Raw genomic sequence first — 44032 nt, 5'->3', positions numbered from 1 at the left:
CGCGCGGGGGGGGCTCCCGCCCCCCCCCCTGTTTTTTTTCTATGTCCCCCCGGGGGCCCCCCCCCCCCCCGGGGGGGGGGGGGGGGGGGGCGCCCCCCCCCCCCCCCCCGCCCCTCTCGGCGTGAACACGACCGATGCGGCAATCTTCACGGGGATGTGACGGCCGCATGAAACGGTTTGCCGAACACCCGTAGGGTGCAGACAACACATCAGGAACCCGCGAGACATCGGCGCGCAAGCACCCGGAAACCGCGCCGCCACCGCACCTCACGCACCGACGACGCACAGGGGGGAGCCGAGGCGATGGACGAAAGCAAAGAAACCCTTCGAGTGGGCGCGGCCGTCAGGCGGCGGCGCCGGGCGCTGGAGCTCACCCTCGCCGTCGTCGCCGAGCGCAGCGGTCTGTCGGTGCCGTTCCTCAGCCAGGTCGAGAACGAACGCGCCCGGCCCAGTACGCGCTCCCTGGAACGCGTGGCCGACGCCCTCGGCACGACCCGCGTGGAGCTGCTGGCCGCCGCCGACCCGGCGCGCAGCGTCGATGTGGTGCGCGCCGACGACTCCGAGTTCACCCATGAGCCTCGCGTGCGCCCCCTGGTGCGCGGTCACCACCAGTTGCACGCCATGGAGTTCTCCGGCGACCAGGACGCCGGCCGGGAGTTCCAGCACCGCAACGACGAGTTGATGTACGTGGCCGAAGGCGTCGTCGAGGTCGAGGCGGAGGGTCGCGCGTACCGCCTGGGCAAGGGCGACACCCTGTATCTGACCGGCGGGGTGCGCCACCGCTGGCGGGCCACCGAGGAGGACACCCGCGTGCTGGTCGTCGCGGTCGCGGACCACATCGAGGCGGTCGACGAACTCAGCCGGTGAGTGCCGACCGAGGCGCTGCGAGCAGCCGTCCGCCGACCAGGCCCCGGGTCGTGCGCGCGGCGGCCACGGTCCAGGCGGCGAGCAGCAGGGCGTAGAGGGCGACCGTGAGTCCGTCGTAGACCACGAGCCCCGTGTGCCGTGCGAGCCCCTCGGCGCCCGTCACACACGTGCCCACCGGGAAGGTGAACGCCCACCAGGTCATCGTGAAGTCCATGCCCCGGCGGCGGGCCCGCACCACCATCGCACCGGCCAGCGCCAGCCAGAACAGTGCGAAACCCATCACCGGCACGCCGTAGAGCACCGCCAGAACGGCGAAGCCCTGGTCGTACGGGGCGGGCACGACCCCCGGGGCGGTGACGGCGAACTTGTCGACGGCCGTCGTGGACTGACCCAGCGGACCCAGCACCAGGAACAGGGTCGGGGTGAGGGCGAGGGGCGGGGGGCCGCCCATGACGAGGCGAGCGAAGATCATCGGCAGCATCACCAGCGTGGCCAGCAGGCTGAGGCCGAACATCGCGAAACAGGCGAGCAGCAGGGTCGCGCGAGGCGCGCCGGCCGGCAGATGCGGTACGAGCATGGGGCCCAGGGCCGCGGACACCATCGGGGCGACCAGGGGGAGCAGCCACACGGGGGTGACCCGGGAGGCGTCCGGCCGGTGACGCACGATCATCAGGTAGGGGACGGCCACGGCCACCGTCAGGGCGATCAGAGTGCCGGCGGTGAAGAGGACGGCGCCCAGGGCGATCGCCGCCGGGGCGCCCATCCAGTCCCGGCCGACGACGAGCGCGCCCCCGCCGACGGCGAGCAGCGCCATCGGGAGACATCCGTAGAACGGCGCCGTCGCCGGGTCCATGAGGTGGGCCTTCGCCTGGTCCCGGTGGTGGGTCCAGTGCGCGGCCCGTGCGACGAGCAGGCTGAGGAGCAGGACCAGGGCGAGCGCCCAGAACGCCGTGCAGACGGTACGCAGGCCCGGGACACCGAGCGGGAGGCCGGCTCCCGCCGTGGCGACGATCGCGGTGCCCATGACGGGGGCGTACCAGTTGGGGCCGAGGTGGCGGACGGTGATCGCCCGGGAGCGGCGAGGGTGGGCGGTCCTGTGAGTGGGGCCGGTGTCATCGGTATGACCGGTGTGCCTTCCGGGGGTGGGAAGGCGGGGGACGGCGGTGACCATGACTCCACCGTGCTCCCCGGGCGGGGAGGCCACCAGGGAGCGCCGTTCTATGGAGGCATAAGGTGGGCTTATGGGCCAGGACGACGGGACAGGTGACCAGGGGGTTCGGGGGGCCGGAGCGGGCCGGGGCGGAGGGCTGTCGCACCGGGTGCCCGAGCTGGGTGCGCTGGAGTTGCTGCTCGCCGTGGCGCGGCTGGGCAGCCTGGGGCGGGCCGCCAGGGAGCTGGGCATCACCCAGCCCGCCGCGAGCAGCCGCGTGCGGTCCATGGAGCGGCAGCTGGGGGTCGCTCTGGTGGACCGGTCGCCCAGGGGGTCACGGCTCACCGACGCGGGGGCGCTGGTCACGGACTGGGCCCGGCGGGTGGTGGAAGCGGCGGAGGTGTTCGACGCGGGGGCGCAGGCGCTGCGGGACCGGCGCGACTCACGGCTGCGGGTCGCGGCCAGCATGACGATCGCCGAGTACCTGCTGCCGGGCTGGCTGATCGCGCTGCGCGGGCAACGGCCGGACACGGCGGTGTCGTTGCTCGCGGGGAACTCGACGGTGGTGGCCGAGAGGGTGCTTTCCGCAGAGGCGGACCTCGGGTTCGTGGAGGGAGTGTCCGTGGCGGCCGGCCTCGACTCGGTGGTGATCGCACACGACCGGTTGATCGTGGTCACCGGGCCCGGACACCCGTGGGCGCGACGTCGGCGCGCGCTCGGAGCAGCGGAGTTGGGGGCGACGCCGCTGATTCTGCGCGAGGAGGGATCGGGGACGCGGCAGGTGCTGGAGGCGGCGCTCGGCGGTCTGGCCCGCCCACTGATCGAGTTGTCCTCCACGACCGCGGTCAAGGCGTCCGCGGCGTCCGGGGCGGGGCCGGCGGTGCTGAGCGAACTGGCACTCGGAGAGGAACTCTCGGCTCGGCGGCTGGTGGCGATTCCGGTGGAGGGGGTACGGCTGAGCAGGGACCTGCGGGCGGTCTGGCCCGTTGGACACCGGCCTGCGGGGCCGGCACGGGATCTGCTGGCGTTGACGCGGTCCTAGGCGTGTCCGGGCGTCGTTCCCCAGGGGCGGCGCCGGCAGGTGTCTGGCGTGAACGCCACCGTCTGGGCCTCACCCGAGGACAGCCTCGTCCTCGGGAGGACAACACGTTCCGTTCCCTTCGGCAGGCGAACGGGCTCACGCCGGGAAGCCCCTCTTTACGCCTTTACGCCTTGACGCCGGGGCGCGCGGGGTTGCCAGCGGCGTGAAAGTCTAGGTCAAGGGCTCAGATAGGTGTTGTGTGCGCGCGGGGGGCGCGCGCCCAGGTACCTCTAATGGTCTATCGTCACCGGCGCCCCACAAAGGGCATGATCACTCCAGGTAGTCGCGTTGAGCGCGCCTGGTCGCGGTGTTCGCGGGCGGACAGGCGGTCCACGCACATGCGGGGGCCGCCGCGTCGGCCGGGTGTGCGCGGGCGAGAAAGAAGGCTCGCCCCGCGCCCTGCGCACGAGGTGGACACGCCCCGCACCGTCCGACGACGAACGGAGTCCTGTCATGCCGTTGAAGGCCGAGTACGTTGCCCAGGAGCTGGAGAGGGCGAGCACAGCCGGTGCCCCGGAGGCGGACACGCTGGTGTCCGACCTGATCGACAACCGGAAGGTCGACGGGGTCAAGGCCCTGTTCCGCACCGTCGCCTCCCTCAAGCATGTGCGGGATCGCTCCCGTCTGCCCCCTGAACCGGCCGAGTTCTCGGCAGCCGGCCACGGCCTGGTCGGCGAGGCGGACGGGGGCCTTCTGGGTGACGCCGTCGCCTCCAGCGCGTTCCGGGAGAGGGAGCACGCCGCGGTGACCCAGGGACAGGACGACCGGCCCCGGATGCACCAGGAACTGGGCGACAACCGCTGAAGACGGACACCGCACGGCACCGGGCAGCCGGAGTACGGCTGGGCCCGACCGAAGCGGAGCCGTTGCGCACCGTGTGCCTGGCATCCGTGCCACTCGTATCTGCATGGTCACCCGGAAAACTCCCCGTCCCCGCGTCGGCGCACAGGGCCGGAGTCCACTGGACGTGATCACGGGCTCCCGCGCTCACAGGAGGTTCCTTTGCCCCGTCGTCAGCAACTCGCCCCGCGAAGTGACGGCCACGCGCCCACTCACGACTCCGCGGCCGAGACCCTTCCGGTGACCGCAGGGCAGCGTGAGGTGTGGCTGGCCGAGCAGCGCTCCCCGGACACCCGCTCGGCTCTGCGACTCGGGGAGTACCTGGAGATCCGGGGGCCGGTCGACCCGGCCACCTTCGAGAAGGCGCTGCGCCAGGTCGTGGCGGAGACCGACGCTCTGCGGGTGCGCCTGGTGGCCGGCAGGGACGGCCCTGTCCAGGTGCTGGAGCGGGCACTGGGGTGGACGCTCCCGTTCGTCGACGTCGGCGACGAGGCCGACCCGGAGGCGACCGCCCTGGCGTGGGTCACCGCCGACATGGCCCGGCCCATGGACCTGGCCTGCGGCCCCCTGTTCAGCTTCGCGCTGCTACGGCTGGGGCCGGACCGGTTCTGGTGGTACCACACCTACCACCACGGTGCCGTGGACGCCTTCGGCTACTCCCTCGTGGCCCGACGGGTCGCCGACGTCTACACCTCCCTCGTACAGGGGCGGGAGTCGGGTCCGAATCCCTTCGGGTCGTTGTCGGAGCTGGTGCGGGCCGACGAGGAGTACCGGGAATCCGCGGCACGCGTCGCCGACCGGGCCTACTGGAAGCGGCAGTTGTCCGGATGGGCGCGGGACGGGGCATCGCCGCCGAGGCAGAACACGGACGGCCAGGGCGCCCGGCCCGTCCCCCGAACCGAGTTGCTCCCGCTCCTGCGACCACAGGAGCTGAAGGCGGCGGCCTCGCGCACCCAGGTCTCACGCTTCAGGTTCGTGTTCGCCGCCGTCGCGCTCCACACCCGCCGGTTGACGGGGGCGCGGGACGTGGTGGTCGGACTGACCGTGGCCGGCCGTGTGGACCGGACCTCTCGCACGACGCCCGGGATGCTGGCCAACGCCGTCCCCGTACGGCTGGCCATCCGGCCCGACATGCCGCTGAGGGAACTGCTGGCCCAGGTCGACGACCGTATGCGTGAAGCGGTGGAACACCAGCGGTACCGCGGGGAGGACCTGCACCGCGATCTGGGCCTGTCACAGGGGTCCGGCGCGGCCTACTCGCCGGTCGTCAATCTCATCGGATTCGACTACGACATCACCTTCGCCGGTCACCGGTGCACCGCGCACAACCTCTCCTTCCCGCTGGGCGCCGACCTGCAGATCATGGTCTGGGACCGCCGGGACGGAACCGGCCCGCACATGCGGCTGCACGCGCCGCCCGGAACCCACAGCGACGCCGACCTCGCGGATTCCCAGCAGCGTCTGCTGCACTTCCTGGCGCGCATGGCGGACCTGGATCCCGACCTGCCGGTCGGCGTGCTCGACGTGCTCTCGGCCGATGAGCGACGGCGCCTGTTCGCGTGGGGCGACGCCACCGCGGCAGGCGTTCCCGCCGTACCCCTGCCGACGCTGTTCGAGAGGCAGGCGCGCCGCACACCGGATGCCGACGCGGTGGTGAGCGGCGACACGACCTGGACGTACGCGGAGCTCAACGCCCGTGCCAACAGACTCGCGCACGCACTCACCGCCAGGCGCGTCGGGGCCGAGGACATCGTCGCGCTCGTCCTGCCGCGGTCCGGCGACCTGGTCGTGGCGGCCCTCGCCGTGGTGAAGACGGGCGCCGCCTACCTGCCGGTGGACCCGGAGTACCCGGCGGCGCGCAAGGAGTACATGCTCACCGACGCCCGGCCCGCCCTGGTGATCGACGATCCGAGGGTGGTGGCCGAGCTGTCCGCGGGGCAGCCGGACACCGACCCGGCCGTCGCCGTGGACCCGCGTCACCCGGCGTACGTGATCTACACCTCGGGTTCGACCGGACGGCCCAAGGGAGTTGTGGTGACCCACTCGGGCATCGCCTCCATGGTGCGGTTGCAGGCGGAACGCTCGGGCATCACTTCCGACAGCAGAGTGCTGCAGTTCGCCTCTCCCAGCTTCGACGCCTCGGTGCTGGAGCTGTGTGCCGCTCTGCTCACCGGAGCCGCGCTGGTGGTCGCGCCGACGGCCGACCCGGTAGCGGCCCTGACCGACCCCGACATCCGGGTGACCCACGGGCTCGTGCCGCCGTCGGTCCTCGCGGCACTGTCCGAGAAGGACGTACGGATCTCGACGCTGCAGGCGGGCGGAGAGGTGTGCCCACCGTGGTTGGTGGCGCGCTGGGCACCGGGACGACGCATGCTCAACGCCTACGGGCCGACGGAAGCCACCGTGATGGCCACCCTGAGCGACCCGCTTACACCTTCGGACTCGGTACCTCCGATCGGACGGCCCACCCACGGCACCCGCCTCCACGTGCTGAACGGCACACTGCAACCGGTGCCCGCGGGCAGGCCGGGGGAGCTGTACATCGCGGGTACATCCCTGGCACGCGGCTATCTCGGCAGGCCGGCACTGACGGCCGAGCGCTTCGTCGCCGACCCGTACGGCCCTCCCGGATCACGGATGTACCGGACGGGCGACGTGGTGCGCTGGCGGGACGGGGGCCAACTGGAATACGTCGGCCGTGCCGACCACCAGGTCAAGGTCCGCGGTTTTCGCATCGAGCCGGGAGAGGTGGAGGCGGCACTGACCGCGTGCCCCGGCGTGGCACAGGCCGTGGTGCTCGCCCGTCCGGACCGCCAACGGGGCGCCGTCCGGCTCGTCGCCTACGTCGTAGCCGGCGGAGAGGGGACCCGCGCGCGGTCGCTGCGTGAGAACCTGCGCGAACGACTGCCCCACTACATGGTGCCCTCGGCGTTCGTCATGCTCGCGGAACTGCCGCTGACCCCGAACGGCAAGCTGGACCGCGACGCCCTGCCCGAACCGCGGGAAACAGCCGGCACCTCTCTCGTACGGCCGCCGCGCACCCCGCAGGAACACGTGCTGAGCGAGCTGTTCGCGGAGGTGCTGGGGCTGACCGCGGTCGGTGCGGACACGCACTTCTTCGAAGCCGGCGGACACTCACTGCTGGCGATCCGCCTGGCGTCCCGCATCCGCGCCGTGCTCGGCGTGGACCTGGACCTGAGCGTGCTGTTCGAGGCTCCCACCGTCGCCCGTCTCGCGGCGAGGCTGGCCAGCGGGAGCCGGGACCGGCCGGCACTGACCGTCCAGGAACGGCGGGGCCCTGCACCGCTGTCGTTCGCACAGCAGCGGCTGTGGTTCCTGCACCGCGCGCAGGGCCCCGGCGCCACATACAACGTTCCCGTGGCGCAGCGGCTGACCGGCGAGCTGGACCGAGAAGCGCTGGAGCGCGCGCTGGGCGATGTGGTCGGCCGGCACGAGAGTCTGCGCACCCTCTTTCCGGAGGTCGACGGCGAGCCCTGTCAGCAGATCATCGACGGCCCCGCCGCACGGCCCCCGCTCGTGGTCACCGCGGTGGACGGCGAGGAGTCGCTGCACGCGCGGCTGGCGGAGGCCGCCCGGTACATGTTCGACCTGGCGACCGAACCGCCGTTGCGCACGGAGCTGTTCGTGCTGGGTCCCCGCGAGCACGTCCTGCTGATCGTGGTGCACCACATCGCCGCCGACGGCTGGTCCATGGCCCCGCTCAACCGGGACCTGGCCACCGCCTACGCCGCCCGGGTCCGGGGCGGGGAACCCGACTGGGAGACCCCGCCGGCGCGGTACACCGACTACACCGTGTGGCAACGCGAGCTCCTGGGCGCACCCGACGACCCCGACGCCCTCGCCAACCGCCAGCTCGCCCACTGGAGGACGGCCCTGTCGGGACTGCCCGAGGAGCTCGCCCTTCCCTACGACCGCCGCCGCCCCGCCGCAGCCTCCTACGCGGGCGCCCGCGTTCCCCTGCGCATCGACGCGCGGTTGCACACGGCGCTGGCCGAACTGGCCTCGCGCACGGGCACGAGCCTGTTCATGGTGCTGCACGCGGCTCTGGCGGCACTCCTGACCAAGCTGGGGGCGGGCACGGACGTCCCCGTCGGCAGCGTGATCGCGGGACGCACCGACGAAGCCCTCGACAAACTCGTGGGTTTCTTCGTCAACACCCTGGTACTGCGCACCGACACGTCCGGCGACCCCTCTTTCGCCCGCCTGCTGGAGCGCGTCCGTGGCACCGCGCTGGCCGCCTACGCCCACCAGGAGGTCCCCTTCGAGCAGGTCGTCGAGGAGCTGAACCCGGCGCGGTCCCCGGCGCGCCACCCGCTGTTCCAGGTCGCGCTCTCCCTCGACGTCGACGAGGCCGCGGTCTTCGCACTCACCGGCCTGCGGACGTCCCGAATTCCGGTGTCGACCGCGACGGCCAAGTTCGACCTGGACATCGGCGTCTGCGAACAGCGCTCCGGCGACGGCCGGTGCCTGGGGCTGTCCGGGACCGTCGACTACGCCGTCGACCTCTTCGACCACGGTACGGTCCGCGATCTGGCGGCACGCTGGGTGCGCCTGCTCGAAGCGGTCGCCGGGGACCCGGACCTCCCGATCAGCCGCATCGACCTGTTCTCCGACGACGAGCGTCTTCTCCTCCTCGGGGGCGCCGCTGCCGCCGCGTCGGCAAAGCCGCCCGGGGGTACGATCCCCGACCTGTTCGACGCGCAGGTGCGCGCCTGCCCCGACGCGGTCGCCGTGGTGGCGGACGGAACCTCGCTGACCTACGCGGAGTTGAACGCCCGATCCCGTCGGCTCGCGCAGGCACTGACCACTCGCGGCATCGGAGTGGAAGACGTCGTCGCCCTCGCCCTGCCGCGCTCCGCCGACCTCGTCGTGGCCGTTCTCGCCGTCCTGAAGGCCGGGGCGGCCTACCTGCCGCTGGACCCGGACCATCCGGCCCCGCGCATCGCGGCGATGCTGGAGGACGCACGTCCGGTACTGCTGCTCGCGACCACGACCGCCGGCCTCTCCGGAACCCTCGACACGGGGTTGCCGCGCCTGCTGCTGGACGCGCCGGACACGGAGAAGGCGCTGCGGAAGTTCCCGGAAACCGATCCGGTGACAGGGCTGACGCCCGACCACTGCGCCTACGTGCTCTACACCTCGGGTTCGACCGGCGCCCCGAAGGGTGTCGTCGCCCGCCACGGGAGCGTGGTCAACGTGGCCGGGCAGTACCGGACGCAGGTGTTCGGCCCGGCGGCCGACCGCCTCGGCGGCCGGCGCCTGAGGGTGGCGCTGACCGCCTCCGTGTCCTTCGACGCCTCGTGGGGCCAGCTCGCGGCCCTGCTGTACGGCCATGAACTGCACGTGAGCGACACGGCCACCTGGACGGACGCGGAGCGGTTCGTCACGTGGCTGGCCGATCACCGCATCGACAGTCTCGACGTCACACCCTCCTACCTGCGCGTCCTGTGTGACCACGGCCTGCTCACACGCGAGCGGTGGCGGCCGAGTGTGGCCGTGGTCGGCGGCGAGCCCCTGCCGGACCGGTTGTGGCAGGAACTGCGTGCGGCGGACGGGCTGGTGGCCCACAACATGTACGGGCCGACCGAGTGCACGCTGGACTCGGTACAGGCGCGACTGGAGGCCGCCACCACGCCGGTCCTCGGACGGCCCATCGCCGGTGCCCGCGCCTACGTGCTGGACGCCACGATGCGGCCGGTGCCGCCCGGGGTGACCGGTGAGCTGTACGTGGCCGGTGCCGGTCTGGCGCGCGGCTATCTGCGCCGTCCCGGCATGACCGCTCAGCGGTTCGTGGCCGATCCGTACGGCCCGCCGGGCGAGCGCATGTACCGCACCGGCGACCTGGCGCGATGGCGCGGCGACGGACAACTCGTCTTCGCAGGGCGCTCGGACGACCAGATCAAGGTGCGCGGTCACCGCATCGAGCCCGGTGAGATCGAGACGGTTCTCGCCACCCATGCCAGGATCGCCCACACCGCGGTCGTCGCCCGCGAGGACAGCCCCGGCGACACCCGACTGGTCGCCTATGTGGTGCCCGCTGCCGGCAGCGCGGCCGACACCGCTGACCTGCGGGCCTTCCTCCGTACCCGAGTTCCCTCCTACATGGTGCCCTCGGCGTTCGTGGCGGTGGACGCGCTGCCGTTGACACCGAACGGGAAGCTCGACCGGGAGGCCCTGCCCGCGCCGGGACCGGTCGCGGCCACCGAGAGCATCCGGCCCCCGCGCACCGCGCAGGAACGGACGCTGTGCGACCTGTTCGCCGAGGTGCTGCAGGTACCCGCAGTCGGCGTCGACCACGACTTCTTCGCCCTCGGCGGTCACTCCCTCCTCGCCGTGCGTCTGGCCGGCCGGATCGCCCGGACACTGCAGGTGCCCTTCGGCCTGTCGACGCTGCTGGAGGAACCGACCCCGGCTGGTCTGGCGCGGCACCTGCGGGCACAGACGCCCGCTGACGCACCCGCGTGGGTACCGGACACCGAAGCGCGGCTGAGCCCATCCCTGAGATTCACCTCCGCCCCGCAAGAACCGGATGGTCCGCGCGAGATCCTGCTCACCGGAGCCACGGGATTCGTCGGCACCTATCTGCTGGCCGAACTCCTGCGCCGGACCACCGCACGGGTGCACTGCCTCGTCCGCGCGCGCACCGATGCCCAGGCGGCTGAGCGGCTGGCCGCGGCCATGCGCGTCCGCGGTCTGGAGGCAGTGCTCGCCGATCCCCGGCTGAGCGTTGTCCGGGGCGATCTCGCGGCCGGAGCTCTGGGGCTCGGTCCGGCAAGCTGGACACGGCTGAGCGAGACGGTCGACACGATCGTCCACTGCGGCGCCCGCGTCCACCACGTGTCGCCGTACGCCCAGCTGAAGCCGGCCAACGTGGAGGGCACTCGCGCCCTGCTGCATCTGGCGGGAGAGGGACGGCCCAAAACGTTCCACCAGCTGTCCACCCTCGGTGTGTTCCGCTCCGGCAAGGGCTCCAGGCTGGTGACGGAGAACTCACCGATCGACGGTGAACGGCACCCGTTCGGCAGAGGTTACGCAGCGAGCAAGTGGGTGGCCGACCGGCTGGTGGAGCAAGCCTTCGAACGGGGAGCGGAAGGCGGCATCCATCGGCTGGGCCGGATCTGGGCCCATACGTCGACCGGCGCGGTCAACCGGAACGACATGTTCTCCCGGCTGCTCACCAGTTGCGCGACGCTCGGCTGCCATCCGTCCGATCCGGCACTTCTGGAGGGCCTGCTTCCCGTCGACACCCTCGCTGCCGCTGTCGTCGCGCTGCTGCGCCACGACGGCACGGCCGGCCGTGTGCACCACCTTCACCACCCGCACAGGCTCGGGCCCGGCGCCTTCCTGGCCGTCCGGGACCGGATGTACGGAACGCACTCCGAGGAGCTCCCGCTGCACGTCTGGCTCCGGCGCCTGCGCCGAGCGAGCGATCGGGGGCAGGACCTGCCAATCCTGCCCTACCAGGAGTACTTGGAGCAGTACGCCGAGGCGGCACGGTCCACGCGGCACACGCAGGCGGACACGCGGTTCGACAACAGCACGACCATCCGTCGGCTGCGGCGACTCGGGGTCGCGCTCCCCGAGATCGACGCTGACGCGATCGCCGCCTACTGGAGCCTCATCGAAGGGTGAAACGTGTTGTACGGCCCTGTAAGTGATCAGAAAAACGGTGAGTATTCGAAATGACGTCGTCCGCAAGCCCGTCCGCCATCGTCCCGAGGGCGAACCACCCGCGACTCGGGGCACGGCTGTCACGCCGCTCGATCGTCCCGGGCCGCCAGCGCTGGGACGTGGATCTTGTCCGCGGCAGACCGGCCCTGGCCAGGATGGCCGAGACCGCACTGCACCAAACCCCCGGCATCGAGGAGGTACGCGTCAATCCGGTCACCGGCCGGGTACTGCTGCGGCACGACCGCACCCTCAGCCCGCGGGAGGTCACCCAGCTGCTGTACCGGACCATCGAGCGGGTCCTGACACACCTGCGCACGTCCGCGGCGAACCTGGTCGCCCACGGCTCGACCACACGGCCTGAGGGCCCAGGACTCACAGAGCACCGGTCAAGCTCTCCGCAGGGCATCGCCAAGCCGCGCCGGCACAAGGACAGGAGCAGCACCGGGCGGTGGCTGCCCAAGGCGTTCGCGGTGGGCGGCGCGGTGGCGGCGGCGGTGGCCGGAGGACCGTTTCTCCTGCGACTTCTCAGCCGCCCCCTGCTCACTCTGGGACTCGCGACCGCAGCGACGGCCGGTGTCGTCCGGAAGGCGTGGCGCAGAGCGGACCGGGTACGGCAGCAGTCGGGCGAGGAAGCCCCGCGCGGCCACGCGCTGAGACGCGTCGTCGGGAGTCACAAACGGAAGTTCGGTGTGGCGGCGCTGTTGTCCGGGATCTCGCAACTGGCGGAGATGGCGTTGTTCGCTCTGACTCCCTCGATCGTGCTGCTGGTCGCCAAGGGCGGGAGCGCGACCCTGGCCGGTCTCGGCGTGATCGGTGTCACCGCGCAGCTGGCGACGTTGGCCGGCGCCGCCGCACTGGCCTGCCTGGCCATGGCGGGCAGCGGATACGCCGCCGGTGTCGCCTGGCGCGGTCTGGCGCAGGATGTCGAGGACGACTGGCGCACCCGTACGTATGCCCACGTCCAGCAGGTGGCGCCGGCCGATCTGGAGAGCGAGCGCGTCAGCCGGGTCAACTCGGTCCTGTCCGAGGACATCGGCCAGCTCGGCGCCTTCGTCGGGTCGAGCATGCACGATGTCGTGCAGCTGGGTGCCAGCCTCGCGCTGCTCATTCCGATGTTCCTGCTGCTCGCCCCGCAGATCGCCTGGGTCGCCTTCGCGCCGATCCCCGTCGTCGCCTGGCTGTCCTTCCGCTTCCACGAACGCGCGGTCGCCGGAACCGCCCTCGCCGGTGAACACCGGGACCGGCTGAACGGCCGGGTGACCGAGAACCTCCATGCCCATCCCACCATCAAGTCCGCCGCCACCGAGGAACACGAGATCGCACGGGTGGGCGAACTCAACCGGAAACACAGTGACATCAGTCGCTCCACCGGCCGCAGCGCGGCACTGCCGCCCCAGATTCTGCGCCTGGCCGGAGGCTCGGCCCTGGTCGGCACCGTGTTGCTGGGCGGACGAGCCGTGTTGCGGGGCGAACTGCCGACCGCGTCCTTCGGACCGTTGATCGAACTGCCGGGCATCGCCATGCTGCGGCTGTCCCGGCTGGGCAACATCACCGATCAGTACCAGCGCACTCTGAGCGCTCTGGACCGGGTGGAGAACCTGCACCGTCTTCCTGTCGAACCGGTAGCGGAGGGCGACCCGGTCCCCATCCACCAGGTGAAGGGGGAGGTCGAACTGCGGAGAGTGACGTTCGCGTACCCCGGCCGGTCACCGGTGCTGCGTGACACCTCCCTGACCTTCGCTTCGGGGCGGACCACCGCCATCGTCGGAACCACCGGCGCCGGCAAGACCACCATCGCCAAACTGCTCATGCGTTTCCGCCACCCCGACCAGGGACGCGTGCTTCTCGACGGGATCGACGTGAGCAGCCTCGCCCTGCCCGACCTGCGCCGTGCGATCGGATACGTGACCCAGGAACCCTTCCTGTTCGACGCGACGATCGGCGAGAACATCCGGTACGGCAGCTTCGGCGCCTCGGATGAGCAACTCGTCGCCGCTGCCCGCACCGCCGGTGCGGACACGTTCATCGACAGCCTGCCCGACGGCTATGCCACCCAGGTCGGTGAACGCGGCACCGCATTGTCCGGCGGTCAGAAACAGCGCATCGCGCTGGCCCGCACCATCCTGCGTGACCCGCCGGTCATCATCCTCGACGAAGCCACCTCCGCCATCGACAACGAAACAGAGGCCACCATCCAGCGAGCACTCCACATCTTCAAAACGGGCCGGACAATGGTGGTCATCGCCCACCGGCTCTCCACCGTCCAGAGCGCCGACCGCATCTACGTCATGGGTCCCGGCGGATTCGTCGCCGAAACCGGAAGACACGAGGAGTTGGTGGCGCGCGGCGGCATCTACAGCAGTCTTTGGAAGCTGCAGGTCGGCGCACCGGAACTCGTTTAGCTGTGGCCGGGGTCCCATTCCTTCGGAAACGAGAAGCCCAGAACTCGGCAGAGACGACCCAGTCCACCGGCCGGCCGCGGCCGATGAGAACCGGAGAGTTGGCATGACGCACCCGACCAATCCCTTCGACGAGGAAGCCCGTTTCATCGTTCTCGTCAACAGCGAGGGCCAGCACTCCCTTTGGCCCGTCTTCGCCGACGTACCGAACGGCTGGACCGTGGCCTGTGCGGAGAACACCCGGCAGGTGTGCCTGGAGTACGTGGAGAGAGTGTGGACCGATATGCGGCCGCGCAGCCTTGTCGAGGTCATGGACGGCGGCCGCTGAGTCGGTGTCCGCCCTCTCCGCGTGACCTGCGGACCTGTGCGCAGGCCGACTCCGCGTCTGCCTCGGCGTCATGAACGACGAGTCATGTGGGGATTCCGCTCCGGGGTGCCCACGCATCCCTCAAGTCTTCTAGGACACGCCACGTGTATACCTCAGAGTGCTGCGCCGTTCTCTCCCGCCATCCCGGCCTGCGGGAATTCGCTTCCTGCGTCACCGACTTCCTCGACAGGCACCTGCCCGAGCCCGTCACGGAAGAAGCGTCCCGGCCACCCTGGCTCAAACTGCGCAGGTACGCCGCACAAGCCGGGTTGACGGGCTTCGACACCCCGCTTGCCCCGGCCGAGCCGCCTGACGGTCCGGCCCCGACACCGGTACCGGACGCGGCTGTTGCCGTTCCCGCAGGCCTCGTGCGAGTCGGCCAGGGGCTGGCGATGTATCTCGCCGGGCGTCGCGACTGCGACGCCCGGGAGATCTTCAGCTCGGGACACGCCGCCATGCCCTTGCGATACGGCTCGCCCTCCGTCGTCAGGGAGGTCCGCGACCAGATCGTGCACCGCGGCGAGCTCGCAGGCGTGGCGTCCAGTGAACCGCACTCCGGATCGGACCTGCGCGGTCTGCGGACCGTAGCGGTCGATCACGGCGACCACCTGGTGCTCTCCGGCACGAAGGGTTTGGTCAGCCGGGTCGAGGAGGCCATCGGATTCGTCGTCTTCTGCAAGGTGGTCGGACCGGAGCAGACCGGCGGCACGCTGGTCGCCGACGGCGCCGCGCTGCGGGAAGTGCCCCTGTCGGCGCTGTGGCTGTCGATGGACTCGGTCGGCGTTCTGACCGAGACCGCCGCCCCCATGGGGCTGCGGGGGTGGAGCCTCGGACACCTGCATTTCGACGGCGTGCGGGTCGACAAGGATCGGATGCTCGGGGCTCCCGGTGACGGCCGCCGGATCTTCGACGCGCACTTCTCCGGCTGGCGCCTGATGATGGCGCTCGTCTGCCTGGGTGCGGCGAGCGCAGCGATCGAGGAGGCGGTGGCCCGTGCCCGCCGGCGCAGTATCGGCCAGGTGTCGCTGGTCAGCATCCCCTCCGTGGCGTCCCGGCTGGGCATGGCGGCAGCCGAGGTCCAGGCGGCCACCGCCTGGTGCTTCTCGCTTCTGGAACGGATGGAGCAGGACGGCGACGAGGTCGACGCGGCGGCTTGTTCCGCCGCCAAGGCACTGGCCACGGACACGTCCTACCGTGCCGTCGACATCGCGCTCCAACTGCACGGCAGCGATGGATTCACCCGGCACACCCCCATGGAGAAGCGCCTTCGGGACATCCGGGGGCTCCGAATCGCCGACGGCCCCAATGACGCTCTCTACAGCGTCATGGCCCACTCGATGCTTACCGGCGGCTCCCTGTCGAGCGCGGCTCTGGTGGCGCAGCGGCGGGGATGAGCGGCGGCACGGGGCGGGGCGCCCTCAGTGCGGTTCAACCGAGTTTGCCCCTGAGCATCGAAAGATAGAACGGAAGTTTCTGCGCGGCCTTTTCCGGCACCACGTACATCTCCACGCTGCCCTGGAGGTGGTCGTTGACGGTGAGGACGCACCGTCCTTTGGTCTGGCGCATCTCGGCGGAATACAAAACCTCCCCGGCCCCGCTTTCATCCGCAGAATGCGATTCACCCGTTGTGGTGTGTTCCATGTGAACTCCTGGGTTCATATCATCCGACGATGGCGCCGGCGGCTGGGGACAGGTGCACAGTAGGCCATCCGGCAGCAGTAAAGATCATCTGACCTGCGCCTGAACTCGAAAGAGTGAACTGGTGTGATTGACCTGGTAAGGCCAAAAAGCAAGGAGCTAGAGTTGAATGCAGAGGAACTGTCGGTATTTCGCGCAGAAACGAGAAGGAGTGTCTTTACTATGCTTCCTGTGATCCCCGTCTTCTTGATCGGAGCAGCTGCGGCGCCCCTCATGAAGAAGGTCATCCGAGGGACCGTCAAATCGTCGGTCAAGCTGGTGCTGGATGCCAAGCGAGTGGCCCACGAGATCAACGAAGACCTCAGTGACATCGCCGCCGAGGCGACGGCCGAGGTCTTCGCGGCCGACCTTCGGGAAGGGGCGGAGGTGCCCCCTCAGGTCACGAAGAAGACGCGTACGACCACGGCGCCCGCGTAGCGAAGCCGACCCCGACACCGGGCTGTGCGACGCAAGTGGTGCGGTGATCATGACGACGCCTCCACCAGCCCCGTCATGACACACAGGTCCGCTCCCATCTCGGGATGCCACTGGACTCCCAGGGTCCATCCGGGTCCAGGGAGTTCGAGCGCCTCCACCGTCCCGTCCCCCGCGTACGCGCTCGGCACGAGCCCCGCCCCCAGCCGCCCCACCGCCTGGTGGTGGTAGGTGGGCACGGACGTCTCCGCCCCGACCAGCCCCGCGCAGAGCGACCCGGGCACCGGCTTCACCACATGCCGCCCGAACACCCCCACCGCCTCGACATGCCCGTCGATGTGCTGCACGAGCGTCCCGCCGAGCGCGACGTTCAGCAGCTGCATCCCCCGGCAGATGCCGAGCAACGGCGTACCGGATGCCAGCGCCGCCTCGATCAGCGCGAGTTCCCAGCTGTCACGGGCGCGCGCCTCGGGTCCGCAGCGCGGGTCGCGCTCGGCCCCGTACCGCGACGGGTCCACGTCGGGACCGCCCGCGATCACCAGCCCGTCGAGCCGTGCCACTGCCCCGGCGGCGTACGCCGGGTCGTCCGGCGGCAGCATCGCGGCCACCCCGCCCGCCGCCTGGACCAGCCGCGGATAGCCGGCCGGCAACAGCGCGGCCTCCAGCTCCCACACCCCCCACCGCGCCGTCTCCAGGTACGTACTGACCCCGATCAGCGGCCGGTCGCCCATCCCCGTGCTCCCCACATCCACCACTCTCTCCGCCTTCCCGTGCTCTTCAAAGACCACGACCTCATACCTTTGCGGCGGAGGCAGCCGTGGGCGGGACAGCCCTCAGGCCAAGAAGCCGCGCAACAGCGCCGCCGTGCCCGCGCAGTGCTCGCGCATCGCCCCGCGCGCCCCGTCCGCGTCCCCCGCCAGCACCGCCTCCACCAGCGCCGCGTGCTGGCGCTGGGAATGCTCCAGGTTCCGTACCAGAAGGGGGATGCAGTCGAGGAGGTCGTTCACGGTCGAACGGACGGCCGCGTACTGGGCGGTGAGGGTCGGTGAACCGCACAGTTCGGCGAGGGTCAGGTGGAGGAGGGTGTCGCGCCGCCGGTACTCCGCCAGCGGGGCGTCCTGCGTGCGGGCCAGCGCCTCACGCAGCAGCCGGGCCCGCGCGGCGGAGAGGCCGTGGGCCGCGCAGAGTTCCGCCGCGCCGACCTCAAGCACCTCACGGAAGCGCAGTACGTCCTCGATGTCGACCCCCTCGACGCGCCGGCGCAGCGCGGCCCCGCCCGTCGCTCCGGTCGCCTCGGGGCGGGCCCGCACGAAGGTGCCCCCGTACCGGCCGCGCCGGGACTCGACGAGTCCCTGGTCCTGCAGCACCTTCAGGACCTCGCGGAGCGTCACCCGGCTGATCCCGAGACGCTGCGCCAACTCGCGCTCGGCGGGCAGCCGTTCGCCACCCGGGACCAGACCGAGCCGTACGACCTGGAGGATCTGCTCCAGGGCCTCCTCGAAGCCGTTGCCCGCGCGCACCGGCCGCAGCACCGGCGCCAGCCGGTCGCCGTGGCCGCGTGGATCAGACTGCGACATCCGGCCGCGCCCCCTTCCCAAGCAATGGTTCTCGGCAATACCTTATGGCCACTGGCGGCTGTTGACGGCTGTGTATGGCTGTGGACGGTTCCTGGCTGACCGAAGGAGGCCTTTTCCGTGGCAGACCGCACACCGCCGCTCACCGTCGAGGAGCTGCACGCCCTCGTCGCGAGCGGCGAGATCGACACGGTCGTCCTGGCTTTCCCGGACATGCAGGGCCGGCTCCAGGGCAAGCGGTTCGCCGCCCGCTTCTTCCTCGACGAGGTCCTGCGGCACGGCACGGAGGGCTGCAACTACCTCCTCGCGGTCGACGCCGACATGAACACGGTCGACGGCTACGAGATGTCGTCCTGGGAGCGTGGCTACGGCGACTTCGCCATGCGTCCGGATGTGCGTACGTTGCGCCGTGTCCCGTGGAACGACGGTACGGCGATGCTCATCGCCGACCTCGCCTGGAACGACGGCTCGCCCGTCGTGGCCGCGCCCCGCCAGATCCTGCGGCGCCAGCTGGAGCGGCTCGCCGAGCACGGCTTCACCGCCCAGGTCGGCACCGAGCTGGAGTTCATCGTCTTCAAGGACACCTACGAGCACGCCTGGGACGCCAACTACCGGGGCCTGACGCCCGCGAACCAGTACAACGTCGACTACTCGGTGCTCGGGACCGGACGCGTCGAACCCCTGCTGCGCAGGATCCGCAACGAGATGGCGGCGGCCGGGCTGACCGTCGAGTCCGCCAAGGGCGAGTGCAACCCCGGGCAGCACGAGATCGCGTTCAAGTACGACGAGGCCCTGGTCACCTGCGACCAGCACGCCGTCTACAAGACCGGGGCCAAGGAGATCGCCTCCCAGGAGGGCGTCTCGCTCACCTTCATGGCCAAGTACAACGAGCGCGAGGGCAACTCCTGTCACATCCACCTCTCGCTGGCCGACGCCGACGGCACCAACAAGATGGCCGGTGACGGTGACGGCGGCATGTCGCAGGTCATGCGGTACTTCCTCGCCGGGCAGCTCGCGGCGCTCCGGGACTTCTCCCTGCTGTACGCGCCCAACATCAACTCGTACAAGAGGTTCCAGCCGGGCTCGTTCGCGCCGACCGCCGTCGCCTGGGGCTACGACAACCGCACCTGTGCGCTGCGCGTGGTCGGCCACGGCCGCTCGATGCGCTTCGAGAACCGGCTCCCGGGCGGCGACGTCAATCCGCATCTCGCCGTCGCGGGACTCGTCGCGGCCGGGCTGTACGGCATCGAACAGAAGCTGGAACTGCCCGAGGCGTGCACGGGGAACGCGTACACCGCCGACTACGCGCACGTACCCACCACCCTGCGCGAGGCCGCCGAGGTCTGGGAGAACAGCCCCATCGCCCGGTCCGCCTTCGGCGACGAGGTGGTCGCCCACTACCGCAACATGGCGCGCGTCGAGCTGGACGCCTTCGACGCCGTGGTGACCGACTGGGAGCTCCGCCGCTCCTTCGAACGCATGTGAGAGGTCCTTCGTTGTCGCACACCTCGTCCCGGCCCGGCGAGCATGAGCTTCTCGTGCTCGACCCGGCCACCGAAGACGTCGTCGCCACCGTCGCGGGTGCCGGTCCGGCGGACGTCGACGCGGCCGTCGTACGGGCCGGTGCGGCGCAGGTCCGATGGGCCGCCCTCGCGCCGGGCGAGCGGGCCCGGCTGCTGCGCCGGTTCGCCGTCGTCGTCGACGAACATCTCGAAGAACTGGCCCGGCTGGAGGTCCGGGAAGCCGGGCACACCCTCGGCAACGCCCGCTGGGAGGCGGGCAACGTCCGCGATCTGCTCGACTACGCGGCCGGGGGAGTGGAACGGCTGACCGGACGCCAGATCCCGGTGCCGGGCGGCCTCGACGTCACGATCCTCGAACCGCTGGGCGTGGTCGGCGTCATCGCACCCTGGAACTTCCCCATGCCGATCGCGGCCTGGGGCACTGCCCCCGCGCTCGCCGCCGGGAACGCCGTCCTCCTGAAGCCGGCCGAGACGACCCCGCTGACGGCACTGAGGCTGGCCGAACTAGCCCTGGAGGCAGGCCTTCCCGAGCATCTCTTCCAGGTACTGCCCGGCGCCGGAGCCGTCACGGGCAACGCGCTGGTCGAACACCCCGGCGTCGCGAAAATCGTCTTCACGGGATCGACGGCCGTGGGCAAACAGGTGTTGACCAAGGGGGCGGCCCGACTCAAGCGCGTCACCCTCGAACTCGGCGGGAAGAGCCCCAACATCGTCTTCGCCGACGCCGACATCGAGGCCGCCGCGGCAGCCACCCCGATGTCCTTCCTCGACAACGCCGGCCAGGACTGCTGCGCCCGCACCCGCATCCTCGTCCAGCGTTCGGCGTACGACCGCTTCCTCGAACTCCTCGCCCCCGCGATCGAGTCCGTCGTCGTCGGCGACCCGGCCGACGAGAGGACCGCCATGGGCCCGCTGATCTCCGGGGCCCAGCTGGACCGCGTCCGCTCGTACGTCACCGACGACCTGGAGGGCATCAGGGGCACCGCCCCCAAGGGCCCCGGCTTCTGGTTCCCGCCCACCGTCCTGACCGGAGTCGAGCCCCACGCGCGCGTGGCCGTCGAGGAGGTCTTCGGGCCGGTCGCCGTGGTCCTCCCCTTCGAGGACGAGGCCGACGCCGTCCGGCTCGCCAACGCCACCGACTACGGCCTCGCCGGTTCCATCTGGACCCGGGACGTGGGCCGCGCCCTGCGGGTGTCGAGCGCGGTCCGCGCCGGGAACCTCTCCGTCAACTCGCACGCCGGCGTCCGCTACTGGACCCCCTTCGGCGGCTTCAAACAGTCAGGCATCGGCCGCGAACTCGGCCCGGACGCCCTGAGCGCCTTCACCGAGACCAAGAACGTCTTCATCAGCACGGAGGGCCCCGCACAGTGACCGAAACGTCATCGACCTCGTCGACGTCACCGACCGCACCGGACGACGCCGTCGTCTGCCGCCGCCTGGTCGGGCGTACCGCCGTCATCACGGGCGCCGGCAGCGGTATCGGCCTCGCCACCGCACGCCGGCTCGCCTCCGAGGGCGCCCATGTCGTCTGCGGCGATGTCGACGAGACCCGCGGCAGGGCCGCCGCGGACGAGATCGGCGGGATCTTCGTCACGGTCGACGTCACCGACCCGGACCAGGTCGAGACGCTCTTCAGGACCGCGTACGACACCTATGGATCCGTCGACATCGCCTTCAACAACGCGGGCATCTCACCACCCGACGACGACTCGATCCTGGAGACCGGCCTGGAGGCCTGGAAGCGCGTCCAGGAGGTCAACCTCACCTCGGTGTACCTGTGCTGCAAGGCCGCGATCCCCTACATGCGGCGCCAGGGCAGGGGATCGATCATCAACACCGCCTCCTTCGTGGCCAGGATGGGCGCCGCGACCTCGCAGATCTCGTACACCGCGTCCAAGGGCGGAGTGCTGGCCATGTCCCGTGAGCTGGGCGTGCAGTTCGCCCGCGAGGGCATCCGGGTCAACGCCCTGTGCCCCGGGCCGGTCAACACCCCCCTCCTCATGAAGCTGTTCGCCAAGGACCCGGAGCGGGCCGCGCGGCGGCTCGTGCACATCCCGCTCGGGCGGTTCGCGGAGGCGGACGAGATCGCCGCCGCGGTCGCCTTCCTCGCCAGCGACGACTCCTCGTTCGTGAACGCCACGGACTTCCTGGTGGACGGCGGGATCTCGGGCGCCTACGTCACACCGTTGTAGGGCCCCCGTCGGGCGGAGGGCCCTGTGGCCGTGCCGGGCGGCGCCTAGAGTGCAGGGATGAGCATGACGACCCCGCCCGGCTGGTACCGGGACCCCTCCGCCCCGCACACGGAGCGCTGGTGGGACGGGACCGCCTGGACCGAGCACCGCCGCACACCCGGGACACAGCAACAGCAGCAGCCGTACGGGCAGCCGTACGCGCAGGCACAGGCGCAGACGGTGCCGATGCCGTCGGCCGACGGCTCCGGACGTGCGAAGGCGGTCGCCCTCACCACCGCGGCAGCCGTCCTCGTCGCCGCCATCGTCACGGGCGCCGTCGTCCTGAGCGAGGACGACGGCGACGGTGACCCCGGGGCGGCGACCGCGCCCACGGCCGCCGCCCCGGCGAGCCCGCCGCCTTCGTCCCCGGAGACCGCCCCGGAGCCGTCCGCCGATCCCGACCGCGTCGTGGACGAGCTGAACGGCATCACCCTGCCGCTCCTCGACGGCTGGGCCGAACCCGAGAACGTGTCCGACACCGATGTCGTGATGACCACACCCGGGACGTACGACTGTCCGGGCGACGACGGCCTCTGCCGCCACGGCACGGTCCTTACGCGCACGGTGACCGCGAACGACGAGAAGTCCACCGCGGCGCTCGCCCGGGACGACATCTCCGACGCGGCCGACCTGGCCTACGACCGCAACAAGGTCGACGAGCGGCCCTTCCACGGCATCACGTCCCACCGGCTGGTGGAGCAGGGCCCGGTCGCGGTCGCGGGGCGCACCGGGTACTTCGTGCGCTGGCGCGTCAGGACCGAGGCGGGGCCCGGCGGATACGTCCAGTCGATGGCGTTCCCGTCAAGCGTCGGCTCGCAGTCGCCGGTCATGGTGCGGTACGTCTTCGACGCGGGCGCCCAGGGGCCGCCGCTCGCCGACATGGACCGGATCACCAAGGGGATCCGGCCGGTCGGCGACGAGGACACCGGCGGGGGCGTGGGCAGCGGCATCGGACCCACGCGGTAGCGCCCGCCCGGTCCAGGGCCTACAGGAAGGTGTGTCCCTCGCCGCGGTACGTCGGCACCGACGCCGTCACCGTGTCGCCCTCCACGAGGTGCAGCACGTCGAAGCGTTCGCACAGCTCCCCGGCCTTCGCGTGCCGGAACCACACCTTGTCGCCGATCAGCAGATCGTCGGCGGGCGAGCCGAGCAGCGGCGTCTGCACCTCGCCCGCGCCCTCCTGGGAGTCGTACTTCAGTCCCTCGGGGAGGTACGGCACGGGCAGCCGGTCGGGGCCGGGGGCGCCCGACGCCGGATAGCCGCCGCCGAGGACCGTCACGACACCGACCCCGGGCCTGCGCACGACGGGCTGGGCGAAGAGCGCGGCCGGACGTCCGCTGAACGACGTGTAGTTGTCGAAGAGACGCGGGACGTACAGCCCCGACCCGGCCGCGATCTCGGTCACCGAGTCCTCGGCCGCGGTGTGCTGGACGCTGCCCGTGCCACCGCCGTTGACGAACTCCAGGTCCGGCGCGACGGCCCGGACCGCCCGCACGACGTCCGCCCGGCGCCGCGCCAGCTCCTTGCGGGCCGTCGCCTGCATCAGCCGGATCGCACGCGATCGCAAAGGGCGCCCCCGCAGAGCGTCACCCACCCCGGCGATGTGGCCCTCGTACGCCATGATCCCGACGAGCCGGAAACCGGGCCGGCGGGCGACCGTACGCGCCATGTCGGCGACCTGGGCGGCGGAGTACAGGGGCGAGCGGAGGGCGCCGACCCGGACCCGGCCGCCGAACATCTTCAGCGCGGTGTCCAACTCCAGGCAGACGCGCACCTCTTCGCGTCCGCCGTCCCGGGCGTCGTCGATCAGTTGCAACTGCGCAGGGTCGTCGATCATGACGGTCACGGCGGCGGCGAGTTCGGGATCATGTGTGAGTGTCGCGTACGCCGCCCGGTCGGCGGACGGATAGGCGAGCAGTACGTCGTCGAAACCGGAGCGGGCCAGCCACAGCGACTCGTCGAGCGTGTAGGACATGAGTCCGGCGAAGCCGTCCCGGGCGAGGACGCGTTCGAGCAGTGCCCGGCAGCGCACCGACTTGCTCGCGACGCGTACGGGCTTGCCCGCCGCCCGCCGTACGAGATCGTCCGCGTTGGCGTCGAAGGCCTCCAGATCCACGATCGCGACGGGTGCGTCCAGGTGAGCGGTGGCCCGGTCGTAGCGGGCTCGGTCTGCGGCGCGGGCTGTCATGTGCGAAGCCTGCCAGACCGGATTACCGCAGGGTAGGGGGACGTTCCGGGCAGATGCCACGGGCCCGCGGACTGGTTCCCACGGGCACAGCGTCAGCCCGTAGAGTGACGCGCACGCAAGCGGGGAACGGATCCGGAGGGGCTCCTTCGGCCGGTCTCGGTCGTCCGGGGTCGAGGGAACGGGGGGTGCATGAGCACGGAAGCGCGCCGCGCCTCCATTCCTCCGCGTCCGGCGACGCCGCCGGGGCCGTCCGCGCCGGGCGACGGACGTGAGCCGTCGGAGTGGCCAGGGAACACGGACCGGCGACCGGATTCCGCTGCACCTTCGGCTACAGCTCCACCTCCACCGCCACCTCCGCTTGCACCTCCGCTTGCACCTTCGGCTCCGGCTCCGGCTTCGGAGCGGCAGGGCGGGGAGTCCGCCGGGGGTGACTGGTTCGGGCCGCGCCGCCCCGGCGCCGCGCCGCCGCGACCGCGTACCTCCGACGCAGCCGGGTCCCGGGACGCCTCCTCGTCCCAGACACCGCGTTTCCCGAACCTCCGCCCCAGCGACGGCCGCCAACGGCACACCTCCGAGACGGCTTCGCCCCGGCAGACATCGGCCCGCTTCCCGGACACACCGTCCGGCGGGACGGGCACCCTGCCCCGGGAGGCTGAGGGAGCGCCGACGAGGGCGGCGGACAGGACCGACGTCCCGTCGCGTCCGACGACGGAGCCGCGCGCTCCTCTGGGGGGCGCCGCCGAGTGGGCGGGCGTCACGCCGCGCCCGGGCGCCGGTCCCGCGCCGGACGCGGGCCGTGCCGCCCCAGCCGCTTCCCCACCGCGCCCGACGACGGAACCGCGTGCCCCCATGGGAGGTGCCGAGTGGGCCGGCGCCCCTGCCCCGCCTGCCTCACCGCACGTGCCTGCGCGCCCCTCGTCACAGTCCCCGTCACAGTCCCCGTCACAGTCCCCGTCGCGGTCCGCCTCGCGTCCGGCGCACGAAGCGGGTACGCCGTCGGGTCCGGGCGCGGCTCCCGGGCGGCCGCCGCGTGCCGACCAGCAGGATTTCCCGCTCCGCCCCGCGAGTGCACCCGGTGACTCCGCCGGAGGCATCCGACGGCCCGAGGTCCCACCGCGTCCCGCGAGCGACCCCCGCCCCACGACGCCGAACGGCCCGGAACGGCCGACCCCGCCCCGCCCGGCGACAGAGCCGCGAGCGACCGGCGGCAACTCCGCACAGCGGCCCGCCCCCGACCGGGCCCCCGACCGGGCCGAGCCGCGAGTGGCTGAGGCCGGAGCGGCGGGTGGTGACTTCGCGCAGTGGCCCGCTCCCGACCGGGCCGAGTCCGGAGCGGCCGGGGGCAACACCGCTCAGCAATCTGTTCCCGGCCGGACCGAGCCCCGTGCGGCCGGTGGCGCCTCAGGGCAGCGCCCCGGCGCGGCCGGGCCGCCGGCGGGTGATGGTGGTTCCGCTCAGTGGTCAGGGACCGGTCTGCCGCTGCGGCCCTTCGCCCCGCCGGCACCGGGTGCCCATCAGTCCTTCGCGCGGCGGACCGGGCCGTCCGCCCATGTTCCGTCCGAGACCACGACCCGGCTGCGGCCCGTTCCCGCCGAGCCGGTCGAGCCGGCCGGCCCGCCCCCGGCGCCACCGTTCCAGGCGTCAGCGTTCCAGGCGCCTCCGAGTACGTCCCCGCCCGGCAGGGGCCGGTCCTTCACCGGTGAGTCCTTTACGGGGGAGTCCTTCCCGGGCCCCGCCCGGCACGTGCCCGCGGCTCCGGAAGTGCCGCCGGTCAGGCCGTTCGTGTCCCTCGCGGACCCGGACACGTACGACGCGGACACCGCGCGGGTGCGTCCGACGGGCCTCCGCCGGCGCAGCAGCATGGCCGCCGCCGCGGCCTGCGTGGTGCTGGGACTCGGCCTCATCGGCGGTGCGCTGACGGGAAGTTGGCTCACCGGGGACACCTCGGGCGGGTCCGGGACGCCGGACGCGTTCACCGCGGCCGGAGACCTGTGGCACAGCGTGCCCGTCGACGAACTCTTCCCGCCCACGGTCACGGGCGACGGCGCGGGTCCCGGCGGCTCCGACCGCACCTGGACGCGTATCGCGGTGGCCCCCGACAGCGGCTGCGGCGACGCCTTCGACCCGCTCCTGCAGAAGGCCCTCGCGCCCGCCGGATGCCTGCGCCTCCTGCGGGCCACCTACACGGACGCGACCCGCAGCCACGTCACCACGGTCGGCCTGCTGTTCACGAAGGCCGACTCCGCCGCCATGGGCGTACTGCACCGCCGGTTCGAGGAGCAGAGGCTCGACAGGCGGCGCGACCTCATGCCCCGTACGTACGCGGCGAAAGGCACCCTCGCCGCGGGCTTCGGCGACGACCAGCGCGCGTCATGGACGCTGTCGGTCCTGACCGACGCCCCGGTCGTCACCTACGCGGTCTCCGGCTTCGCCGACGGCCGTCCCGTCGGTGAGGCGCAGCCCGCCGAGGACGCGATGAAGGCGGACGCCACCACACCGCCCGCCCAGGCCGGCCTCGGCCACGACGCACAGGGCCTCGCCGACCGCGTCGAGCGAAGCCTCCGCAGAACCGTCGACTCGGCCGCGGAGAAGCCGTCATGAGCCGTAGGGCGCCGCGCGCGAGGGGACTGCTGGTCGCCACGCTGGCCGCCGGCCTGGCCCTCCTGCCCTCCACCGCCGCCCACGCCGACGGCATCCGCGCGAAGCAGTGGGCGCTGGAGGCGATGCACACGACCGAGGCGTGGCAGACGACGAAGGGCGCCGGCATCACCGTCGCCGTCCTCGACACGGGCGTGGACGACGAACACCCGGACCTCGCGGGCAATGTCCTCACCGGCAAGGACATGGTCGGTTTCGGCGCGGGCCGCGGAGACCGGCCCTGGGCCCGGCACGGCACGGCGATGGCCGGCATCATCGCGGGCCACGGACACGGCTCGGGCAACGACGACGGAGTCATGGGCATCGCCCCCGAAGCGAAGATCCTTCCCGTCCGCGTGATCCTCGAAGACGGCGACTCGGCCCGCGGCAAGGCCCGCGACACCCGCGGCAACGCCCTCGCCGAGGGCATCCGCTGGGCCGCCGACCACGGCGCCGACGTCATCAACCTCTCCCTCGGCGACGACTCCAAGTCCGCCCACCCGGAGGCCACCGAGGACGCCGCCGTGCAGTACGCGCTGAAGAAGGGCGCCGCCGTCATCGCCTCGGCCGGGAACGGCGGCGAGAAGGGCGACCACATCTCGTACCCGGCGGCGTACCCGGGCGTGATCGCCGCGACCGCCGTCGACCGCTACGGGACCCGCGCCTCGTTCTCCACCCGCCGCTGGTACGCCACGGTCAGCGCGCCCGGCGTCGACGTGGTGATAGCCGACCCCGACCGCAAGTACTACGAGGGCTGGGGCACCAGCGCCGCCTCGGCCTTCGTCTCCGGCGCCGTCGCCCTGGTCAAGGCCGCCCACCCCGGTCTGTCCCCGGCGCAGATCAAGGACCTCCTTGAGGACACGGCCCGCAACGCTCCCTCGGGCGGTCGTGACGACTCCCTGGGATACGGCTTCGTGGACCCGGCGGCCGCCATCAAGGCGGCGGCCGGTCTGAAGCCGGAGAACCTGAGCGCGGCGGCCAACTCCGACACCTACTTCGGCGAGGGCCCGGACACCGCCGAGGGCGACGGGCCCTCGACCGCCTGGGCAGGCCCCCTGGCGGGCAGTGTCGGCGGCGTCCTCCTCGTCGTGGCGGTCATCCTCTGGCGAGGCAGCAGACGGCCCCGCCACCCCGACATCCCGTAGACCTCGAACGGGCCCCGCGAGGGTTTCGCGGTGATATCAGGTGCCTGTCTCGGCGGTCAAGGCGGTCACGGCGGCCTTCGCCGCCGCCTCCACCATCGAAATCCCTCTGGCCTTCGTGGAGTTGCCGTCCGACAGCACCGCGACGAGGTACTGGCGGCCGTCCGCCTCCACCCGCCCGACGCTGTTGATGTCCCACAGCCCGGTCGCGGTCCGCGGCAACCACCCGTTCTTCAGGGCGAACCCGGTCGGTCCCGCGGCCGACACCCCCCAGTCCTGCCCCACGGCGATGTCTCCCATCAGACCCTGCAGAAAGGTCCGGGAGCCCGCGTTCAGCTCCGACTCGCCGCCGTCCGCGAACACCTGACGCAGCAGGGTGAGTTGGTCGGCGGCCGTGGTCTGTGTCAGCCCCCACAGCACCCCGTCCCCGCCCTCGGTGTCGTCGAGGCCGAAACGTTCGTTGGCCTTCGCCAGCCCCTGCGCACGGCCGATCGCCTTCCACAGCGCGGTGGCGGACGCGTTGTCACTGTCGCGGATCATCGCGGAGGCGTACGTCTTCTCCTGCGCGGTGAGCCGGCGCCCCGCGTCCTGGGCCCGCAGCAGCAGCGAGGCCAGGATGTCGGCCTTCACGATGCTCGCGGTGTCGAACGCCTCGTCCCCGTACACCGCGCTCCGCCCGGACTCCGTGTCCAGCACCGCCACCGACAGCCGCGCCCCGGCCTCGACGGCGACGGAGCCCATCGCCTCGGTGAGCAGCGCGTCCCCGGACGCGGCAGTGGGCTCCGCGGACGTGGGTGCCGTCACAGGTTCCACCGTCGCCTCCGTCGTGGCCGCCGTTCGGGATGACGCCGAGGAGGATACGAGTTCACCGGCGTCGTGCGCCCGCGCCGTCACGTACACCGCCCCCGAGGCCGTGGCGCCGAGCAGGACGAGGGAGGCCATCGCCGCGTGCCCGAGCGGCCTGGCGCGGGACGGTCGCTCACCGTGCAGGCGTGCTCTGTGAGGGAACATGCCGCGAGCCTGGGCCGTGCCACTGTGCGCCCGGTTAGAAGCGTGTGAGAAGCGTGTCAGGGATCGCTGAGAAACCCCTGAGTCCCGTGAACAGCCTGTTTCCTAGACGGGCAGGCACGGGCAAAGCGCGCGATCGGCCCGCGTCGGCCCACCGGCGGGACCGGACGACCGCCCCCGATAGGCTCGGTTCCCGTGGCGAACAAGAACATCCCCGACCCCGGCTTCTCCGACGACGACGGCTCCGCCGATCCCCGCCTGAGCGCGGCGCTCGCGGCCTGGGCCGAGGACCGGTCCGCGCACGGCCCCGTCCTTGCGGCCCTCAAGGACGCGCGGCTCCTCGTGCCCGTGGTCGCCGTGCTCGGCGAGGTCGAGGAGGTCGGTCAGGAGGAGCGCGGAGCTCCCAAGAGGGGCGGTGGCGGGAGGCGGGAGGGCGGCCTGCGCCACGAGAAGACCAGTGACATGGCCGTCCCCACCCTGAAGGCCGGCGACCGCACCGCGCTGCCCGCCTTCACCTCCACCGCGTCGCTGGCCCGCTGGGACCCGGCGGCCCGCCCCGTCGCCGTACCCCTGCACCAGGCCCTCCGGGCAGCCGCGCACGAGAAGGCCGACACGGTCGTCCTGGACCTGGCGGGACCCGTCGCGTACGAGCTGACCGGCCCGGCGCTGCTGGCGCTCGCCGAGGGGCGTACGACGACGGACCCGCTGGCCGACCCCGCCGTGGTCGCCGCGGTACGCGCCGCGGTCGCCGCCGAGCCCCTGGTGCTCCGCGCCCACCTCGGTCCCGGGCAGGCCGACGGCACCCTGGCCCTCGTACTGGACCCCGCCGCCGCCCCGGCCGACACCGCCCAGGCCGTCGCCCGGCGCCTCGCGGCCGACGAAACACTGCGGGCCCGCCTGGTGCGCGGCCTCGACCTGGCCCTTCTGCCGGCCGAGGCGACGCCACCGGGCGAGCCCCTGTACGTACGTCAGTAGATCTCCCGCGGATCTCCCGCGATCAGGTGGAACGCCGGGATCTCCTGCGCTTTCCCGACCTGCGCGGTCTCAGCCGTAGACCGGGCCCGTGTACTTCTCGCCCGGCCCCTGGCCCGGCTCGTCCGGGACGAGCGACGCCTCGCGGAACGCCAGCTGCAGCGACTTCAGGCCGTCGCGCAGCGGGGACGCGTGGAAGGAGCTGATCTCGGTCGCGCTCGCGTCGAGCAGGCCGGCCAGGGCGTGGACCAGCTTGCGCGCCTCGTCGAGGTCCTTGTACTTGTCGCCCTCCTCGCTCAGGCCGAGCTTCACGGCGGCGGCGCTCATCAGGTTCACGGCGACCGTGACCAGGACCTCGACCGCGGGGACCTCGGCGATGTCGCGGGTCATGTCGTCGAAACCGGGGGACTCAGGAGGGGTGTCACTCATGCCCCACACGATAGGCCCAGAGTCGCGGGCGCAGGCCCGCCGGGCCCCGCCCGCCGTTGACGCGTACCCCGCCCGCGGGAGCGGTGCCCGCACACCGATTCGCACCACCCGGGGGGAACTGCTAACCTTGTGTAACGACCGGCCGGACACTCCTGTGCCCGGCCCACAAGTGGAGGCTCCGAACTCCCACCCGACCATCCTCCGGGAAGGCGGGTCATCCGGTCAGGCGGCCCCCATCGTTCCGTACGGACGATGGAGTCGCTGGATATGCGCCCCGCGGTTGACCGCGGCGGTGCTCCGGTCATTCTTGGAGCCACCGCCTGTGTCCCGTCCGGGGCATTTTTCATGTCCCACGGCGGTTGGTTCAGTGTAAAGACGTACGCGAGCTGTCTGCCAGACAGCCGTGTGGTGCTATCCGAGGAGGATCCATCAGCGCCGAGCCCCGCATCAACGACCGGATTCGCGTTCCCGAGGTACGACTTGTCGGTCCCAGCGGTGAGCAGGTCGGGATTGTCCCGCTTGCCAAGGCCCTGGAGCTTGCGCAGGAGTACGACCTCGACCTGGTCGAGGTGGCCGCCACCGCGCGTCCGCCGGTCTGCAAGCTCATGGACTACGGGAAGTTCAAGTACGAGTCGGCCATGAAGGCCCGTGAGGCGCGCAAGAACCAGGCGCACACGGTCATCAAGGAGATGAAGCTCCGGCCGAAGATCGACCCGCACGACTATGACACCAAGAAGGGTCACGTCGTCCGGTTCCTCAAGCAGGGCGACAAGGTCAAGATCACGATCATGTTCCGTGGTCGCGAGCAGTCCAGGCCGGAACTCGGCTACCGACTGCTGCAGCGTCTCGCCACGGACGTCGAGGATCTCGGGTTCATCGAGTCGAACCCGAAGCAGGACGGCCGAAACATGATCATGGTTCTCGGCCCGCACAAGAAGAAGACAGAGGCGATGGCCGAAGCCCGCGAGGCCCAGGCGGCCCGCAAGGCGGAGGCGAAGGCCAACCCGGGCAAGTCGCAGAACCACGCGGGTGACGAGATCTCCGACGAGGAGGTCACCGAGACCGAGGTCACCGAGACCGAGGCCGTCGAGGCCCCGGCCGAGGCTCCCGCCGAAGCCTGATCCCGGGGTGCGAGTCCCAGGGGTTTCCGGACGCGAGTCCGGGGACGTCAACCCATACATATGACGTTCCGTTGTGCCCGGTCTGACGACCGGGCACAGGAACGCCACCGACGAGGAGAGAGCGGCGCCATGCCGAAGAACAAGACGCACAGCGGTGCCAGCAAGCGCTTCAAGATCACCGGCTCCGGCAAGGTGCTCCGCGAGCGTGCCGGCAAGCGCCACCTGCTTGAGCACAAGTCGTCGCGCGTGACACGCCGCCTCACCGGCACCGCCGAGATGGCCCCGGGCGACGCCAAGAAGATCAAGAAGCTTCTCGGCAAGTGACGTGCCGGCGCCGCGGCGCCGTATGTCAGGACCGGGACCCCATCGATTTCGGACCGTGTGACGACCACCACGGTCCCGCTGCAAGGAGTTAACAAGTGGCACGCGTCAAGCGGGCAGTCAACGCCCACAAGAAGCGCCGGGCGATCCTAGAGGCCGCCAAGGGCTACCGCGGTCAGCGTTCGCGTCTGTACCGCAAGGCCAAGGAGCAGGTCACCCACTCCCTGGTCTACAACTACAACGACCGCAAGAAGCGCAAGGGCGACTTCCGTCGCCTGTGGATCCAGCGCATCAACGCTGCGGCCCGTCAGAACGGCATGACGTACAACCGCCTCATCCAGGGTCTGAACGCCGCCAACATCGAGGTGGACCGCAAGATCCTCGCGGAGCTGGCCGTCAACGACGCCAACGCCTTCGCCGCGCTCGTCGAGGTCGCGCAGAAGGCCCTGCCGTCGGACGTCAACGCGCCCAAGGCTGCGTGACGCTGGCGCTGGCCCCGGCCGGAACCTCTGTGTGGGCTCGCTTGCCTCAGGGCTGCGGGCCCACCTTTGTTCTGTCCAGGAGGTTTCTGCCCGAGAGGGCCGTCCCTCCCGGCGCGGCGAGCGGTACGCCCCGCCCCCGTCCGTGAACCGAAGGTGAACTCATGTCCAGCGGCCCCGAGCTGATCTCCCCGCGCTCGCAGCGCGTCTCCGCCGCCCGGCGGCTCGCGCGGCGGAGCTTCCGGGGCAAGGAGCGGCTGTTCCTCGCCGAGGGGCCCCAGGCCGTGCGGGAGGCCGCCGCCCACCGCGTCGCAAGCGGGCCCGCGCTCGTCGAACTGTTCGCCACGGTCGACGCCGCCGAGCGGTACGCCGACATCGTGGGGGAGGCCCGGGACGCCGGAGCCCGGCTGCACCTCGCCGACGACGACGTCATCGCGGACATCTCGACGACCGTCACCCCGCAGGGACTCGTCGGGATCTGCCGCTTCCTGGACACCCCCTTCGGGGAGATCGTCGCGTCGCGGCCCGAGCTGGTCGCCGTCCTGGCGCATGTGCGGGACCCCGGGAACGCGGGCACCGTCCTGCGCTGCGCCGACGCGGCCGGCGCCGACGCCGTCGTCCTCACCGACGCCTCCGTCGACCTCTACAACCCCAAGTCCGTACGGGCGTCGGTCGGCTCGCTGTTCCATCTGCCCGTCGCGGTCGGCGTACCCGTGGAGCGGGCCGTGCAAGGACTCAGGGACGCCGGCGTACGCATCCTGGCCGCCGACGGCGCGGGTGAGGACGACCTGGACGACGAACTCGACAAGGGCACCATGGGCGGGCCGACCGCCTGGGTCTTCGGCAACGAGGCGTGGGGGCTCCCGGCGGAAACGCGTGCGCTGGCGGACGCCGTCGTGCGCGTACCGATCCACGGCAGGGCCGAAAGCCTGAACCTCGCGACGGCCGCCGCCGTATGTCTCTACGCGTCGGCTCGCGCGCAGCGTGCCCGCCGTGCTCGTTCCTGAGGGGGTCCGTCCGGTCACTCCCAGCTAGTAGGGTGACGGGCCCGGGGACCCGCCCCCAAGCTCTCGGCTGCGCCTGAGCAGGGAGGTTGCCCCGGATGCCGGACGAGAGGTGGGGTACGGGGATGAGTGTCGGCACGAGCGGTGCGCAGAGCGCGCTGCGGGCACACGAGGCGCGGAACGCTCCCGCGCCCCGGCACGCCGATCCCGCGGGACTCGGCGTCGACCCCGACGACCTCCCCGACGGCCTCGTGATCGCCGACGAAGGCGGCCGGGTGATCTGCTTCAACTCCGCCGCCGCCCGGATCACCGCCACCCCCGCCGCCGAGGCCCTCGGCCACCATCTGGAGCGGGCCCTGCCGCTTGAGGACCTCGAAGGCCGCCGCTGGTGGCAGCTGACCGACCCGTACGGCGGTCTCGCGATCCGGGTCGGACAGCCCGAGCGCAATCTCCTGCTCCCGGGCGGCCGGGAGGTCCTGGTCACGGCGCGGTACGTGCGGGTGCGGCCCACCGGCCCGGTCCGCCGGGTCGTCGTCTCGCTCCGCGACACCGAGGGCCGCCGCCGCACCGAGCGCAGCCACGCCGAGCTGATCGCCACGGTCGCCCACGAACTGCGCTCGCCGCTCACCTCCGTCAAGGGCTTCACGGCCACGCTGCTCGCCAAGTGGGAGCGCTTCACCGACGACCAGAAGAAGCTGATGCTGGAGACGGTCGACGCGGACGCCGACCGCGTCACCCGCCTCATCGCCGAGCTCCTCGACATCTCCCGCATCGACTCCGGGCGCCTGGAGGTACGGCGTCAGCCCGTGGACATAGGTGCCGCGGTCGGCCGCCACATCCAGGCGTACGTGGCCTCGGGACAGTCCGCCGACCGTTTCCTGCTCCGCATCGGCCAGCCGCTGCCCGACCTGTGGGCCGACCCCGACAAGGTCGACCAGGTGCTCAGCAACCTGCTGGAAAATGCGGTGCGGCACGGCGAGGGAACCGTCACCATCGACGTGGAGCCCGCGCCGTCACCCCGCGAAGGGGAGGACGTCTGCACGTCGGTCACGGTGAGCGACGAGGGCCCCGGAATCCCGGAGGAGTCCATGAACCGCGTCTTCACCCGCTTCTGGCGGGGCAGCAAGCGCGGCGGCACCGGCCTCGGGCTGTACATCGTCAAGGGCATCGTCGAAGCCCATGGCGGCACCATCACGGTCGGCCGCGCCCCCGAGGGCGGCGCACAGTTCCGATTTACGCTGCCCGTGGGCACCCCGGCGTATCTGCAGTAACGCCGAAGCGGCCCCCACGGGCGCATTCGCACACCTCACCCCCGTTAGACTCGGCCTTTGGCACCTTTGCGTCCCCTTTTCAGGGACAGGGCGTCCCGCGAGTCGCGACGGGGACCTCCGGCCAACCAATCGGAAGCACGGGAAGAGATGTCGGCACCGAACAAGTCGTACGACCCTGTTGAGGTCGAGGCACTGAAACCGGAAGAGATCGAGCGCATGCGGGACGAGGCGCTCGCCGCCTTCGCCGCCGCCGGTGACCTCGACACGCTCCAGGAGGCCAAGGTCGCCCACACCGGCGGAGCCTCGCCGCTGGCCCTCGCCAACCGCGAGATCGGCGCCCTGCCCCCGCACGCCAAGGCCGCCGCCGGCAAGCTCGTCGGCCAGGCCCGTGGCGCGGTGAACAAGGCACTAGCCGCCCGCCAGGTCGAACTGGAGGCCGAGCGGGACGCCCGTGTGCTGGTGGAGGAGGCCGTGGACGTCACACTGCCCCACGACCGTGTACCGGCCGGCGCCCGGCACCCGCTGACCACCATGATGGAGCGGGTCGCGGACGTCTTCGTGTCCATGGGGTACGAGATCGCCGAGGGCCCCGAGGTCGAGGCGGAGTGGTTCAACTTCGACGCCCTCAACTTCACCCCGGACCACCCGGCCCGGCAGATGCAGGACACCTTCTTCGTCCAGGGCGCGAAGGGCGCGAAGGGCTCCGAGGGCACGGGCGACGAGTCCGGTGTCGTGCTGCGCACGCACACCTCGCCGGTGCAGGCCCGCGCCATGCTGGACCGTGAGCCGCCCGTCTACATCGTGTGCCCCGGCCGCGTGTACCGCACGGACGAGCTGGACGCCACGCACACCCCGGTCTTCCACCAGATCGAGCTGCTCGCCATCGACGAGGGCCTGACCATGGCCGACCTCAAGGGCACCCTCGACCACATGGTCCGCTCGCTCTTCGGCGCCGACATGAAGACCCGGCTGCGGCCGAACTACTTCCCCTTCACCGAGCCGTCCGCCGAGATGGACATGCTCTGCTATGTCTGCAAGGGCGAGTCCGTCGGCAACCCAGACCGCCCCTGCCGCACCTGCTCCAGCGAGGGCTGGATCGAGCTGGGCGGCTGCGGCATGGTCAACCCGCGGGTGCTCACCGCCTGCGGTGTGGACCCCCGGAAGTACAGCGGATTCGCCTTCGGGTTCGGCATCGAGCGGATGCTGATGTTCCGCCACAACGTCGAAGACATGCGAGACATGGTCGAGGGTGACGTCCGGTTCACCCGGCCGTTCGGGATGGAGATCTGATGCGGGTCCCGCTTTCCTGGCTGCGGGAGTACGTCGACCTCCCCGCCACCGAGACCGGCCGCGACGTGCAGGCCGAGCTCGTGTCCGCCGGCCTTGAGGTCGAGCGGGTCGAGCAGCTCGGCGCCGGCCTCAAGGGGCCGCTCGTCGTCGGCAGGGTGCTGACCATCGAGGAGCTGGAGGGCTTCAAGAAGCCCATCCGCTTCTGCACCGTCGACGTCGGCAGTGCCAACGGCACCGGCGAGCCGCAGGAGATCGTCTGCGGCGCCCGCAACTTCGCCGTCGGCGACAAGGTCGTCGTGGTCCTGCCCGGCGCCGTGCTGCCCGGCGACTTCGCGATCGCCGCGCGCAAGACGTACGGCCACACCTCGCACGGCATGATCTGCTCCGGCGACGAGCTGGGCATGGGCGACGACGGCAGCGGCGGCATCATCGTGCTGCCGCCGGAGCACGAGGTCGGCACCGACGCGATCGAGCTGCTCGAACTCGTCGACGAGGTCCTCGACATCGCCGTCACGCCCGACCGCGGCTACGCGCTGTCGATGCGCGGCGTGGCCCGCGAGACCGCCACCGCCTACGGCCTCGACCTGCGCGACCCGGCGCTGCTCGACGTGCCGGGCCCCAACGCCTTCGGGTACCCGGTGCAGGTCGCCGACCCGCTGGGCTGCGACCGCTTCACCGCGCGGACCGTCACCGGTCTGTCGCCCGAGGCCCGCTCCCCGATCTGGCTGACGCGCCGCCTCCAGAAGGCGGGCATGCGCCCGATCTCGCTGGCCGTCGACATCACCAACTACGTGATGCTGGAGCTGGGGCAGCCCCTGCACGCGTACGACCGCTCCCGGATCCAGGGTGCGATCGGCGTGCGCCGGGCCGAGCGGGGCGAGAAGCTCACCACCCTCGACGGCACCAAGCGCACGCTGGACGCCGAGGACCTGGTGATCACCGACGACCGCGGGCCCGTCGGCCTCGCCGGCGTCATGGGCGGTGCCAGCACGGAGATCGACGACACCGAGGGAACCACCACCGAGGTCGTCGTCGAGGCCGCCCACTTCGACCCGATCTCCATCGCCCGCACGGCCCGCCGGCACAAGCTGGCCTCCGAGGCGTCCAAGCGCTTCGAGCGGGGCGTCGACCCGGAGGCCGCGGCGGCGGCTGCCCAGCGCACGGTCGACCTGCTGGTCCTGCTCGCGGGCGGCACCGCCGACGCGGGCGTCACCCAGATCAGCTCGCCGTCCGCGCCGCACACCATCACCATCCCGGCGAACCACCCGGACAGGGTCGCGGGCGTCGACTACGGCCGCGAGACCGTCGTACGCCGCCTCCAGCAGGTCGGCTGCGACGTCTACGGCCAGGACGAGCTGATCGTGACCGTGCCGTCCTGGCGGCCCGACCTCACCGACCCGAACGACCTGGCCGAAGAGGTCATCCGGCTTGAGGGCTACGAGAACCTGCCCTCGACGCTGCCCAGGCCCCCCGCGGGCCTGGGCCTGACCGACCGGCAGCGGCTGCACCGCCGGGTCGGCCGCGCGCTGGCCGGCGCCGGGTACGTGGAGGCGCTGAACTACCCGTTCATCGGCACCGGGGTGCTCGACCAGCTCGGCCTGGAGGCCGACGACTCGCGCCGCACCGTGGTGACGCTGGCCAATCCGCTCTCCGACGAAGAGCCCGCGATGCGTACGACGCTGCTGCCGGGGCTCCTCGGCGCGCTGCGCCGCAACGACGGCCGGGGCTCGCACGACCTGGCGCTCTTCGAGACCGGACTGGTCTTCCGGCCGACCGGGCAGGAGAACAAGGCCGAGCGGCTGCCTGTCGACCGTCGTCCCACCGACGAGGAGATCGCCGGGATCGACTCCGCGCTGCCGCGTCAGCCGCGCCGTGCCGCCGTCGTTCTCGCGGGCGCCCGTGAGCAGGCCGGCTGGTGGGGCAAGGGACGCCCGGCGGACTGGGCGGACGCGGTCGAGGCCGCGCGTACGGTGGCCCGGGAGGCCGGTGTCGAACTGACCGTGCGCGGTGACCGGCACGCGCCCTGGCACCCGGGCCGTTGCGCCGCGCTGTACGTCACGGTGAACGGCGCGGAGACGCTCGTCGGTCACGCCGGTGAGCTGCACCCGCGGGTCGTCAAGGCGCTGCATCTGCCGGAGCGCAGCTGTGCCATGGAGATCGAGCTCGATCTCCTGGAGCAGGCGGGCGCCGGTGCGCTCGCCGCGCCGCGCATCTCCGCGTTCCCGGTCGCCACGCAGGATGTCGCGCTCGTCGTCGCGCGGGACGTGCCGGCCGCCGAGGTCGAGGCCGCGTTGCGCGAGGGCGCGGGTGAACTCCTGGAGTCCGTGCGGCTGTTCGACGTGTACGAGGGGGAGCAGCTCGGTGAGGGGCGGAAGTCGCTCGCTTACGCGTTGCGCTTCCGTGCGGGTGATCGCACGTTGACCGTGGATGAGGCGTCCGCGGCGCGGGACTCGGCGGTCGCCCTCGCGGGCTCGCGTACGGGGGCCGTTCTGCGGAGTTAGCTTCGCCGGTTGTGGCGGGGGACTGCGGGTTGTCGGTCGGGTGGTGCGGATGCATCGTGGCTGAGCGCGCAGTTCCCCGCGCCCCTTCAGGGCGCCCCTTGTGGGGCGCCCTTTGTGCTTTGTGGTTACCTCACTCTTTTGGGTGACAAGTGTGGTGATTCGGGTCGTTCAGGGCACGCGGTTCACAGAGTCGACCCGGCCGAACAGGCCGGTGCCTGCGCTGAACAGGGCCTAGGGGGCCATCGTCATGATCCGTATCAACGCTGGGGTGCCCCGTCGGGCAGGGCCCCGGGGGAGGCACCTGACACTCGGTCGCGCCAGGGGCCGCGCCCGCCGTCAACCGCGGCTGCGTCGCCTGCTCGCACTGGGACTGCCCACCGCCTGGGGCGCGGTGGCGATCACCTACAAGCTGGCCTGTCCGCTCGCCCAGCAGAACGGGCTCGGCGCGCGGATCGCCACCTGCGCCGTGTTCTTCGCCGTCGGCACGGGTCTTGTGCTGCACGTCAGACGACGGCTGCTGTGGGAGTTACGGCAGATACGCCGGGTCGCCGGTGCCGCCCAGGGCGTCCTCCTGCGTCCGCTGCCGCCGAGCGTCGACGGCCTGAACGTCGCGGTCGCCCAGGTCTCCGCGGACCGCGGGGCCAGTGTCGGCGGCGACCTGTACGAGGTGATCGGTACGGAACACGGCGTCCGGGTCGTGATGGGCGACGTCCGCGGGCACGGACTGGCCGCCATCGGGACCGTCGCCGCCGTACTGGGCAGCTTCCGCGAGGCCGTCCACGACGAACCCGAACTCCCCGGCGTGCTGCGGAGACTGGAGCGCGCCATGACCCGCCATCTCAGGGAGCGCGCCAAGGCCGAGCACCCCTCGTCCGGGCCCGACCCCGACAACCCGGTCGCCGAGGAGTTCGTCACCGTACTGCTTCTGGAGATCGGTCACGACGGCGAGACGCGCGCCCTGAACTGCGGGCACCCATGGCCGTATCTGCTGCGCGCGGACGGGGGGCCGGCCGAGGCGAGAGGCCGGGAACGAGGACGCGTGGAGCGTCTCGGTCTCGGTGATCCGCTGCCGCCCCTCGGGGCCTTCCCGCTCCCCGCCGAACTGCCCGTCGTCCGCTGCGGGCCCCTGCTGCCGGGCGAGGCGCTGTTCCTGTACACGGACGGCGCCGAGGACGCCCGCGACAGCGCGGGCCGCTTCTTCCCCCTGCCCGCCGCCCTGACCGAGGCGACCCGCACCCACCCGGCCTCCGCACAGGAGGTACTGGGCACCGTCTTCACCCGACTGCTCGCGCACGCGGGGGGTCTCCCGTCCGACGACGCGGCCCTCCTGGTCGTGGCCAACGGCAGAACACAGGTTCCGGCACCCTACCGAGAGCAAGTGGCAACGCCCCTTGGGGGCGCGGGGTTGTGACGGGTGCGGCTCCGCCGTGCGATGCGCGGCCGGTGGAACGGCGCCGTCCGCCCGCCACGGAGTGTCGGGCAGGCGGCGGGGCGGACGGCGTGGTTCCGGGCCGCCGCACTGTACGAGGGGGAGCCGGCGGCCCGGCCGGCCTCTTGCGAGGCATTTCAGTCAACCGGCTCACAACTCTCCGCGACAGCGCGCACACTGCCCGGATTCGGGCACTCCGTTCACACCCCGTGTGAAGGCAGAGGCGCTAGGTTGAAAAGCACCGTCTGCACCCAGCCCTCGGATGGCCTTCATGCAGCCCAACACTCTGCTCGACGCGATCCTCGACGAGGCCGGCATCTCACACGCGGGGCTCGCCGCCCATGTGAACCAGGCAGGACGGGTGCGTGGTCTCGCGCTCCGCTACGAACACACCGCGGTGGCACGGTGGTTGAAGGGGCAGCGCCCGCGTGGCCAGGTGCCCGACCTGATCTGCGAGGTCCTCGCCGCCCGGCTTCACCGGCCCGTCACGCTCGACGACATCGGCCTCGGGGTGCCCGGCGTACCGGCCACCCCGCACGGCACGACGCTCTCCGGCTTCGTCGAGCGGGCCACCGCGCTGTGGCGCTCCGACGAACAGCAGCGCCCGCACATACTCGGCGCCCCCGCCGTCACCGGCACGCCCGCCGTGATGCCCGTGTGGGAGTGGGAGAACCCGCCGGAGGACGTGGACGTCTCACGCGGCGGACGCCACCGCGTACGCATGTCCGACATCGAGATGCTGCGCGCCGCCCGCGCCCACTACGAGCAGATGTACCGCAAGGCCGGCGGTGTCGCGACCCGTACGCGCATCGTCGGGTTCCTCAACTCCGAGACCGCGCCGCTCCTGCGCGGCAGCTACACCGACGCCACCGGCCGTCAGCTCCACCGCGCCACCGGCGGCCTGGTGGCGATCGCGGGCATCTGCGCGTACGACTCCGACGCGCACGGGCTCGCCCAGCGCTACTTCCACCAGGCGCTCAGACTCGCGAAGGCCAGCGGGGACAGAGGACTTGGCGCCTATGTGATCGCCCTCCTCGTCAACCAGGCGCTGTTCATGCGTGAGCACAGGCAGGCGGTGGCCTTCGCCGAGGCAGCGCTGCGCGCCGCGGGGCGGCACATCACGCCGGCGCTCGCGTCGGACCTCTCCGCGATGCAGGCGAAGGCGTACGCGCACCTCGGAGACGGCAGCAGCGCGCTGTCCTGCATCCGGCGTGCCGAGCGGGCCGCCGACCGTATCCGGCGCGGCTACGAGCCGGACGAGACCGGTTATGTCCAGCCGGGCCTGGTCAATGTGCAGGTGGCGGAGGCGCTGTTGAGCCTCGGCGACCTGACCGCCGCGCGGGAGCACGCGGCGGCCGCGGTCAACAATCCGGCGCACGACCGGGGCAGGGTGCACCGGCTCGCGATGCTCAGCCAGATCGAACTGCGCCAGGGGAACGCCGACAGAGCGGTGGTCACCGCCGTCGAGATGGCGGAACGGGCGCGGGGGATGGAGTCCCAGCGGCTGCGCGACAGACTGCGGGCGGTACGCGAACACCTGGTGGCCAGCGGATGCGCGGGCACCTCCGAGGCCGCCGAACTCATCGACGGAGCCCTGCGCGTGCCGCTCTAGAGAACGCTCCGACCATCGATCGTCCCGACCGCCCTCGGGGTCCCTGAGTCCTCCTGGGCGGGTGCCTTCGCGCCTGCCGCTGCGCCGGGAGCGGCCCGCTGCGAGCCCGCTGCGAGCCTGCTGTGTGGACACTCCTCCTGCGATATTGCCACCTACCCGTCGAAAGGTGGCAGAAAAGTGCAGTGGACGAAACAGAACGAACAAATCGTGTACGCAAATCGCTGGTTCAGCGTCAATCTCGCAGATGTCGCATTGCCCGACGGCCGGCATCTCGATCACTTCTTAATCCGGCTGCGGCCCGTCGCCGTGGCCACTGTCGTGAACGAGGCGAACGAGGTGCTGCTTCTGTGGCGGCACCGCTTCATCACCGACAGCTGGGGATGGGAGCTTCCCGCGGGGGTCGTCGAGGACGGTGAGGACATCGCCGTCGCGGCGGCCCGCGAACTGGAGGAGGAGACCGGCTGGCGGCCGGGACCTCTGCGCCATCTGATGAGCGTCGAGCCCTCGAACGGGCTCACCGACGCCCGGCACCACATCTACTGGGCCGACGAGGGCGCGTACATCGGGCATCCTGTGGACGACTTCGAGTCCGACCGCCGGGAATGGGTTCCCCTGAAGCTCGCTCCCGACATGGTCGCCCGCGGTGAGGTTCCGGCCGCCAATATGGCTGCCGCGCTGCTCCTCCTGCACCATCTGAGGCTCGGGCAGGACGCCTTGCCCTGATCCCCCACCGCGTCCACGGGCTCATCGGCCCAGAGCCTGCCAGACCGCCACGGCCAGCGCGCCCACTGCCGTGACGACCGCGACCGCGCGCAGCGGCCAGCGGGTGTGCTCCAGCGCGATGACCCGGGTACTCAGGTCGTCGAGCTCCTTGGCGGTCTGTTCGGCGCGATGACTGAGCAGAGTCATGCAGCCCTCGACGGTGGCATGGGCCACATCGAGACGACGACGTAACTCTGCGACTTCTCCTCGGACCACGGGATGCTCCGGGTCGGCGGTCACGTGTCCGCTCCTTTCCGTAGTGGTCACATCCCCTACACGTGCACGGAAAGTCAACAGGCCTGGTCGGTGCGTGGGGAGCGTGTGCGAGGGGCATATGCGGGCCCGGAGCGCACACGGTGTGTGAATACGGCGGGCCCGGCCCTCAAAAGAGAGCCGGGCCCGCACAGGCCAACACTTACACAGAGGGTGACCGCAGTGCTTTTTCAGGGGCGCGGGGAACTGCGCGCCCGGCCACGGCGGACCCGCAGCAGACAGACGATCCGCACCCTCCGGAGCCGGACGGGGCGCCTACGGGTACGTGTAGAACCCGGATCCCGACTTCCGCCCAAGACGCCCGGCGTCGACCATCCGCTGAAGCAGCGGCGGAGCCGCGTACAGCGGCTCCTTGTACTCCTCGTACATCGAGTACGCGACCGAAGCCACCGTGTCGAGCCCGATCAGGTCGGACAGCTTGAGCGGTCCCATCGGATGGGCACACCCCAGCTCCATGCCGTTGTCGATGTCCTCGCGGCTCGCCATGCCGGACTCGAACATCCGGATCGCGGAGAGCAGGTACGGGATCAGCAGCGCGTTGACCACGAAGCCCGAGCGGTCCTGGGCGCGGATCGCGTGCTTGCCGAGGATCTTCTCCACCAGGGACTGCGCCCGGCTGATGGTGCCCTCGGAGGTGGTCAGCGCCGGGATCAGCTCGACGAGCTTCTGCACCGGGGCCGGGTTGAAGAAGTGGATGCCGATGACCTGGTCGGGGCGCGAGGTGGCGACGGCGAGCTTCACCAGCGGGATGGAGGAGGTGTTCGAGGCGAGGATCGCGTCCTGGCGCACCACCACCTGGTCCAGCACCTGGAAGATCTCCGTCTTCACCTGCTCGTTCTCGACGACCGCCTCGATCACCAGATCGCGGTCGGAGAACTCGCCGAGGTCGGTCGTGAAGGAGAGCCGGTCCTGCGTGGCGTCCCGCTCCTCCTCGGAGATCTTGCCGCGCTCGGCGGCCTTGGAGAGCGAGTTGTAGAGCCGGGTCCGGCCAATCTCCAACGCCTCACCAGTGGTCTCGGCGACCTTCACATCCAGGCCGGCGCGGGCGCACACCTCGGCGATGCCCGCTCCCATCTGGCCGCAGCCCACCACTCCGACGCGTTCGATGTCGGTCACATCGTCCCTTTCGCTCTCACTGTCCGCTCTCACTGTCATGGGTCCGGCGGGTGTCCGTTGTCCGGTACCCGCCGACGCGAAGCACGTTACTCCGGATCTGTCCACGTACGACGGGCCGGGTCGGGCATGCTGTGCGGGGTAAACGGTCCGTGACCGGGCGGACCCACTGCGTTTGGGATGTGCGGCATGGGGCGTATGTCACGACGGGGATTCGCGACGGCCGCGGCGGCCGGACTGTCGGGACTCGTCACGGCGGGAGTGGCTGTGGCGGCGGAACTGTCCCAGGGAGGGGGCGGTGGCGGAGACAGGGGCGGGCACGGCGACTCCGGTGGCCGCCGGCACCGGCGCCGGGACCCCGCCGGCGCGCTGCGCGGCATGTGGCTGGCGACCGTGGCGAACCGCGACTGGCCCTCGAAGCCCGGCCTCACCGCGGCGCAGCAGCGCGCCGAACTGCTCGCGCACCTCGACACGGCGGTGGAGCGCCGGCTGAACGCCGTGATCTTCCAGGTGCGCCCCACGGCCGACGCCCTGTGGGCCTCGCCCTTCGAGCCCTGGGCGCAGTACCTGACCGGTGTCCAGGGCAAGGACCCCGGCTGGGACCCGCTGGGCACCGCCGTCACGGAGGCCCATGCGCGAGGGCT

35 protein-coding genes and 1 pseudogene (1 of these 36 only partly in view) are annotated in these 44032 nt (G+C 71.6%); 26 read left to right on the top strand and 10 right to left on the bottom strand.

Annotated elements, in window-relative coordinates:
- The first annotated feature begins 303 nt into the window (after positions 1-303).
- A complete protein-coding gene (locus ACIOKD_RS10825; protein WP_402081123.1) occupies positions 304-867 on the top strand; it encodes a helix-turn-helix domain-containing protein in 564 nt (187 codons plus the stop codon).
- Here the strand turns inward: ACIOKD_RS10825 and ACIOKD_RS10820 are convergent.
- Positions 857-2038, bottom strand: a complete 1182-nt coding sequence (locus ACIOKD_RS10820) for a TDT family transporter (protein ID WP_402081121.1) — start codon at positions 2036-2038, stop codon at positions 857-859. The two genes, ACIOKD_RS10825 and ACIOKD_RS10820, sit on opposite strands and share 11 nt — an antisense overlap.
- A gap of 70 nt (positions 2039-2108) precedes the next feature.
- Between ACIOKD_RS10820 and ACIOKD_RS10815 the strand changes: the two genes are divergently transcribed.
- The 6 genes from ACIOKD_RS10815 to ACIOKD_RS10790 all read left to right on the top strand — a co-directional run bounded on the left by ACIOKD_RS10815 (position 2109) and on the right by ACIOKD_RS10790 (position 15790).
- Positions 2109-3059: a LysR family transcriptional regulator gene (locus ACIOKD_RS10815; RefSeq protein WP_402081119.1), complete on the top strand. Its 951-nt coding sequence runs from the start codon at positions 2109-2111 to the stop codon at positions 3057-3059.
- A 492-nt stretch (positions 3060-3551) separates the two neighbouring features.
- Positions 3552-3902, top strand: coding sequence for a hypothetical protein (locus tag ACIOKD_RS10810; protein ID WP_402081116.1), 351 nt, complete (start codon positions 3552-3554; stop codon positions 3900-3902).
- 198 nt (positions 3903-4100) lie between these two features.
- Positions 4101-11591, top strand: coding sequence for an amino acid adenylation domain-containing protein (locus tag ACIOKD_RS10805; RefSeq protein WP_402081114.1), 7491 nt, complete (start codon positions 4101-4103; stop codon positions 11589-11591).
- A 50-nt stretch (positions 11592-11641) separates the two neighbouring features.
- Complete coding sequence (locus ACIOKD_RS10800) at positions 11642-14032, top strand: ATP-binding cassette domain-containing protein (protein WP_402081111.1); 2391 nt, start codon at positions 11642-11644, stop codon at positions 14030-14032.
- A 103-nt stretch (positions 14033-14135) separates the two neighbouring features.
- Positions 14136-14357, top strand: coding sequence for an MbtH family protein (locus tag ACIOKD_RS10795; protein WP_402081108.1), 222 nt, complete (start codon positions 14136-14138; stop codon positions 14355-14357).
- Between the two features lie 143 nt (positions 14358-14500).
- A complete protein-coding gene (locus ACIOKD_RS10790; RefSeq protein WP_402081106.1) occupies positions 14501-15790 on the top strand; it encodes an acyl-CoA dehydrogenase family protein in 1290 nt (429 codons plus the stop codon).
- A gap of 34 nt (positions 15791-15824) precedes the next feature.
- Here the strand turns inward: ACIOKD_RS10790 and ACIOKD_RS10785 are convergent, their stop codons facing one another.
- Positions 15825-16037 carry a hypothetical protein gene (locus ACIOKD_RS10785; protein ID WP_402081103.1) on the bottom strand — a complete coding sequence of 71 codons (213 nt, stop codon included), beginning with the start codon at positions 16035-16037 and terminating at the stop codon, positions 15825-15827.
- 219 nt (positions 16038-16256) lie between these two features.
- On the opposite strand from ACIOKD_RS10785, the gene ACIOKD_RS10780 reads away from it, so the two are divergent.
- Entirely contained in the window at positions 16257-16511 is a 255-nt protein-coding gene (locus tag ACIOKD_RS10780) for a DUF5132 domain-containing protein (RefSeq protein ID WP_402081101.1), read from the top strand.
- Positions 16512-16558: 47 nt separating this feature from the next.
- Here the strand turns inward: ACIOKD_RS10780 and ACIOKD_RS10775 are convergent, their stop codons facing one another.
- Both ACIOKD_RS10775 and ACIOKD_RS10770 read right to left on the bottom strand, forming a co-directional pair.
- Positions 16559-17239 carry a gamma-glutamyl-gamma-aminobutyrate hydrolase family protein gene (locus ACIOKD_RS10775; protein ID WP_402081721.1) on the bottom strand — a complete coding sequence of 227 codons (681 nt, stop codon included), beginning with the start codon at positions 17237-17239 and terminating at the stop codon, positions 16559-16561.
- Positions 17240-17341: 102 nt separating this feature from the next.
- Positions 17342-18085, bottom strand: a complete 744-nt coding sequence (locus ACIOKD_RS10770; protein WP_402081099.1) for a FadR/GntR family transcriptional regulator — start codon at positions 18083-18085, stop codon at positions 17342-17344.
- Positions 18086-18202: 117 nt separating this feature from the next.
- Here ACIOKD_RS10770 and ACIOKD_RS10765 point away from each other — a divergent pair, with 117 nt between their 5' ends.
- The 4 genes from ACIOKD_RS10765 (at position 18203) to ACIOKD_RS10750 (ending at position 22802) form a co-directional block, all read left to right on the top strand.
- Positions 18203-19567 carry a glutamine synthetase family protein gene (locus tag ACIOKD_RS10765; protein ID WP_402081097.1) on the top strand — a complete coding sequence of 455 codons (1365 nt, stop codon included), beginning with the start codon at positions 18203-18205 and terminating at the stop codon, positions 19565-19567.
- Between the two features lie 11 nt (positions 19568-19578).
- The gene (locus ACIOKD_RS10760; protein WP_402081094.1) at positions 19579-20976 is read left to right on the top strand and encodes an aldehyde dehydrogenase family protein; all 1398 of its coding nucleotides are present in this window, start codon (positions 19579-19581) and stop codon (positions 20974-20976) included.
- On the top strand, positions 20973-21797 hold the full coding sequence (locus tag ACIOKD_RS10755) for a 3-oxoacyl-ACP reductase (protein ID WP_402081092.1): 825 nt from the start codon (positions 20973-20975) through the stop codon (positions 21795-21797). The genes ACIOKD_RS10760 and ACIOKD_RS10755 overlap by 4 nt, the downstream gene beginning before the upstream one ends.
- Before the next feature lie 63 nt (positions 21798-21860).
- The gene (locus ACIOKD_RS10750; RefSeq protein WP_402081718.1) at positions 21861-22802 is read left to right on the top strand and encodes a DUF2510 domain-containing protein; all 942 of its coding nucleotides are present in this window, start codon (positions 21861-21863) and stop codon (positions 22800-22802) included.
- 19 nt (positions 22803-22821) lie between these two features.
- Here the strand turns inward: ACIOKD_RS10750 and ACIOKD_RS10745 are convergent, their stop codons facing one another.
- Together ACIOKD_RS10745 and ACIOKD_RS10740 are read right to left on the bottom strand one after the other, a co-directional pair.
- Positions 22822-24024 carry an amino acid deaminase/aldolase gene (locus ACIOKD_RS10745; RefSeq protein ID WP_402081089.1) on the bottom strand — a complete coding sequence of 401 codons (1203 nt, stop codon included), beginning with the start codon at positions 24022-24024 and terminating at the stop codon, positions 22822-22824.
- Positions 24025-25538: 1514 nt separating this feature from the next.
- Positions 25539-25721: a hypothetical protein gene (locus tag ACIOKD_RS10740; protein ID WP_402081087.1), complete on the bottom strand. Its 183-nt coding sequence runs from the start codon at positions 25719-25721 to the stop codon at positions 25539-25541.
- Positions 25722-25767: 46 nt separating this feature from the next.
- Here ACIOKD_RS10740 and ACIOKD_RS10735 point away from each other — a divergent pair, with 46 nt between their 5' ends.
- Both ACIOKD_RS10735 and mycP read left to right on the top strand, forming a co-directional pair.
- Positions 25768-26625: a hypothetical protein gene (locus ACIOKD_RS10735; protein ID WP_402081085.1), complete on the top strand. Its 858-nt coding sequence runs from the start codon at positions 25768-25770 to the stop codon at positions 26623-26625.
- The gene (mycP, locus tag ACIOKD_RS10730; RefSeq protein ID WP_402081082.1) at positions 26622-27806 is read left to right on the top strand and encodes a type VII secretion-associated serine protease mycosin; all 1185 of its coding nucleotides are present in this window, start codon (positions 26622-26624) and stop codon (positions 27804-27806) included. The genes ACIOKD_RS10735 and mycP overlap by 4 nt, the downstream gene beginning before the upstream one ends.
- Positions 27807-27842: 36 nt before the next feature.
- Here mycP and ACIOKD_RS10725 read toward each other — a convergent pair whose 3' ends face one another.
- Positions 27843-28814 carry a hypothetical protein gene (locus ACIOKD_RS10725; protein WP_402081080.1) on the bottom strand — a complete coding sequence of 324 codons (972 nt, stop codon included), beginning with the start codon at positions 28812-28814 and terminating at the stop codon, positions 27843-27845.
- 192 nt (positions 28815-29006) lie between these two features.
- On the opposite strand from ACIOKD_RS10725, the gene ACIOKD_RS10720 reads away from it, so the two are divergent.
- Complete coding sequence (locus tag ACIOKD_RS10720; RefSeq protein ID WP_402081078.1) at positions 29007-29786, top strand: SseB family protein; 780 nt, start codon at positions 29007-29009, stop codon at positions 29784-29786.
- Positions 29787-29855: 69 nt separating this feature from the next.
- On the opposite strand, the gene ACIOKD_RS10715 is transcribed toward ACIOKD_RS10720, so the two are convergent.
- The gene (locus ACIOKD_RS10715; RefSeq protein WP_107019820.1) at positions 29856-30212 is read right to left on the bottom strand and encodes a DUF1844 domain-containing protein; all 357 of its coding nucleotides are present in this window, start codon (positions 30210-30212) and stop codon (positions 29856-29858) included.
- A gap of 403 nt (positions 30213-30615) precedes the next feature.
- Here ACIOKD_RS10715 and infC point away from each other — a divergent pair.
- From infC to ACIOKD_RS10665, 10 genes and pseudogenes are all read left to right on the top strand, one after another.
- Positions 30616-31333: pseudogene (infC, locus tag ACIOKD_RS10710) on the top strand (translation initiation factor IF-3).
- A 129-nt stretch (positions 31334-31462) separates the two neighbouring features.
- Positions 31463-31657 carry a 50S ribosomal protein L35 gene (gene rpmI / locus ACIOKD_RS10705; protein WP_114658338.1) on the top strand — a complete coding sequence of 65 codons (195 nt, stop codon included), beginning with the start codon at positions 31463-31465 and terminating at the stop codon, positions 31655-31657.
- A 95-nt stretch (positions 31658-31752) separates the two neighbouring features.
- Positions 31753-32136 carry a 50S ribosomal protein L20 gene (gene rplT / locus ACIOKD_RS10700; protein WP_329212826.1) on the top strand — a complete coding sequence of 128 codons (384 nt, stop codon included), beginning with the start codon at positions 31753-31755 and terminating at the stop codon, positions 32134-32136.
- A gap of 161 nt (positions 32137-32297) precedes the next feature.
- Entirely contained in the window at positions 32298-33140 is an 843-nt protein-coding gene (locus ACIOKD_RS10695) for a TrmH family RNA methyltransferase (RefSeq protein ID WP_402081072.1), read from the top strand.
- 122 nt (positions 33141-33262) lie between these two features.
- Positions 33263-34408: an ATP-binding protein gene (locus ACIOKD_RS10690; RefSeq protein WP_402081715.1), complete on the top strand. Its 1146-nt coding sequence runs from the start codon at positions 33263-33265 to the stop codon at positions 34406-34408.
- A gap of 147 nt (positions 34409-34555) precedes the next feature.
- The gene (pheS, locus tag ACIOKD_RS10685; RefSeq protein ID WP_402081069.1) at positions 34556-35698 is read left to right on the top strand and encodes a phenylalanine--tRNA ligase subunit alpha; all 1143 of its coding nucleotides are present in this window, start codon (positions 34556-34558) and stop codon (positions 35696-35698) included.
- Positions 35698-38199 (top strand): phenylalanine--tRNA ligase subunit beta, encoded by a 2502-nt coding sequence (pheT, locus tag ACIOKD_RS10680; RefSeq protein ID WP_402081066.1) that lies wholly within the window; start codon positions 35698-35700, stop codon positions 38197-38199. Before pheS ends, pheT begins: the two co-directional genes overlap by 1 nt.
- A gap of 247 nt (positions 38200-38446) precedes the next feature.
- Complete coding sequence (locus ACIOKD_RS10675) at positions 38447-39610, top strand: PP2C family protein-serine/threonine phosphatase (RefSeq protein ID WP_402081064.1); 1164 nt, start codon at positions 38447-38449, stop codon at positions 39608-39610.
- A gap of 289 nt (positions 39611-39899) precedes the next feature.
- On the top strand, positions 39900-41240 hold the full coding sequence (locus ACIOKD_RS10670) for a transcriptional regulator (RefSeq protein ID WP_402081061.1): 1341 nt from the start codon (positions 39900-39902) through the stop codon (positions 41238-41240).
- A gap of 177 nt (positions 41241-41417) precedes the next feature.
- Positions 41418-41963: an NUDIX hydrolase gene (locus ACIOKD_RS10665; RefSeq protein WP_107019813.1), complete on the top strand. Its 546-nt coding sequence runs from the start codon at positions 41418-41420 to the stop codon at positions 41961-41963.
- Positions 41964-41984: 21 nt separating this feature from the next.
- Here ACIOKD_RS10665 and ACIOKD_RS10660 read toward each other — a convergent pair whose 3' ends face one another.
- On the bottom strand, positions 41985-42242 hold the full coding sequence (locus tag ACIOKD_RS10660) for a hypothetical protein (protein ID WP_189772944.1): 258 nt from the start codon (positions 42240-42242) through the stop codon (positions 41985-41987).
- A 288-nt stretch (positions 42243-42530) separates the two neighbouring features.
- Positions 42531-43430 (bottom strand): 3-hydroxybutyryl-CoA dehydrogenase, encoded by a 900-nt coding sequence (locus ACIOKD_RS10655; protein ID WP_402081057.1) that lies wholly within the window; start codon positions 43428-43430, stop codon positions 42531-42533.
- Between the two features lie 147 nt (positions 43431-43577).
- Between ACIOKD_RS10655 and ACIOKD_RS10650 the strand changes: the two genes are divergently transcribed.
- A protein-coding gene (locus tag ACIOKD_RS10650) for a glycoside hydrolase family 10 protein (protein WP_402081055.1) crosses the window boundary here: on the top strand, positions 43578-44032 show its 5' portion. 844 nt of this gene lie beyond the right edge of the window; the window shows 455 of its 1299 coding nt (coding positions 1-455); its start codon is at positions 43578-43580; the stop codon falls past the right edge of the window.

It is taken from the genome of Streptomyces sp. NPDC087844, from assembly GCF_044742785.1.
Classification (GTDB): Bacteria; Actinomycetota; Actinomycetes; order Streptomycetales; family Streptomycetaceae; genus Streptomyces.
The sequence above is the reverse complement of the archived record's forward strand: the minus strand, read 5'-3'. Positions and strand labels throughout refer to the sequence as shown.

Excerpts from the sequence above, each read along its gene's own strand:
- ACIOKD_RS10800 (WP_402081111.1), top strand. The coding sequence starts at position 11,642 with ATGACGTCGTCCGCAAGCCCGTCCGCCATCGTCCCGAGGGCGAACCAC.
- ACIOKD_RS10745 (WP_402081089.1), bottom strand. The coding sequence starts at position 24,024 with ATGACAGCCCGCGCCGCAGACCGAGCCCGCTACGACCGGGCCACCGCT.
- ACIOKD_RS10725 (WP_402081080.1), bottom strand. The coding sequence starts at position 28,814 with ATGTTCCCTCACAGAGCACGCCTGCACGGTGAGCGACCGTCCCGCGCC.
- ACIOKD_RS10690 (WP_402081715.1), top strand. The coding sequence starts at position 33,263 with ATGAGTGTCGGCACGAGCGGTGCGCAGAGCGCGCTGCGGGCACACGAG.
- rpmI (WP_114658338.1), top strand. The coding sequence starts at position 31,463 with ATGCCGAAGAACAAGACGCACAGCGGTGCCAGCAAGCGCTTCAAGATC.
- ACIOKD_RS10770 (WP_402081099.1), bottom strand. The coding sequence starts at position 18,085 with ATGTCGCAGTCTGATCCACGCGGCCACGGCGACCGGCTGGCGCCGGTG.
- ACIOKD_RS10825 (WP_402081123.1), top strand. The coding sequence starts at position 304 with ATGGACGAAAGCAAAGAAACCCTTCGAGTGGGCGCGGCCGTCAGGCGG.
- pheS (WP_402081069.1), top strand. The coding sequence starts at position 34,556 with ATGTCGGCACCGAACAAGTCGTACGACCCTGTTGAGGTCGAGGCACTG.
- ACIOKD_RS10750 (WP_402081718.1), top strand. The coding sequence starts at position 21,861 with ATGACGACCCCGCCCGGCTGGTACCGGGACCCCTCCGCCCCGCACACG.
- ACIOKD_RS10670 (WP_402081061.1), top strand. The coding sequence starts at position 39,900 with ATGCAGCCCAACACTCTGCTCGACGCGATCCTCGACGAGGCCGGCATC.
- ACIOKD_RS10815 (WP_402081119.1), top strand. The coding sequence starts at position 2,109 with ATGGGCCAGGACGACGGGACAGGTGACCAGGGGGTTCGGGGGGCCGGA.
- mycP (WP_402081082.1), top strand. The coding sequence starts at position 26,622 with ATGAGCCGTAGGGCGCCGCGCGCGAGGGGACTGCTGGTCGCCACGCTG.
- ACIOKD_RS10810 (WP_402081116.1), top strand. The coding sequence starts at position 3,552 with ATGCCGTTGAAGGCCGAGTACGTTGCCCAGGAGCTGGAGAGGGCGAGC.
- ACIOKD_RS10780 (WP_402081101.1), top strand. The coding sequence starts at position 16,257 with ATGCTTCCTGTGATCCCCGTCTTCTTGATCGGAGCAGCTGCGGCGCCC.
- ACIOKD_RS10655 (WP_402081057.1), bottom strand. The coding sequence starts at position 43,430 with ATGACAGTGAGAGCGGACAGTGAGAGCGAAAGGGACGATGTGACCGAC.
- ACIOKD_RS10715 (WP_107019820.1), bottom strand. The coding sequence starts at position 30,212 with ATGAGTGACACCCCTCCTGAGTCCCCCGGTTTCGACGACATGACCCGC.
- ACIOKD_RS10695 (WP_402081072.1), top strand. The coding sequence starts at position 32,298 with ATGTCCAGCGGCCCCGAGCTGATCTCCCCGCGCTCGCAGCGCGTCTCC.
- ACIOKD_RS10785 (WP_402081103.1), bottom strand. The coding sequence starts at position 16,037 with ATGGAACACACCACAACGGGTGAATCGCATTCTGCGGATGAAAGCGGG.
- pheT (WP_402081066.1), top strand. The coding sequence starts at position 35,698 with ATGCGGGTCCCGCTTTCCTGGCTGCGGGAGTACGTCGACCTCCCCGCC.
- ACIOKD_RS10820 (WP_402081121.1), bottom strand. The coding sequence starts at position 2,038 with ATGGTCACCGCCGTCCCCCGCCTTCCCACCCCCGGAAGGCACACCGGT.
- ACIOKD_RS10795 (WP_402081108.1), top strand. The coding sequence starts at position 14,136 with ATGACGCACCCGACCAATCCCTTCGACGAGGAAGCCCGTTTCATCGTT.
- ACIOKD_RS10775 (WP_402081721.1), bottom strand. The coding sequence starts at position 17,239 with ATGGGCGACCGGCCGCTGATCGGGGTCAGTACGTACCTGGAGACGGCG.
- ACIOKD_RS10675 (WP_402081064.1), top strand. The coding sequence starts at position 38,447 with ATGATCCGTATCAACGCTGGGGTGCCCCGTCGGGCAGGGCCCCGGGGG.